The organism is Arsenicitalea aurantiaca (assembly GCF_003994485.1).
GTDB classification, from domain to species: Bacteria; Pseudomonadota; Alphaproteobacteria; order Rhizobiales; family Devosiaceae; genus Arsenicitalea; species Arsenicitalea aurantiaca.
The window spans coordinates 454214-509776 of sequence record NZ_RZNJ01000004.1 but is presented as its reverse complement, the minus strand read 5'-3'; the positions used below and the strand labels follow the sequence as shown (position 1 = coordinate 509776).

The 55563-nt window shown below is 68.0% G+C and carries 53 protein-coding genes and 1 tRNA gene (1 of these 54 running past the window's edge); 30 read left to right on the top strand and 24 right to left on the bottom strand.

Annotation, left to right across the window (positions count from 1 at the left end; genetic code table 11):
* The 6 genes from EMQ25_RS13640 to EMQ25_RS13615 all read left to right on the top strand — a co-directional run.
* Positions 1-393, top strand: partial view of a hypothetical protein gene (locus tag EMQ25_RS13640; protein ID WP_127189129.1) — the 3' portion only. Its footprint begins 264 nt before the window's first position; only the last 393 of its 657 coding nucleotides appear in the window; its start codon lies off the left edge, out of view; the stop codon is at positions 391-393.
* Positions 390-851 (top strand): LptA/OstA family protein, encoded by a 462-nt coding sequence (locus EMQ25_RS13635; RefSeq protein ID WP_127189128.1) that lies wholly within the window; start codon positions 390-392, stop codon positions 849-851. Before EMQ25_RS13640 ends, EMQ25_RS13635 begins: the two co-directional genes overlap by 4 nt.
* Positions 848-1606: an LPS export ABC transporter ATP-binding protein gene (gene lptB / locus EMQ25_RS13630; protein ID WP_127189127.1), complete on the top strand. Its 759-nt coding sequence runs from the start codon at positions 848-850 to the stop codon at positions 1604-1606. The genes EMQ25_RS13635 and lptB overlap by 4 nt, the downstream gene beginning before the upstream one ends.
* 106 nt (positions 1607-1712) lie before the next feature.
* Positions 1713-3248: an RNA polymerase factor sigma-54 gene (gene rpoN / locus EMQ25_RS13625; protein WP_127189126.1), complete on the top strand. Its 1536-nt coding sequence runs from the start codon at positions 1713-1715 to the stop codon at positions 3246-3248.
* A 162-nt stretch (positions 3249-3410) separates the two neighbouring features.
* Entirely contained in the window at positions 3411-3983 is a 573-nt protein-coding gene (locus EMQ25_RS13620; protein ID WP_127189125.1) for a ribosome hibernation promotion factor, read from the top strand.
* 47 nt (positions 3984-4030) lie between these two features.
* Positions 4031-4498, top strand: a complete 468-nt coding sequence (locus EMQ25_RS13615) for a PTS sugar transporter subunit IIA (RefSeq protein WP_127189124.1) — start codon at positions 4031-4033, stop codon at positions 4496-4498.
* A 90-nt stretch (positions 4499-4588) separates the two neighbouring features.
* Here the strand turns inward: EMQ25_RS13615 and EMQ25_RS13610 are convergent, their stop codons facing one another.
* Positions 4589-4861, bottom strand: coding sequence for a DUF1150 family protein (locus EMQ25_RS13610; RefSeq protein ID WP_127189123.1), 273 nt, complete (start codon positions 4859-4861; stop codon positions 4589-4591).
* 14 nt (positions 4862-4875) lie between these two features.
* Positions 4876-5295, bottom strand: coding sequence for an Hsp20 family protein (locus EMQ25_RS13605; protein WP_127189122.1), 420 nt, complete (start codon positions 5293-5295; stop codon positions 4876-4878).
* Between the two features lie 119 nt (positions 5296-5414).
* On the opposite strand from EMQ25_RS13605, the gene EMQ25_RS13600 reads away from it, so the two are divergent.
* Positions 5415-6263, top strand: coding sequence for a glycosyltransferase family 2 protein (locus EMQ25_RS13600; RefSeq protein ID WP_127189121.1), 849 nt, complete (start codon positions 5415-5417; stop codon positions 6261-6263).
* On the opposite strand, the gene EMQ25_RS13595 is transcribed toward EMQ25_RS13600, so the two are convergent.
* Both EMQ25_RS13595 and EMQ25_RS13590 read right to left on the bottom strand, forming a co-directional pair.
* Positions 6224-7138, bottom strand: coding sequence for a ribokinase (locus tag EMQ25_RS13595; protein ID WP_127189120.1), 915 nt, complete (start codon positions 7136-7138; stop codon positions 6224-6226). The two genes, EMQ25_RS13600 and EMQ25_RS13595, sit on opposite strands and share 40 nt — an antisense overlap.
* 40 nt (positions 7139-7178) lie before the next feature.
* A complete protein-coding gene (locus EMQ25_RS13590; RefSeq protein ID WP_127189119.1) occupies positions 7179-8033 on the bottom strand; it encodes an arylamine N-acetyltransferase family protein in 855 nt (284 codons plus the stop codon).
* 135 nt (positions 8034-8168) lie between these two features.
* Here EMQ25_RS13590 and EMQ25_RS13585 point away from each other — a divergent pair, with 135 nt between their 5' ends.
* On the top strand, positions 8169-9071 hold the full coding sequence (locus EMQ25_RS13585; protein ID WP_127189118.1) for a macrolide 2'-phosphotransferase: 903 nt from the start codon (positions 8169-8171) through the stop codon (positions 9069-9071).
* A gap of 9 nt (positions 9072-9080) precedes the next feature.
* Here EMQ25_RS13585 and EMQ25_RS13580 read toward each other — a convergent pair whose 3' ends face one another.
* Complete coding sequence (locus EMQ25_RS13580) at positions 9081-9845, bottom strand: copper homeostasis protein CutC (RefSeq protein ID WP_127189117.1); 765 nt, start codon at positions 9843-9845, stop codon at positions 9081-9083.
* Between the two features lie 178 nt (positions 9846-10023).
* Between EMQ25_RS13580 and EMQ25_RS13575 the strand changes: the two genes are divergently transcribed.
* From EMQ25_RS13575 to EMQ25_RS13550, 6 genes are all read left to right on the top strand, one after another.
* Positions 10024-10470: a TadE/TadG family type IV pilus assembly protein gene (locus tag EMQ25_RS13575; protein WP_127189116.1), complete on the top strand. Its 447-nt coding sequence runs from the start codon at positions 10024-10026 to the stop codon at positions 10468-10470.
* On the top strand, positions 10470-12131 hold the full coding sequence (locus tag EMQ25_RS13570) for a TadG family pilus assembly protein (protein ID WP_127189115.1): 1662 nt from the start codon (positions 10470-10472) through the stop codon (positions 12129-12131). Before EMQ25_RS13575 ends, EMQ25_RS13570 begins: the two co-directional genes overlap by 1 nt.
* Positions 12132-12209: 78 nt before the next feature.
* Entirely contained in the window at positions 12210-13616 is a 1407-nt protein-coding gene (gene uxaC / locus EMQ25_RS13565; RefSeq protein WP_127189114.1) for a glucuronate isomerase, read from the top strand.
* 131 nt (positions 13617-13747) lie between these two features.
* Complete coding sequence (locus EMQ25_RS13560; RefSeq protein WP_127189113.1) at positions 13748-15046, top strand: PQQ-dependent sugar dehydrogenase; 1299 nt, start codon at positions 13748-13750, stop codon at positions 15044-15046.
* A 92-nt stretch (positions 15047-15138) separates the two neighbouring features.
* Complete coding sequence (gene rirA, locus EMQ25_RS13555) at positions 15139-15609, top strand: iron-responsive transcriptional regulator RirA (RefSeq protein WP_127189112.1); 471 nt, start codon at positions 15139-15141, stop codon at positions 15607-15609.
* Positions 15610-15700: 91 nt separating this feature from the next.
* Positions 15701-17515, top strand: a complete 1815-nt coding sequence (locus tag EMQ25_RS13550) for an ABC-F family ATP-binding cassette domain-containing protein (protein WP_127189111.1) — start codon at positions 15701-15703, stop codon at positions 17513-17515.
* Positions 17516-17518: 3 nt separating this feature from the next.
* Here the strand turns inward: EMQ25_RS13550 and EMQ25_RS13545 are convergent, their stop codons facing one another.
* Positions 17519-18529 carry a LacI family transcriptional regulator gene (locus EMQ25_RS13545; RefSeq protein WP_425290241.1) on the bottom strand — a complete coding sequence of 337 codons (1011 nt, stop codon included), beginning with the start codon at positions 18527-18529 and terminating at the stop codon, positions 17519-17521.
* A 445-nt stretch (positions 18530-18974) separates the two neighbouring features.
* Between EMQ25_RS13545 and EMQ25_RS13540 the strand changes: the two genes are divergently transcribed.
* On the top strand, positions 18975-19193 hold the full coding sequence (locus EMQ25_RS13540) for a hypothetical protein (RefSeq protein WP_127189109.1): 219 nt from the start codon (positions 18975-18977) through the stop codon (positions 19191-19193).
* Positions 19194-19198: 5 nt separating this feature from the next.
* Here the strand turns inward: EMQ25_RS13540 and EMQ25_RS13535 are convergent, their stop codons facing one another.
* Positions 19199-20587 carry an FGGY-family carbohydrate kinase gene (locus tag EMQ25_RS13535; RefSeq protein ID WP_127189108.1) on the bottom strand — a complete coding sequence of 463 codons (1389 nt, stop codon included), beginning with the start codon at positions 20585-20587 and terminating at the stop codon, positions 19199-19201.
* Between the two features lie 21 nt (positions 20588-20608).
* Entirely contained in the window at positions 20609-21400 is a 792-nt protein-coding gene (locus EMQ25_RS13530) for a DeoR/GlpR family DNA-binding transcription regulator (protein WP_127189107.1), read from the bottom strand.
* Between the two features lie 161 nt (positions 21401-21561).
* On the opposite strand from EMQ25_RS13530, the gene EMQ25_RS13525 reads away from it, so the two are divergent.
* Positions 21562-23661 carry a bifunctional rhamnulose-1-phosphate aldolase/short-chain dehydrogenase gene (locus EMQ25_RS13525; RefSeq protein ID WP_127189106.1) on the top strand — a complete coding sequence of 700 codons (2100 nt, stop codon included), beginning with the start codon at positions 21562-21564 and terminating at the stop codon, positions 23659-23661.
* 59 nt (positions 23662-23720) lie between these two features.
* On the top strand, positions 23721-25013 hold the full coding sequence (rhaI, locus tag EMQ25_RS13520; RefSeq protein ID WP_127189105.1) for an L-rhamnose catabolism isomerase: 1293 nt from the start codon (positions 23721-23723) through the stop codon (positions 25011-25013).
* Positions 25014-25023: 10 nt separating this feature from the next.
* Here rhaI and EMQ25_RS13515 read toward each other — a convergent pair whose 3' ends face one another.
* From EMQ25_RS13515 to EMQ25_RS13510, 3 genes are all read right to left on the bottom strand, one after another.
* Entirely contained in the window at positions 25024-25224 is a 201-nt protein-coding gene (locus EMQ25_RS13515; protein ID WP_127189104.1) for a hypothetical protein, read from the bottom strand.
* Positions 25225-25249: 25 nt separating this feature from the next.
* Positions 25250-25396 carry a hypothetical protein gene (locus EMQ25_RS18200; protein WP_192895668.1) on the bottom strand — a complete coding sequence of 49 codons (147 nt, stop codon included), beginning with the start codon at positions 25394-25396 and terminating at the stop codon, positions 25250-25252.
* A 96-nt stretch (positions 25397-25492) separates the two neighbouring features.
* Positions 25493-26194, bottom strand: coding sequence for a DUF1045 domain-containing protein (locus EMQ25_RS13510; RefSeq protein WP_127189103.1), 702 nt, complete (start codon positions 26192-26194; stop codon positions 25493-25495).
* A gap of 151 nt (positions 26195-26345) precedes the next feature.
* Between EMQ25_RS13510 and EMQ25_RS13505 the strand changes: the two genes are divergently transcribed.
* From EMQ25_RS13505 to trxA, 8 genes are all read left to right on the top strand, one after another.
* Positions 26346-27605: a glycerate kinase type-2 family protein gene (locus EMQ25_RS13505; protein WP_127189102.1), complete on the top strand. Its 1260-nt coding sequence runs from the start codon at positions 26346-26348 to the stop codon at positions 27603-27605.
* Between the two features lie 3 nt (positions 27606-27608).
* A complete protein-coding gene (locus EMQ25_RS13500; RefSeq protein WP_127189101.1) occupies positions 27609-27965 on the top strand; it encodes a VOC family protein in 357 nt (118 codons plus the stop codon).
* A 305-nt stretch (positions 27966-28270) separates the two neighbouring features.
* Positions 28271-30670: a sensor histidine kinase gene (locus EMQ25_RS13495; RefSeq protein WP_158626079.1), complete on the top strand. Its 2400-nt coding sequence runs from the start codon at positions 28271-28273 to the stop codon at positions 30668-30670.
* A complete protein-coding gene (tsaE, locus tag EMQ25_RS13490) occupies positions 30671-31102 on the top strand; it encodes a tRNA (adenosine(37)-N6)-threonylcarbamoyltransferase complex ATPase subunit type 1 TsaE (RefSeq protein ID WP_127189099.1) in 432 nt (143 codons plus the stop codon).
* Between the two features lie 50 nt (positions 31103-31152).
* A complete protein-coding gene (locus EMQ25_RS13485; RefSeq protein ID WP_127189098.1) occupies positions 31153-31905 on the top strand; it encodes a nucleotidyltransferase family protein in 753 nt (250 codons plus the stop codon).
* Positions 31902-34928: a double-strand break repair protein AddB gene (gene addB / locus EMQ25_RS13480; protein ID WP_127189097.1), complete on the top strand. Its 3027-nt coding sequence runs from the start codon at positions 31902-31904 to the stop codon at positions 34926-34928. Before EMQ25_RS13485 ends, addB begins: the two co-directional genes overlap by 4 nt.
* Positions 34898-38347 carry a double-strand break repair helicase AddA gene (addA, locus tag EMQ25_RS13475; protein ID WP_127189096.1) on the top strand — a complete coding sequence of 1150 codons (3450 nt, stop codon included), beginning with the start codon at positions 34898-34900 and terminating at the stop codon, positions 38345-38347. The genes addB and addA overlap by 31 nt, the downstream gene beginning before the upstream one ends.
* A 78-nt stretch (positions 38348-38425) precedes the next feature.
* Positions 38426-38749, top strand: coding sequence for a thioredoxin (gene trxA / locus EMQ25_RS13470; RefSeq protein ID WP_127189095.1), 324 nt, complete (start codon positions 38426-38428; stop codon positions 38747-38749).
* 39 nt (positions 38750-38788) lie between these two features.
* On the opposite strand, the gene EMQ25_RS13465 is transcribed toward trxA, so the two are convergent.
* From EMQ25_RS13465 to aroA, 13 genes are all read right to left on the bottom strand, one after another.
* Positions 38789-40084 carry a bifunctional folylpolyglutamate synthase/dihydrofolate synthase gene (locus tag EMQ25_RS13465; protein WP_127189094.1) on the bottom strand — a complete coding sequence of 432 codons (1296 nt, stop codon included), beginning with the start codon at positions 40082-40084 and terminating at the stop codon, positions 38789-38791.
* Positions 40085-40150: 66 nt separating this feature from the next.
* Positions 40151-41125 (bottom strand): acetyl-CoA carboxylase, carboxyltransferase subunit beta, encoded by a 975-nt coding sequence (gene accD / locus EMQ25_RS13460; RefSeq protein WP_127189093.1) that lies wholly within the window; start codon positions 41123-41125, stop codon positions 40151-40153.
* A 125-nt stretch (positions 41126-41250) separates the two neighbouring features.
* Positions 41251-42078, bottom strand: a complete 828-nt coding sequence (gene trpA, locus EMQ25_RS13455; RefSeq protein WP_127189092.1) for a tryptophan synthase subunit alpha — start codon at positions 42076-42078, stop codon at positions 41251-41253.
* An 82-nt stretch (positions 42079-42160) separates the two neighbouring features.
* On the bottom strand, positions 42161-42340 hold the full coding sequence (locus EMQ25_RS13450; protein ID WP_127189091.1) for a hypothetical protein: 180 nt from the start codon (positions 42338-42340) through the stop codon (positions 42161-42163).
* A gap of 118 nt (positions 42341-42458) precedes the next feature.
* Positions 42459-43673, bottom strand: a complete 1215-nt coding sequence (trpB, locus tag EMQ25_RS13445) for a tryptophan synthase subunit beta (protein ID WP_127189214.1) — start codon at positions 43671-43673, stop codon at positions 42459-42461.
* An 84-nt stretch (positions 43674-43757) separates the two neighbouring features.
* On the bottom strand, positions 43758-44423 hold the full coding sequence (locus EMQ25_RS13440) for a phosphoribosylanthranilate isomerase (protein WP_127189090.1): 666 nt from the start codon (positions 44421-44423) through the stop codon (positions 43758-43760).
* Between the two features lie 29 nt (positions 44424-44452).
* Positions 44453-44818 carry a lipopolysaccharide assembly protein LapA domain-containing protein gene (locus EMQ25_RS13435; RefSeq protein ID WP_127189089.1) on the bottom strand — a complete coding sequence of 122 codons (366 nt, stop codon included), beginning with the start codon at positions 44816-44818 and terminating at the stop codon, positions 44453-44455.
* 33 nt (positions 44819-44851) lie between these two features.
* On the bottom strand, positions 44852-45130 hold the full coding sequence (locus EMQ25_RS13430; protein ID WP_127189088.1) for an integration host factor subunit beta: 279 nt from the start codon (positions 45128-45130) through the stop codon (positions 44852-44854).
* A 38-nt stretch (positions 45131-45168) separates the two neighbouring features.
* The gene (sppA, locus tag EMQ25_RS13425; protein ID WP_127189087.1) at positions 45169-46146 is read right to left on the bottom strand and encodes a signal peptide peptidase SppA; all 978 of its coding nucleotides are present in this window, start codon (positions 46144-46146) and stop codon (positions 45169-45171) included.
* 65 nt (positions 46147-46211) lie between these two features.
* The gene (locus EMQ25_RS13420; protein WP_127189086.1) at positions 46212-46715 is read right to left on the bottom strand and encodes a GNAT family N-acetyltransferase; all 504 of its coding nucleotides are present in this window, start codon (positions 46713-46715) and stop codon (positions 46212-46214) included.
* Positions 46716-46797: 82 nt separating this feature from the next.
* Positions 46798-48501 (bottom strand): 30S ribosomal protein S1, encoded by a 1704-nt coding sequence (gene rpsA, locus EMQ25_RS13415; RefSeq protein WP_127189085.1) that lies wholly within the window; start codon positions 48499-48501, stop codon positions 46798-46800.
* A gap of 174 nt (positions 48502-48675) precedes the next feature.
* A complete protein-coding gene (locus EMQ25_RS13410; protein ID WP_127189084.1) occupies positions 48676-49335 on the bottom strand; it encodes a (d)CMP kinase in 660 nt (219 codons plus the stop codon).
* Positions 49332-50699 carry a 3-phosphoshikimate 1-carboxyvinyltransferase gene (aroA, locus tag EMQ25_RS13405; protein ID WP_127189083.1) on the bottom strand — a complete coding sequence of 456 codons (1368 nt, stop codon included), beginning with the start codon at positions 50697-50699 and terminating at the stop codon, positions 49332-49334. The genes EMQ25_RS13410 and aroA overlap by 4 nt, the downstream gene beginning before the upstream one ends.
* A 220-nt stretch (positions 50700-50919) precedes the next feature.
* Between aroA and EMQ25_RS13400 the strand changes: the two genes are divergently transcribed.
* From EMQ25_RS13400 to EMQ25_RS13380, 5 genes are all read left to right on the top strand, one after another.
* Positions 50920-51870 (top strand): substrate-binding domain-containing protein, encoded by a 951-nt coding sequence (locus tag EMQ25_RS13400; protein ID WP_127189082.1) that lies wholly within the window; start codon positions 50920-50922, stop codon positions 51868-51870.
* Positions 51871-51957: 87 nt separating this feature from the next.
* Positions 51958-53556, top strand: a complete 1599-nt coding sequence (locus EMQ25_RS13395; protein ID WP_127189081.1) for a sugar ABC transporter ATP-binding protein — start codon at positions 51958-51960, stop codon at positions 53554-53556.
* On the top strand, positions 53553-54566 hold the full coding sequence (locus EMQ25_RS13390) for an ABC transporter permease (RefSeq protein WP_127189080.1): 1014 nt from the start codon (positions 53553-53555) through the stop codon (positions 54564-54566). Before EMQ25_RS13395 ends, EMQ25_RS13390 begins: the two co-directional genes overlap by 4 nt.
* Before the next feature lie 122 nt (positions 54567-54688).
* The gene (locus EMQ25_RS13385; protein ID WP_127189079.1) at positions 54689-55096 is read left to right on the top strand and encodes a TIGR02300 family protein; all 408 of its coding nucleotides are present in this window, start codon (positions 54689-54691) and stop codon (positions 55094-55096) included.
* A 115-nt stretch (positions 55097-55211) separates the two neighbouring features.
* Positions 55212-55287 (top strand) — tRNA-Ala (locus EMQ25_RS13380).
* Positions 55288-55563: the final 276 nt, after the last annotated feature.

Sequence of the window (55563 nt, the reverse complement as noted above, 5' to 3'; positions counted from 1 at the left end):
CTGAGCTACCGGGTCGAGGCGGGCGCGGCGCGGGCGAGCGTTTCTGATACCGATACGATCACGCTATCCGATGCGCTGATCTCGGCGACGCGCGCCGATGGCAGCATCATCGCGGCGCAGGCCGGAGAGGCCGTCATGGAGGTGAGCCGGCAGCTGATCACCGTGCCGGGCACGATCACGCTGACCGACACGCTGGGGAGCGCCGGCACGATCACCGGCATGGCGCTCGATTTTCCGGCGCGGCGCGTATCGAGCGCGGGCGGGGTTTCGATCACCTTTGCCGATGGCGCACGCCTCGAGGCGGATCGGATGGAGTATGATGCGCAAGCGGGCGTGACGCAGTTTTCGAACGTGCGGATGCGCCTTCTGGGCACGCCGGGAGTGGACCGATGAAACGGATGCTGGCAGCGATCGGAATGGGACTGGCGCTTTGCGGGGCGGCGCTCGGGCAGGCCAATGTCCCGGTCGAGATTTCGGCGGACAGCTTCGTCGTCGAGGAGGCGACGGGACGGGGCGTCTTTTCGGGCAATGTGAGGGTGGAGCGGGGCAATCTCAGCCTCGAGGCGGCAGAGGTGAGCGTCGTCTCCCCCGATGGCAGCGCAACGGCGATCTCGAGCTTCGAGGCGACCGGATCGGTGCGCATCCGGACCCCCGACCAGCGCGCGAGCGGCGAGCGGGCGCGCTATGATCCGACGACGCAGATCCTGCGGCTCTCGGGCAATGTCGAGGTGACCAACGCCACCGGTACGCTCAGGGGCCCCGAACTCGTCATCAACCTTGCAACCAACGTCTCGACCTTTTCGAGCGGCGGGAGCGGGGGTCGGGTGACCGGAGTGTTCACCCCCCAATGAGCGCGGCAGCGCAGAGCGGGCGGCTCGACCAGACCGGGTGGCTCGTCGCCCACGGCATTGCCAAGAGCTTCGGCAAGAAGGCGGTGGTGCACGATGTGAGCCTCGCCATCCGCCGCGGCGAGGCGGTGGGGCTGCTCGGGCCAAACGGCGCGGGCAAGACGACGGTCTTCACCATCATCATGGGGCTCGTGAAGCCCGATCGCGGCGACATCCTGCTCGACGGGCTCAAGATCACCCATCTGCCGCTCTTCCAGCGCGGGCGGATGGGGGTGGGGTATCTGCCCCAGGAGCCATCGATCTTTCGCGGGCTGAGCGTCGCCGACAACATCCTCGCGGTGCTCGAAGGGCATGTGCGCGGGCGCAAGGCGCGGCGCGATCGGCTCGAAACGCTTTTGACGGATTTTTCCATCGCCCATCTGCGCAACACCAATGCGCTGGCGCTTTCGGGCGGGGAGCGCCGACGCGTCGAGATCGCCCGGGCGCTTGCGGCCGACCCGCTCTTCATGCTGCTCGACGAGCCCTTTGCGGGGGTCGATCCGATCGCGGTCGCGGAGGTCAAGGGGCTGGTGAAAGCGCTGACGGCGCGCGGCATCGGGGTGCTGATCACCGACCATGCGGTGCGCGAGACGCTGAGTCTGGTCGATCGGGCCTATCTCATCCATGACGGGCGGGTGATGATCCAGGGCCGGCCCGAAACCATCGCCGCCGACCCCGAGGCGCGGCGGGTCTATCTGGGCGAGAGCTTCTCGGTCTAGAGCCGCACTCACTTTTGCCGCCCCTCTGGCACGGAACTTGCCTTCGCCGCGCAATTGCGCAATGGTCCGCCTCGCACTTGGTGATCTTGCGTTCGGGGGAACGGATATGGGCCTAACGCCCAGGCTGGAGGTGCGTCAGTCGCAATCGCTGACGCTGACGCCGCAATTGATGCAGTCGATCCGGCTGCTGCAGCTGAGCCATCTCGAACTCAACGCCTTCGTCGACGCCGAACTGCTGCGCAACCCCCTGCTCGAGCGCGAGGACGGCTCGGGGCCGGACCAGGCCGAGGGTGGCGAGGGCGGGGAGCCCGAAGGCCCGGCCGCCCCCGAGACCCCGAGCGAGCTCAGCGCCTATGAGGACACCGTCAGCCATGCGGACCGTATCCAGTCCGCCGACGCGATCGCGGACGGCTATGACACGGCCGTCGAGAACGTCTTTCCCGAGCAGACCGGCCCGGACCGGCTGGGCGGCGGATCGGGCCCCGGCGAAAGCGCCTCGGGAGATGGCGGGGAAGCGGCCGATCTCGACCAGTTCGTTGCGTCGCGGCCGAGCCTTTCGGAACATCTGTCAGACCAGGTCGGGCTGATCCTGCGCGATCCCGCCGAGCGGATCATCGCCCGGTTCCTCATCGACAGCCTCAACGAGGCGGGGTATCTGGTGACCGACCTCCAGACGGTCGCCGAGCAGCTGGGGACGAGCCCAGGCCATGTCGAAGCGGTGCTCCTCAAGATCCAGGGCTCTGAGCCCGTCGGCGTCTTTGCGCGCGACGTGCGCGAGTGCCTGATGATCCAGCTGCGCGAGAAGAACCGCTACGACCCGCTGATGGCGCGCCTGCTCGACAATCTCGAACTGGTCGCAGGCCATGACATGGCGGGGCTGATGCGCGCGGTAGGCTGCGATCGCGAAGACCTGATCGAGATGCTGGCCGAACTGCGCGACCTCGATCCGCGCCCCGGCAAAGCCTTCGAGGGCGGGCCGGTGGAAGCCGTCGTGCCGGACGTCTTCGTGCGGCAGGGGCCGGGCGGGGACTGGGCGCTGGAACTCAATGCCGACATCCTGCCGCGGGTGCTCATCAACCGCACCTATTATGCGAGCGTGACGCGAAGGACGCGGGACCCCGGGGAAAAGGCCTTCCTCGTCGACTGCCTTTCGACCGCGAACTGGCTCGCCAAGAGCCTCGACCAGCGCGCGCAGACGGTGCTGAAGGTCGCCGCCGAGATCGTGCGCCAGCAGGACGGATTTCTGCTGCACGGGATTTCGCATCTGCGCCCGATGACGCTGAAGCTCGTCGCCGAGGCGATCGGCATGCATGAATCGACCGTGAGCCGGGTGACGGCGAACAAATACATCTCGACCCCGCGGGGGCTCTTCGAGATGAAATATTTCTTCACCACCGCGCTCGGCTCCTCGAGCGGCGGGGAAGACCATTCGGCCGAGGCGGTGCGGCACCGGATCCGCCAGCTCATCGAGGCGGAGAGCCCCAAGGCGATCCTCTCGGACGACACCATTGCCGAAACCCTGCAGCGCGAGCAGGGGATCGAGGTGGCGCGACGCACCGTGGCCAAATATCGCGAGGCGATGAACATCCCGTCATCGGTCATAAGGCGGCGCCAGAAACGGGCGCTGGCCGAGGCGCGCTGAGGCCCTGAAACCCCCGGAATGCGGGCCTGTCAAGCCTGGGCGGGCCCGGTTGGCCCGCCAGTTGCCGATTGCCTCGCCGCCCGACCCGGGTCTAGACTCCTCATGGGCGGCCACCCACATCCGTTGGTGGACGTTCCAGCCACTAATAAGATGAGGTATGTCATGACCTTGCGCGTTTCCGGAAAGAATATGGACGTGGGAGAGGCTCTTCGCACCAAGGCCGAGAATCATTTCGACGCGGTGGTGAAGAAGTATTTCGATGGCGGGTATTCGGGCCATCTGACCCTCGAGCACGAAGGATCGGGCTTCCAGGCCCAGTGCCTCGTGCACCTGGATTCCGGAGCGGTGCTGCAGGCCAGCGCCTATGGCGGGGACGCGACCTCCGCCTACGAGATCATGTCGGGGCATATCGAGAAGCGGCTGCGCCGCTACAACCGCAAGCTCAAGAGCCATCGCCGCAAGGGCGAGACCGGCGAAGTGCTGCAGGCCCAGTCCTACGTTTTGCAGTCGACCGATGACGAGGAGGAACTGGCCGAGGACTTCTCCCCCGCCGTCATCGCCGAGACCACTTCGAACCTGCGCCAGATGAGCGTGGGCGAGGCCGTGATGGAGCTCGACCTGACCCAGTCCGACGTGGTGATGTTCCGCCACGCTGGACATGGCGGGCTGAATGTGGTCTACCGCCGGGCCGACGGCAATATCGGCTGGATCGACCCCGCGCTCAGCGCCAATTAGCAGATCCGGCATCACCGCCTACACTCGATCCACATTGGGCTTTCTTCATGGAACTTGCCGAGATTCTGCCTGAGAAGGCTGTCATTGCTTGCTCGGGCATCAAGTCAAAGCGTGAACTGCTTGAAGTGCTTGCGGCGCGGGCCGCCGAGCTGACCGGCCAGGACGGCGACGCCATCTTCGAAGCGCTGAACCAGCGCGAACAGCTGGGCTCGACCGGGCTCGGCAATGGCATCGCGGTGCCGCACGGCAAGTTCGCAGGGCTCGGGGATGTGGTGGCGGTGTTCGCCCGGCTCGATCATGCGGTGGATTTCGACGCGCTGGACGACGAGCCCGTCGACATCGCCGTGATGCTGCTCGCGCCCATGGGCGCGGGCGCAGACCATCTGAAGGCGCTGGCCAAGGTGGCGCGGGTCCTGCGCACCGAGAGCCTCGTCGAGGATCTGCGCCGGACAAGCGATCCGGCCGAGCTCCACGCCATTCTGAGCCGGCCCCTCGCCTCGACCCAGGCAGCCTGACGCCTTCGGGGCGAATTCGCCTTCCAAAAAAACGAAAGCGCCTCCGGCTGGCCGGGGGCGCTTTTGCGTGGGCGGAGGGTGTTGCCGTGCTCAGTGGAGCGCGGCGATCCCCACATTCTTGTCGGCGAGCCATTCCTCGACCGCCTCGGTGCTGTCAGCGACCAGAAGCGGCGAGCCATCGGCGGAGACGACGAGCTGGAGCTCCTCGTCCTCGGCGAAATCGGGCTCGTTCATCATAAGCGCGAGCGCGTCGCCGCGGATCGGCCGGATGTAGACCACCGCATTGCCGCCAAGCGCCATGAACTGCGCCGGCGTGAGGTCCCGCAGCGGATTTGCGGGCTCGGTGTGGCTTCTCTGTTGCATGTCGGTTCCCCTTTCTAGGCAGAACGGATGTCGATGCGACGGGCTTTCTTTTCGGTGCGCGGGCGTTTCAACTCTATGCCCAGCATGCCGTTTCGCAATGTGGCGTCCTGGACCACAACGCCGTCAGCGAGCAGAAAGCTGCGCTGGAACTGGCGGGCGGCGATGCCGCGGTGAAGGAATTGCCGGGAGGGGTCGTCCTTCTGGCGGCCGCGCACGACGAGCTGGTTGTCCTCGGCCAGGATCTCGAGTTCGGTTTCGTCGAACCCGGCGACCGCAATGGAGATGAGGAACATCTCGCTGCCATCCTCCTCGACACGCCGCTCTATGTTGTAGGGCGGGTAGCCGTCGGCCGCCCTTGCGAGGCGGTCGACCCGCTCCTCGAGGGCATCGAAGCCCAGAAGGAAGGGGGCGGAAAAGAGCGAGACACGGGGCATCTGGCTTTGCGTCCTTTTTCAAGCAACGTCACTGTCGCGGCCCAAGTTTCTGCGGCACCGCGAGCATGGCCGATATATTGTGGACGAACCGACAGGCTTCAAGGTGAGACGGGGTGGGAATGGACCGGACGGTATCGATCGTCATGCCGGCCTTTAGGGCGCAGGACGGCATAGTGGGGGCGGCACGAAGCGTGCTCGGGCAGACCCATGCCGATTTCGAGCTCGTCATCGTCAGCGATGACGGGGTGGACTACGAGGCGGTGCTCGGGGCGCGGGGGATTGCCGACGAGCGCATCCGGCACGTCTCTTCGGGCAATGTGGGGAGCGGGGCGTCGCGGGCGCGTAATTTCGGCCTTGCCGCGATGACCGGGCGCTATGGCGCGGTGCTCGACGCGGATGACCGGATGAAGCCCGAAAAGCTCGCCATGGGCGTCGCGGCGCTCGAGGCCCACGCAATCGTGACCACGGCGCTGGATGTGGTGGATGCGGAGGGGCGGCATTTGCGGTTCGTCGGGGCGGGACCGGATCGTGCGCTGCGGCCCGGGACGCACAAGTTCACCTCTCTTTCGATGGATTCCATGGTGCTCTGGGACCGGGAGGCGACCGATGCGCGCTATGACCCGGAGATGCCCAACCTCAACGATCTCGATTTCCTGCTGCGGCTCTACCGGGCGGCGCCGGCCTCATACCATCTGGGCACGCCGCTCCACGAGTATGTGAAGCTGCCGGTGTCGCTCAGCAACGGGCCGGGCGTGGAGGCGCGGATGATCGCGGCCAAGACGACGCTGAGGCGCCGGCTCGCAGAGGGCTATTACGGGCTGCCGGCAGAGGATGTCGAAGGGCTCGACCGGTTTCTCGCCATCTCGCTCGAGGCCGAGAAGCGTTTTGCCGCGGCGCTGGCGGAAAGGCCGGGGCTCCTCTTTGAGGATCACCTCGAGCCGATGCTGGCGGCAAGCTCGCCTGCGTAGGGGATGGCGGGCTGGGCGCCGGGCTTGAGGCAGGCAAGGCTCGCGGCGATCGTCGCGCGGGCCATGGCGTCTTTGAGGGTGAGCCCCGCATCGAGCCCGGCGGCGAGATAGCCGCAGAAGGTGTCGCCGGCCCCGACCGTATCGAGCGGGGTGATAGGGAGAGCCGCGGCCACGAGCCTGCCATCGGGGCCGAAGCTGCGCGCCCCCTCGCCTCCGAGCGTCACGATGATGGTGCGCCCGGTGCGGTTCGCCCAGGCCTCCATCTGAGAATCGAGATCGCCGGCGTCGCCCTGGCCCCCGGCCTTGCCCATGAGAAGGGCGAATTCGGTCTCGTTGGCGATGACGATGTCGGCCTCTTCGGCAAGGGCGGCGGTATCGGGCAGGAAGGGCGCGGTGTTGAGGATCGAGACGACGCCGCTCTGGCGCGCAAGGGCGAGGGCACGGGCGGTGGCCGGCTGCGGTATCTCCTGCTGGAGGAGGAGGATGTCGCCTCGGGCCATGGCACCGAGGGCGCGCATGGCGGCCGCCTCGTCGACCGCGGCATTGGCGCCCGGGAGGATCGCGATGACGTTCTCGCCCTTTTCATCGACAAAGATCATGGCGATGCCGGTGGCCCCGGGCACGCGCGCGACATCGGAAAGATCGACGCCATCGGAGGTGAGGAGCCTGAGCGCGACCTCGGCGAAGGCATCCTCGCCCACCGCGCCCACCATGCGCACGGCGGCGCCGGCGCGACGGGCGGCGAGCGCCTGATTGGCGCCCTTGCCGCCCTGGGCGACCGAGAAGGTGCCCCCCGCGACGGTTTCGCCGGGGGCGGGTAGGCGCGTGACGGTGCCGATCTGATCGAGATTGACCGAGCCGAGGACCGTGATCATCTGCGGAAATGCCTCCGGGGCGTCTGGGAAACCGGGCCGATCAGCGCGGAATTGCGGGCTGGGCGAAGGCGGCGGCCTCGGCATCGAGAAGCTCGCCCATCACCGCGTCGAACGCGGCATCCTCGCCGAGGACGATGCCGAACTGGCTCGAGAGCACCTCGCGGATCTCGATGACCGATTCGAGCTCGCGCCGCTCGGTCTCGCCGCCGATGGTGTGGATGGTGAGGTGGTTGTTGTCGAGCGCGAGCCGCCGGCCGCGGCCGGGGCGCGCGACGACGAGGCGCTGCTTGAACCGGGAACTCGGATGGGTGGACTGGAACCAGTTGGGCGCTTCGTAGTCGATCTCGAACTGTTCGGTCGTCTCGAACTGGTAGAGCGGGCGCCACTCCTCGCCGACCAGCGCCTCGAGCCGATAGACGGGCTCCTCCCCGGTGATGCGGAAGGTCTCGTGGGGGGTTTCCTGCTCGATGCCGGTCTTGAGCTTGAGGGGTGCAGTGAGCGTCAGCCCGCCGAACCCGACATCGGCCAGATAGGTGGTGCCCCCGAGTTCGACCGCCATGGCCATGTGGCTGCGCTGGCCGACGGCCCCTTCGGGCCGGTTCCAGAGGATGCGGGCAGCAAGCCCGGTGACGGTGTAGCCGAGGCTCTTGAGGACGCGCATGAAGAGCAGGTTCTGTTCATAGCAATAGCCGCCCCGCTTGCCCGCAACGAGCTTCTGCTCGATGCTGGCGCGGTCGAGCAGGACCGGGCGGCCGACCAGGGGCTCGATGTTTTCGAACGCGATCGCCGTGGGATGGGCCAGATGCAGCGCCTGCAGCGTCGAGAGGTTCGGCGCGATCGAGCCGGCAAAGCCGACGCGGTCGAGATAGGCGTTGAGTTTGGCGTCTTCACTCATAAACACTGATTCCCGGTGGTTCAGCCGCGCAATATGGCGGTGGCGCCGACACTTGTCACGCGCGAGGAGGGATGCAGGCTGGCCCCCTCGACCCGACCGTGGCAAAACGGGGCTCGCCAGCGCGAGGACAGAAGAATGGCCCTGAACGAAACCCCGCAGACGATCGCCGCGCTCGCCAGCCGCCACGGGCTCGATATCGTGCCCGAGACGGTAAGGTTCAACAGCGCCGGGCTCGACTTTCTCGTCGCCTTCGCGGCTGACCGGGCGGGAGCGGACTGGGTGCTGCGCCTGCCGCGCCGTCCCGACGTCGTGAGGAAGGGCGAGGGCGAGGCGCGGATCCTGGGGCTCGTCGGTCCGCGCCTGCCGCTCAGCGTGCCCGACTGGCGGGTGAGGAGCGAAACGCTGATTGCCTATCCCCTGCTCGCGGGACAGCCCGGCATCACCGTCGACACCGAGACGATGACGCCGACCTGGCATTTCGACCAGGGGTCGGAGGCCTTTGCCGAGAGTTTCGGGCGCGCGCTCGCGGCGCTGCACGCGATACCGCACGAGGCGGCGCGCGAGGCGGGCCTCACCGTGCTCTCGCCCGAAGACGTGCGCTCGGCAATGCTGCTCGATCTGGGCCGGGTGCGCGAAGGGATCGGCATCGGGGCCCCGCTCGAGGCGCGGATCAGGGCCTGGATCGACAATGATGCGCTCTGGCCGGAATTCTCGGTCTTCGTCCATGGCGATCTCTACCCCGCCCATGTGCTGATCGATGCCCAAGACCGGGCGTGCGGCATCATCGACTGGACCGAGGCCAAGGTCTCCGACCCCGCAATCGACCTTGCCATGCACCTGCTCGGCTTCGGGCCTGAAGGGCTCGAACAGTTGCTCGTTCACTACCGGGAAGCGGGCGGGCGGACCTGGCCGGGGCTTGCGGACCATTGCGCGGAGCGGGTTGCTGCCGGTCCGCTCAATTACGGGCTCTTTGCGCTCGAAAGCGGGGACGCGAGCCATCTGGCCGCGGCGCGCGAACAGCTCGGGGTTGGGGACTGACCGGGCGGCTCAGGCGCCGCGCAGCGCCGCAATGGTGCGCGCGACAGCCTCGGGATCGGTGACGGTCAGCTCGTATTCGCGCGACAGCGCCGTGCCGCCCATGCCGACATGGGGGTTGCGATAGACCATGGCGCTCGGCCCGGTGGAGGGAGCGGAGAAGTGGAATTCGGCCGCGCCGGTTTCGGAGGCGATGCGGGCGATATTGGTCTCGTCGAGCCCGCCACAGACCATGACGACGAGCCGGTCGCCTGCCGCGGCGATGGTGCGCCGCAGGATCGGCAAGCCCTCGGCGGCGCTGTCGCGCTGCCCGCTGGTGAGGACCCGCGCCACTCCGACGCGGATCAGCGCCTCGACGGCCTCCTCAGGATCGCGCGTCATGTCGAAGGCGCGATGACAGGTGACGCTCATCGGACCGGCGGCCTCGACGAGCCGCGCCATCCGATCCTCATCGATCACCCCCTCGGGCAGGAGGCACCCGATCACCGCCCCCGGTACGCCCATGCGGGCAAGGGCGCGAAGCTCCTCGCCCATGGCGGCGAACTCTTCTTCGGAATAGTGGAAATCCCCGCCGCGCGGACGCACGATCACATGAACGGGGATGCTGAGCCGGTCGAGCGTGCGCGCGACGACCCCGATGCCCGGCGTGATGCCGCCCTCGAGCAGGCTCGCGCAGAGCTCGACCCGGTCGGCGCCACCCGCTTCGGCCGCGATGGCGCCGTCGACCCCCTCGACGCAGAGTTCGACGAGCGGGCGGGCGACGGAAAGATGGGACATCGAAAGCTCCTTTGGGACAGGGGCGATGTTGCAGGGCTTTACCCGGGTGGCAAGCCCTAGGGGCCCGACCGAACCGGAAAGCTACGGTGGTGATCGGTAGGAGACCGGTGCCGCGGCTTACCGAAACCGAAACCCTCCCGCCCCGAGGCTAGCCCCACCATAGGGAGCCGACGGGACCATGGCGCGGGCAGGACGGAGGATAAGGGGCAGATCGGGGTTCGGCGCGGCCGAGGCGGGCACGGCAGCGATCGAGTTTGCCATTCTGGTGCCGGTCTTCCTCCTCTTCATCTGCGGCATCCTCGCCTATGGAATCTATTTCGGGGCGTCCCATTCGATCCAGCAGATCGCGGCGGATGCGGCGCGCACCTCGATCGCGGGGCTGAGCCGCGCCGAGCGCGACCAGCTGGTGGCCGATTTCATTTCGAGCAATGCGGGCGCCTATGTGCTGATCAGCCCGGCCGCCCTCAGCTACGAGATCGGCGACAAGCCGGACGATCCCAGCCAGTACCTCGTCACCATCCGCTACGACGCTTCGCGCCTGCCGATCTGGAACCTCTATCTGCCCCTGCCCCTGCCCGATCGCATGATCAGCTACTCCTCGACCATCCGCCGGGGCGGCCTCTGATGGGGCTTTTGGCGCGGCTCCTGGCATTGGGGCGCCACGAGGGCGGCAATGTCGCGCTTCTTTTCGGCCTGCTCCTTCCGGTCTTCGTGCTCGCGGCCGCGTTCGCGGTGGATGAAGCGGCGCTCTACCACGAACGCCGGCTGACCCAGTCGAGCGTCGACCTCGCCGCGATCGCCGCGGTCGCCAATCCCGGGGGCGCAGAGGCAGTGGCGCGGACGGTGCTCGCCGATACGGGTCGGGGCGAGGGCGCGCTCGTCGTCGAGACGGGGCATTATGCCGCCGACCCCGCGCGCGCCGCCCAGGACCGGTTCGTGCCCGATGCACTCCCCACCAATGCGGTGCGCATAAGCTATGAGCATGAAGGCCAGCTCCATTTCGCGCGGCCCTTCATGGCGCCGCCCAGGATCGGGGCGATGGCGGTGGCAAGCACGAGCCCCGAGATCGCCTTTTCGATCGGCTCGCGGCTTGCCCGGCTCGAGGGCGGGATCGCCAACCAGATCCTTTCGCGCCTTCTGGGCGCGAGCGTCGCGCTCGATGCGGTGAGCTATCGCGGGCTCGCCAATGCCAGGGTGGGGATATTGCCACTTCTCGATGCGCTCGCGATCGAGCTCGGCATCGATGCGGGCACGTTCAACGACGTGCTCGCGGCCTCGGCCGATCACGGGCAGATTGCCCGGGCGCTCTCGGGCCTGCTCACAGGGACCGAGGCGAGCGCGGCGCAGGTGCTGGCGCTGCGCACGGGCGGCAATGGCAGCGTGCCGCTGGGGCGGCTCTTTGCGCTTGGGGATCTGGGCGGGCTGGCGCTCGGGATGGGAGAGCGCCCGGCGCTTTCGGCAGAGGTGGGGGCGCTCGAGGTGCTGGGGGCCGCCGCGATGCTGGGGACGGGCAACAGGCAGGTCGAGATCACGGCGCCCGTCGAGGTGCCGGGGCTGCTCTCGCTCTCGACGCGGCTCGCCATCGGCGACCCGCCGCAGGGGAGCGCCTGGTACCGGATCGGGCCGGCGGGCGGGGTGGTGCGGACCGCGCAGGTGCGGATGCGGTTCGTCGCGCGGCTCCTCGGTTCGCCCGTGCTGCTGGGGGCGCAGGTGAGCGTGCCGCTCTTTCTCGAAATCGCCTCGGGCGAGGCGCGGGCCATCGACGCGACCTGCCCGACGGGGCCGGGCCACCGGGGCGGGGCGGTGATCGCGGCCGAGCCGGGGCTGGCGCGGCTCGTCCTCGGGACGGTGCCCGACGAGGCGTTCGGCAATTTCGCCAGTCCGGCGAACCCGCCTGCGGCAACGCTTCTCCATGTGCCGATCGTTCTTTCGATAACGGCGGAGGCCGAGGCAAGGGTGGGCAATGGCACCCCGGCGCCCCTCGTGTTCAGTTCGGCCGACATCGCGGCCGGGACGGTGCGGAGCGCGCGCACGGCCGATTTCACCCAGTCGCTGACGGCAACGCTGCTGGGTTCGCTCAACCCAACCATCCGTCCGCTCGGGCTCGGCATCGGGCTCTCGCCGGTCTCACTGATCCGCAGCACGCTCATCGGGCTCCTGACCCCGCTCGGGCGCGAGGTGGACCGGGTGCTTCTCGAAGTGCTCGACGTGCTCGGGCTTTCGCTCGGCGAGGTCGACGTCATCGTCCATGACGTGCGGTGCACGACGCCGGTGCTGGTGCACTGAGCGCCGGCGGTTGACAAAGCATGCCGCAGGGGCCGAAATCGCTTCCATACAACATGCGTGGGGAGCGCAGGACAATCCATGGCTTTGCTACACGAGGACCGGCTGTTCGATGCCGAGCCGCAGGCGCGCGCGGTGGCGCGGGCGCTTTATCAGACGATCAGGGACCTGCCGCTGGTCTCCCCGCACGGGCATACCGACCCGCGCTGGTATGCGCAGAACGAGAACTTCGCCGATCCCGCGCAATTGCTGATCGTGCCCGACCACTACATCTTCCGGATGCTGTTCAGCCAGGGCGTGCGGCTCGAGGATCTGGGCGTGCCGAGCGCCGACGGACGCGCGGTGGAGACCGACGGACGCACCATCTGGCGGCGGTTCGCAAGCCATTACCACCTCTTTCGCGGGACGCCGAGCCGGCTCTGGCTCGACCACACGCTCGAGACCCTGTTCGGGATCGACGCGCCGCTCACCGAGGCAAATGCGGATGACCAGTTCGACCGCATCGCGGACTGCCTCGCCCGGCCCGAATTCAAGCCGCGCGCGCTGTTCGAGCGGTTCAACATCGAGGTGATCGCAACGACCGACGGGGCGCTCGATGACCTCCGCTGGCACAGGATGATCGCCGAGAGCGGCTGGAGCGGGCGCGTCGTCACCGCCTATCGGCCCGATGCGGTGGTCGACCCCGATTTCGAGGGCTTTGCGGGCAATCTCGACCGTCTGGCGGAGATCACAGGCGAAGATACGGGGCGCTGGCAGGGCTATCTGGATGCCCACCGGGCGCGCCGGGCCTATTTCAAGACGTTCGGGGCGACTTCGTCCGACCATGGTCATCCGACGGCCGAAACGGCAAATCTTGGGCCCGCGGAGGCTGAGGCGCTCTTTGAGCGCGTGCGCACCGGGCGCGCCGAGCCGGGCGAGCGGGCGCTCTTTCGCGCGCAGATGCTGACCGAAATGGCGAAGATGAGCCTTGATGACGGGCTGGTCCTCCAGATCCACCCGGGCGCCTGGCGCAATCATTCGGACCCGATGACCAAGGCCTTCGGGCGGGACAAGGGCTTCGATATCCCCACGCGCACCGACTATGTCGCGGCGCTGAAGCCGCTGCTCGACGCGGTCGGGTGCGAGCCCGGGCTCACGGTCATCGCCTTCACGCTCGACGAAACGAGCTATGCGCGCGAACTCGCGCCGCTCGCCGGGGTCTATCCGGCATTGCGGCTCGGCCCGCCCTGGTGGTTCCATGACAGCCCCGAGGGGATGCGGCGCTTCCGCGAGATGGCGACCGAGACGGCGGGCTTTTACAATACGGTGGGGTTCAACGACGACACGCGCGCCTTCCCCTCGATCCCGGCCCGGCATGACGTAGCGCGCCGGATCGATTGCGCGTTCCTCGCCCGGCTCGTCGTCGAGCACAGGCTGCGCGAGGACGAGGCGTTCGCGCTTGCCCCCGAGCTCGCCTATGGGCTCGCCAAGCGCGCCTACCGGCTCTGAGGGGCGACGGGGTGTCGCGATAAAGGTTTTTTGATCCGCCTTTTCGCAACGCCCCCGAGGACCGGGGCTTAATGCTCCATGAACCGCCCGACGCCGGGACCAACCGGCGCGGGCCCATCATGGAGACCAACATGCTTCGCACTTCGACACTCCTCGTCAGCACCATGCTGACAGCGAGCCTGCTTGCCGCACCCGTGCTGGCGCAGGACCAGATGAACGAAACGACCCCCGCCCAGGAAGTGGAGGGGGTTCCGCCCGCCGAGGGCGGCGAGGCCGCCGGCGGCGCGCCGGTCGAAACCAATCCGCCCAACGCCCCCGAGCAGGAGCCGGCGTTCGAGGAGCAGACGCGCGCACCCCAGCCCGCGGACATGCCCGAAACGGCAACCGAAGTCTTCGCCGAAGGCCTGCCGCATGCCTGGGCCATGGAATTCCTGCCCGATGGGCGGGTGCTGGTGAACGCCAAGGCCGGCGTCATGCATGTGGTCGACACCGAGGGCAATGTGGGCCCTGAGATCACCGGACTGCCCGATGTGCACGCCCAGGGCCAGGGCGGGCTTCTCGACCTGGCGCTCGCGCCCGATTTCGAAAGCTCGAACCGGATCTTCTTCTCGTTCGCCGAGCCGCGTGAAGACGGCAATGGCACGAGCGTCGGCCGCGCGACGCTGGTGCTCGATGAGGATGGCGGCGGCACGCTCGAGGATGTCGAGGTCATCTTCCGACAGACCCCGAGCTATGACGGGAACCTCCATTTCGGCTCGCGGCTCGTCTTCAACGATGAGGGTGAACTCTTCGTCACCGTCGGCGAACGGTCCGACCCCGAGCCGCGCGTGCAGGCCCAGGAACTCGAAAGCGGGCTCGGCAAGGTGTTCCGCATCGACGAGACGGGTGCCGCCATCTCCGACAATCCATTCGTCGAGGTCGAGGGCGCGCTGCCCGAGATCTGGAGCCTCGGGCACCGCAACGTGCAGGCCGCGACCCTCGATGGCGAGAACCGCCTCTGGATCGTCGAGCACGGCCCGCGCGGCGGGGACGAGCTCAACCAGCCCCAGCCGGGCATCAATTACGGCTGGCCGGAGGTGACCTATGGCATCGAATATAGCGGCGACCCGGTCGGTGAAGGCATCACCCGCTCGGCCGAGACCGAGCAGCCGGTCTATTACTGGGATCCGGTGATCGCGCCTTCGGGCATGGCCTATTACGAGGGCGATGAATTCCCCGAATGGGAGGGCGCGTTCCTCGTGGGCGGGCTGGTTTCGACCGGCATCGTCGTCATCCATGTCGAGGACGACCGCGTCGTCTCCGAAGAGCGCGTGCCGCTCGAGGCCCGCGTCCGCGACGTGCGCGTGGGTCCCGACGGGGCGGTCTATGCCCTGACCGAGAACCCCAATGAGGGGAGCTCCACCATCGTGCGCGTCTCGCGCGCACAATAGAGCGAGCAGAGCCGGGAAAGGCCGTGTACCCCTTGAGACCAGCGGAACGAACCGCTACTTAGGGCACATACCTTTCCCGGAGACGCCAACCGATGCGTTTGACCAAGCAGTCGAGCTACGCCATCCGCACGCTGATGTATTGTGCGGTCAACGCACCGGGCCTGAGCCGTGTCGCCGACATCGCCCGGGCCCATGGCATTTCCGAACTGTTCTTGTTCAAGCTCATCAAGCCGCTGGTCGAGAACGGGCTGCTCGAGACCGTGCGCGGGCGCAATGGCGGCATCCGGCTCGGGCGCCCCGCATCCGAGATCACGCTTCTGGACACGATCAAGCTGACCGAGGAAAATTTCGCGCTCGCCGAATGCTTCGAGGACGGGGACGTGACCTGTCCGCTGGTAATGGGCTGTGATTTGAACGCCGCCCTGCGCGAGGCGCTGGGCGCGTTTTTCAGCGTGCTCGACAGCTACACGATCGCCGATCTTTCCGACAAGCGGCGCGAAATGCGCGCCCGGCTCGGCCTCGCACTCGAGGGGCTGGAGCTCGAGGGAATCCGCCCCAACTGAGCATCAAGCGCCCGGCGCATTGATCCACGGGCCCGGGCGTGCTCTATGCGGCCCGAACCCCGACCCCCGTGCATTCTTGATCCGGACCTTCATGGCAGCGCCAGTCCTCGCCCTGCAGGGCACAGAACTCACCCTTGGCAATACCCCGCTTCTGGAAGGCGCCGAGCTTTCGGTCAGCCTCGGCGACAAGATCGCGCTCGTGGGACGCAACGGGTCGGGCAAATCGACGCTGCTGAAGATCGCGGCAGGCACGCTCGAGGCCGATGGCGGGGTGCGGTTCGTGCAGCCCGGCGCCACCATCCGCTATCTTGCGCAGGAGCCTGATCTGTCCGGGCATGCGACGACGCTCGACTATGTCGAGGCGGGCATGCAGGCGGGCAATGACGCCTATCGCGCGCAATATCTCCTCAGCGAACTTGGGCTCACGGGCACCGAGGACCCGATGAAACTCTCGGGCGGCGAAGCCCGCCGTGCGGCGCTGGCGCGGGTGCTTGCGCCCGAGCCCGACATTCTGCTGCTCGACGAACCCACCAACCATCTCGACCTGCCCGTCATCGAATGGCTCGAGGCCGAGCTTCGCGCGCTGCGGTCCGCCCTCGTCATCATCAGCCACGACCGGCGCTTCCTCTCGCAGCTGACGCGGGCCACCGTCTGGCTCGACCGCGGCGTCACGCGCCGGCTCAACCAGGGGTTTTCCGGGTTCGAGGCCTGGCGCGACGCGGTGCTCGAGGAGGAAGAGCGTGACCGGCACAAGCTCGACCGCCAGATCGTGCGCGAGGAGCACTGGATCCGCTATGGCGTGACCGCGCGCCGCAAGCGCAATGTGGGCCGGCTCGAGCGCCTCGCGGGCCTGCGCCAGGAGCGCCGCGAACAGCGACGGGCGGTGGGCAGCGTCAAGATGACGGTCTCGGAGGGCGGCACTTCGGGCGCGCTCGTCGTCGAGGCCGAGGAGATTTCCAAGAGCTTCGGGGCGCGCCCCATCGTTTCAGGGTTTTCGACCCGGATCATGCGCGGCGACCGGGTGGGCATCGTCGGCCCCAATGGTGCGGGCAAGACGACGCTGATCTCGATGCTGACGGGCGCACTGACCCCCGATGCGGGGCGCATCCGGCTCGGCTCCAATCTCGAGCTTGCGACGCTGGACCAGCGGCGCGCAAGCCTTGCCCCCAATACGACGCTCAAGGAAGCGCTTACCGGGGGCGGGTCCGACACGCTCATCATCAATGGCCAGCCCAAGCATTTCGTGGGCTACATGAAGGATTTCCTGTTCACCCCCGAACAGGCGGGCACGGCGGTTTCCAAGCTTTCGGGCGGGGAGCGCGGACGGCTGACGCTGGCGCGGGCGCTGGCGCTGCCCTCGAACTTCCTCGTGCTCGACGAGCCCACCAACGATCTCGACCTCGAAACGCTCGACCTGCTCGAGGAGATGCTGGCCGACTATCCGGGCACGGTGATCGTCGTCAGCCATGACCGCGACTTCCTCGACCGGGTCGCGACCTCGGTGATCGTGGCCGAAGGCGATGGCGCCTGGACCGAATATGCCGGTGGCTATTCGGACATGGTCTCCCAGCGCGGGTTCGGCGTGCGCGCCCTGACCCCGGCCGGCGAAGCCGCCCCGACCGAGAAACCCGCAGCAGCCGCGCCGGCCCCGGCGCCCGTGCAGAAGCGCAAGCTCGGCTTCAAGCAGAAGCATGCGCTCGAAACGCTGCCCGGGCGAATGGAAGCCTTGCGCGCACGCATCGCCGCCGACCACGGAAAGCTTGCCGACCCGGCCTTCTACACGAGCGATCCCGATGGGTTTGCCAAGACCGGCAAGGCGGTGGAGAAGGCCGAGGCCGAGCTTGCCGCGCTCGAGGACGAATGGCTCGAGCTCGAAATGCTGCGTGAAGAGATCGAGGGCGGCTGAGCTTCAGCCGAACGGGCGCGGGCGCTGGGGATAGGGGCCGTCGACATCGAACTGGGTGATGTCGGGGCGGTGGAGGATCTGCAGCTTTTCGGGCGGCGTCCCGCCGATCGCCTTGAGGAGCGCCTCGCCGAGCTGGAGCCCGGCAAGCCCGATATCCTCGGCGATCGCATCGACCTGCGGGCGCAATTGGGCAAGGACGGGCGAGGTCTGCTTGGCGACGATATCGATATCGACCCCGACACGCAGACCTGCATCGGCGATGCCGGCCATGACCGCGAGCGCCGCCGCATCGCCGCTGCACACGAACCCGTCCGGCGCATCGGGCGCCTGCAGCATGGCGGTGACCGCGCGGGCGATGGCTTCGGTGCTGTCGTCGAGCGAGGGGGTATCGAGAATGCGGCCCGAAACACGCGCGGCCGTGGTTTCAGCGGAGAAGCCGCTGCGCAGGTGAAGCCCGAAACTGAGGGGTTCGGGCGGCACGAGGATGGCGAGCCGCCGGCGACCGCGCCGCACGAGCCGAGCGACCGCGAGCCGCGCGAACGCCTCGTTGTCATAGTCGACGAAGGCATGCTCCACCCCGAGCGCCGTGCGCCCGTGGGTGACGAAGGGCAGGCCGGTTTCGAGCAGCAGCTTCACGCGCGCATCATCGGGCACGATGCGCGAGAAGATCACCCCGTCCGCCATGCGGTTGCGGATGATGTAGCGCACCGGCTCGATGGGATCGACATTGCGGAAATTGGGCGTGATGACGAGGTGGTAGGGCGTATCGCGCAGCGCCGCGATCAGCCCCGAGACCATGGACTGGCCGAAGCCCAGGAGCTCGTCATGGGGATCGAGGATGAAGCTGATGACGTGCGTGCGGCCCGTCTTCAGGCGAAGCGCGGTGCGATCGGGGAGGTAGCCGATCTCGTCGGCGACGCGCCGCACGCGCTCGCGCGTCTCGGCGGCGAGCTCGGGGGCATTGTTGAGCGCCCGGGAGACCGTGGTCACCGCAAGCCCGGTGATCTCGGCGATGGTCTTGAGCGTCGGCCGCGGGCCGGTGCCGGCCGCCGAGACCGAGGGCGCGCGCCCCCGCCGACGGACCGTGCTGGTCGGTTCTGCCAATTGATCCTCCTCCGGGAACAAGCTCACCAGATCGGCGCCGATGGCGCAAGGGCGCGTCCTAAAGCGGGACGCGGGGCAGGGTTTTGCGGGCGGGCCATGATTTTTGGTCGAAATGCCCTCGCCACCTGCAACGAATGGGCATATGGTCGAGTTTGAGTTTTCCACGCCAGCAGAAATGGGAGTTGAGGATGCACAAATCTGACCTGACTGCCATTTCGGTAAAACGCCTTCCGGCGCATCTGGCCCAGCGCGGCTGTTACCGACGCAAACGAATGTGACCCTCCGTCACGTCCCCGTCTCAAAACTCAGGTAACAGCCCGGTCGTCGGCAACCGACGCACCGAGGGAATACTCTCATGCACCATCCATCCCTGCCCGCCAGCGGCACCAGACCCGTCATGATCGAAGTGTTCGGCGAGCCCGTGGGCGTCGTCGTGCCCGCGGAGAGCGGCTACCGGTTCATGGCCGTGCGGCTCGAAGCCTTCGGCGTCGACGGCGAACATTATGCGAGCCTCGAGGCTGCGCGCGCGGGCGTTTCGGCAGCCGTGGCCGAAGCCAACACCGCCGCCGCCTGACCCGATCAGGAGAGGGCTGCCCGCCAGGCCTCTCCATAGCGCGCCATCAGCGGCGCGAACTCCGCGCGCGTGACATGCGCCCGCGGCGTCTCGCGCCCACCGGCCCCGTTCGTGCCCAGCTCGGCCAGCATCGCCGCGCCGATCGAGGTGCCGGTGGCGCTTGCCGTCATCGGTTCGACGGGGCGGCCGGTGACGGCGCTCAGCATGTCGAGATAGAGCCCGTTCGTCGCAAAGGGGCCTTCGACGACGCTCGGCCCCGTCGCGCCGCTGAGCGCGAGGCATTCGGCGGTCATCAGCGCCAGATATAACGAGACGATGACGAAGCGCGCCTCGGGATCGTGCTCGGCCTCGGGGATCGTCCAGTGCGGGGTGCGGTGCGGAAAGGGGCCCGAGCCCTGCTGCACCGATGGCAGCAGCATGGCGCCCGTTTCGAGCACGCGCCCGACGGCCTCGGTGGAGGGAACGGCCGCCTGCCTTTCGATCAGGAGCGAGAATTCGCGCCCGCCCATGAAGCGGGCCGAGGGCACGGCGCGCCCGAAAGCATCGCAATTGGCAAGACAATCGCGGGCCGGATCGAGCCCGTCGAGCGGGCCGCCGGGGGTGCAGACGATCACCCAGGTGCCCGTCGAGACCACCGAAAAGGGCGGCGTGCGCCCGATGAGGTGCGGCAGCAGCGAGGCGTTGGAATCGTGGATGCCGGCTAGCACGGGGACATCGCGCCTGAGGCCGAGCTTGCGCACGAGATCGGGCCGCACCGGCCCGAGCCGGTCGGATGCCTTGCGCAGGGGGGCGAGCCGGTCCTGCCAGCCTTCGGCACGCACGAGCGAAGACCAGCCGCCTCCGGGGAAATCCCAGAGGTCGGTGTGGCAGCCGAGCGAAGTGATCTCGTTGGCCGCGACCCCGCAGAGGCGATGGGCCCAGTATTGGGGATAGGTGAGGATGGTCCTGACCCGGGCGAAGGCTTCGGGGAAGGCGCGCGCCTGCCAGAAGAACTGCGCGCCCAGATTGAGCCCGCCGGGGAGGCGCGGGGTAAAGCTTTCAGAAAAATCGGGGCGGGCGGCATCATATTGGGCGGCGAGCGCATCGGGGCCCTCATGCTCATAGTCGAGCACGGGCAGCGCCAGCGCGCCGGTTTCGTCGAGGAGGGCACCGCCGGCGCCATGGGTCGTGACGCTCAGGACGTCGATGGGCTCCTCGGCGTTGAGCTCGGCGATGGCATCGATCAGGAAAGCCCAGATGCCCTCGATGTCATAATGGGGATAGGGGCCGGTGCCCACGACGGCGTTGGGGCGCTTGCGCACGGCGATCTCGCGCCGGCGCGCCAGATCGACGAGGGCGAATTTGGCGTTCGACTTGCCGATGTCGATGACCCCGACAATGGGTTCGTTCTGCACCCGGTCTCCCTCCCTTTGCCTTCAGGCCGCGCTGGCCTCGGCTTCTCCCACGACGATCAGCCCCACCCCCGCATCGGCGAGCATCTGCCGATTTTCCGCGGTGATGCCGGGATCCGTGATCACCGTCGTCACCCGCTCGAGCGGACAGAGGATGAAGCTCGAGCGGCCCGAGAATTTCGAGCTGTCGGCGAGCACGATCAGCTCGTCCGCCTGATCGATCAGTTTCAACTCGGCCTGGATCAGGAGCGGATCGGCCTCCATCAGGCCCTGCGGCCCGATCCCCTGGCTGCTCATGAACATCTTGCGCGCGTAGAAATGGCGCGACACGTCGTTCTCGAAGGGCGAGAGGATGATCGACTGCTCCCGGTAGATGGTGCCGCCCTGGATCATCACCCCGTTGCGCGAATGGTGCAGCAGGTGCTCGGCAATGGGGAAGGAATTGGTGAAGACCTGCAGCCGCCGGTCTCCCAGAGCATGCACCATCTGGAAGGTGGTGGTGCCGCCATTGATGATGATCGGCTCGCCATCGGCGCAGAGGGCGGACGCCGCCCGGGCGATGGCGCGTTTTTTTTCGATGTGGAGCGTCTCGTTGGCGCGGAAGGAGCGGCCCAGGAGCGTGCCGGGACCGCTCGGCTCGAGCGCCTCGGCGCCCCCGCGCACCCGCCGCAGCCGGCCTGCAGAATCGAGCGCGGCGATATCGCGCCGCACCGTCGCCTCCGAGCTCGCCGTCAAGGCCACGAGTTCGCCCACGGTCGCCACCGCGCGCGACTGCACGGCATTGAGAATCAGGCGGTGGCGCTCGCGTTCGTGCATCGGGGTCTCCCTCCCACCCATCACGACCGGGCAAACGATCATTGTCAATCAATTTCAATCATGCTGATCGGTTGTGATCCGGTTTTGATCGGTCCTGATTGACACTGGGGCGGCGTGGTGCGCATATCGGCGCCAAACGCAGATCCTCGGGAGGGACCCTCATGTCCAGTTCAGCCTCAAGCCGCCTCGCCAATCTCTGGGACGACGCGAAGGCCGCCGCGATGAGCGAGCCGGAGCGGCTCGTCTATCGCTCGAACCTCCTGGGCTCGGACAAGCGCGTCACCAATTATGGCGGCGGCAACACATCCTCAAAGATCTTCGAGACCGATCCGCTGACGGGGCAGAGCGTCGAAGTGCTATGGGTCAAGGGGTCGGGCGGGGATGTCGGCACCATCAAGCTCGACGGGTTCTCGACGCTCTACATGGACAAGCTGCGGGCGCTGAAAGGGCTCTATCGCGGGCTCGAACACGAGGACGAAATGGTGGGCTACCTCCCCCACGCGACCTTCAACCTCAACCCGCGCGCCGCCTCGATCGACACGCCGCTCCACGCCTATGTGCCGAAGCCCTTCGTTGATCACATGCATCCCGACGCGATCATCGCCATTGCCGCGAGCGCCGATTCCAAGGCGCTGACGCAGGAGATCTTCGGGAGCGAGATCGGCTGGCTCCCCTGGAAGCGCCCAGGGTTCGAACTGGGGCTCTGGCTCGAGACATTCTGCCTCGAGAACCCCGATGCGCGTGGCGTGATCCTCGAAAGCCACGGGCTCTTCACCTGGGGCGATACGCCCAAGGAGTGCTACGAAACCACCATCGAGATCATCAACCGCGCCATCGAATGGCTCGAGGAGCGGACCGCGGGCACCCCGGCCTTTGGCGGCCCGGCGGTCACCCCGCTCAGCGCCGAGGAGCGCCGCGCGGTGGCGGCGCGGCTGATGCCCGCCATCCGCGGCATGATTTCGGCCGACAGCAAGAAGCTCGGCCATTTCGACGACAGCGATGCGGTTCTCGAATTCGTCTCTTCGCGGGACATGCGGGCGCTGGCCGCGCTCGGCACATCGTGCCCGGACCATTTCCTCAGGACCAAGATCCGCCCGCTGGTGGTCGATTTCGATCCGGCCAATCCCGATCTCGATGCGACGCTCGGAGGCCTCGGGGCAGCGCTCGAAGCCTATCGGGCCGACTATGCGGCCTATTACGAGCGCTCCCGGCGGCCCGACAGCCCGGCCATGCGGGACGCCAATGCGGTCGTCTATCTCGTTCCCGGGGTCGGCATGCTGACCTTTGCCAAGGACAAGGCGACGGCGCGGATTTCGGGCGAATTCTACGTCAACGCCATCAACGTCATGCGCGGGGCCTCCGCCGTTTCCACCTATCGCGGGCTCGACGAGCAGGAGGCGTTCGACATCGAATACTGGCTACTCGAGGAGGCCAAGCTCCAGCGCATGCCGAAGCCCAAATCGCTTGCGGGGCATGTCGCCTTCATTACCGGGGGCGCGGGCGGAATCGGCAAGGCGACCGCCGGCCGGCTGATGGCCGAAGGCGCCTGCGTCGTCATTGCCGATATCGACGAGGCGGCGCTCGGCAGCGCGACCGAGGAACTGGGCGCCCGTTTCGGGAAGGATTTCGTCCATCCCGTCCGGCTCGACGTGACCGACGAGGCCGGCGTCGCCATGGCCTTCAAGGCCATGGCGCTTGCCTTTGGCGGCGGGGACATTCTCGTTTCGAATGCCGGCATTTCCTCGTCGGCCCCGATCGAGGATACGGAGCTTTCCATGTGGAACCGCAACATGGACATTCTGGCCAAGGGCTATTTCCTCGTCTCGCGCGAAGCGTTCCGGCTCTTCAAGACCCAGAAGATCGGCGGCAACATCGTCTTCATCGCGTCCAAGAACGGGCTCGCCGCTTCGCCCAATGCGGCCGCCTACTGCACGGCCAAGGCCGCCGAGATCCATCTGGCGCGCTGCCTTGCGCTCGAGGGGGCAGGCGAAGCCATCCGCGTCAACACCGTCAATCCCGATGCGGTGCTGCGCGGCTCCAAGATCTGGACCGGGGAATGGCGCGAACAGCGCGCCGCCGCCTACAAGATGGCGCCGGACGAACTCGAGGAGCACTATCGCCAGCGCTCGATGCTGAAGCGCTCGGTCTACCCCGAGGACATCGCCGAAGCCGTCTATTTCCTCGCTTCCGACATGTCGGCAAAATCGACCGGCAACATCATCAATGTCGATGCGGGCAACGCGCAGAGCTTTACGCGCTGATCGGGCGCGTGGGGCGGCCCGACCGTCCCGCGCTTCTGCAAGAATGGGAGGACTGAGCCATGACCGAAGAGATGATCGGCGCCGATGTCGTTGCGCGCCACAATGAGAGCCGGCTCGCCGCGCTCCGCACCGATTACGAGAGCCTTGGGGAACGGCTCGACCGGCGCGGGATCGCGATCGACGATATCCGCGACAGAGTTGCCGGCTTTTCGGTCGCCGTCCCTTCATGGGGCGTCGGCACGGGCGGCACGCGCTTTGCGCGCTTCCCCGGCACGGGCGAGCCGCGCCACATCTTCGACAAGCTCGAAGATTGCGCGGTGATCAACGAATTGACCCGCGCCACGCCCAACGTCTCGCTTCACATTCCCTGGGACAAGACCGAACCGGCAAAGCTCATCGAGGCCGGCGAGCGGCTGGGGCTTGGGTTTGACGCGATGAACTCCAATACGTTTTCCGATGCGCCGGGGCAGGCCCATTCCTACAAGTTCGGCTCGCTGAGCCATACCGACCGGGCGACCCGCGAACAGGCGGTCGCCCACAACATCGAGTGCATCGAGATCGGGAAGGCGATCGGCTCGAAGGCCCTCACCGTCTGGATCGGGGATGGCAGCAATTTTCCGGGCCAGGCGAGCTTCGCCAAAAGCTTCGAGCGCTATCTTTCGGCGATGAAGGATGTGGTGAAGGCGCTGCCGGAGGACTGGCGGGTCTTCACCGAGCACAAGATGTTCGAGCCGGCCTTCTATTCGACGGTGGTGCAGGACTGGGGCACCAATTATCTGATCGCCCAGGAGCTCGGCCCCAAGGCCTTCTGCCTCGTCGATCTCGGGCATCACGCGCCCAACGTCAATATCGAGATGATCGTCTCGCGGCTCATTCAGTTCAGGAAGCTCGGGGGCTTTCACTTCAACGACAGCAAATATGGCGATGACGACCTCGATGCGGGCGCCATCGATCCCTATCGGCTGTTCCTCGTCTTCAACGAGCTGGTGGACGCCGAGCTTGCAGGCGCCGAGGGGTTCCACCCCGCGCACATGCTCGACCAGAGCCACAACGTCACCGACCCCATCGAGAGCCTGATGGTCTCGGCCAATGAAGTGCGGCGCGCCTATGCCCTGGCGCTGCTCGTCGACCGGAACGCGCTTTCAGCCCATCAGGACGCAAACGATGCGCTGATGGCGAGCGAGACGCTGAAGCAGGCCTTCCGCACCGATGTCGAGCCGATCCTCGCCATGGCGCGGCTCGAGGCCGGTGGCGCAATCGACCCGGTCGCGGCGTTCCGCGAAGCGGGCTATCGCGCACGCGTCGCCGCTATCCGCCCGGCGGTTGCCGGGGGATCGGGCGGCATCGTCTGAGCGCGAACGCTCAGATGTCGTTGCTGGAATTGAGCTCGGCGGGGGTCTTGCCCTCGTCGGCCTCTCCGGGCGCAAGCGATGCGCCCCCCAGAGCCGTATCGACGGCATCCGCCATGGCGGAGACATCGAGACGGGTGGCGCTGGTGCGCGCCTGACGCTGCAGTTCCTGGTCGATTACACTGGCGATCCGCTCGCGGCGATCCTCGTGCATAGTCTGGCTCCTTGGTTGATTTAAGCTAGCCATTGCCCTCGACGGAGAGCCCCTGCTCGTCGACCCTGATCTCCAGCCCCGGCCGCGTCTGCTGCTGGTAGGTGTAGATCGCAAAAACGATGACCGCGGCCACCAATACGCCGATGACGAGATAGAGCGTGTTCCTGCTCATGAATGGCTTTCCCCTGGACACAACGATAAAGACACTAAGATTGACCAAGGGCCTCAACGCGCGAGCGGCCGACTGGTTCACGCCCAGTGTACGGTTTCAGACATCCACGGGGATGGAGAACGGAAAGTCGACGAGCCGGCGCAGGGGCTGGCCGGGCGCGGGTTCGTGAAAGAGGCTGAGCCGGTCGAGGGTGAGCGGCGCTTCGAGCACCGGCGCAAAGAAGGCCTGCGCGGCCGCCTGCACCGGCCCCGCCTCCTCGGGGGCAAGGCGGCCGGTGAGGGTCATGTGGAAGCGGAAGGCCTCCATGACATAGGGGTAGCCGAAGCGCTCGAGCAGCATGAGCTGGCGTTCGGACAGCCCGCTCGCGGCCCGGCGGGCACGGTCTTCGGCCCGCAAGGGGGCGCGGAAGGGCTCGAAGGCGACGACGCATTGCGCCGCGAGCTGGCGCAGCCGCTCGCTCTGAAGCTCGGGCATGAGAACGAGCGTGCGGTCGAAGATGGCGAGCCGCAAACGGCCGATCGCGGCACCGCGCCGCGTCATGACGAAATCGGCGAGCGCGCCTTCGAGCGCCTCGCGGGTCGTGCCGGGGGCAAGCCGCATTGGGGCCTTGAGGGTGGCGTGGAAACCGTAGCGCGCCGGCTGGGCGACCAACATGTTGAGCCGCCCGCGCATCAGCCCCGGCACCGGGGGCTGCAGCATTGCGCCGGTCGCCGCGTCGCGGCCCAGCCACTGGCTCGCCCGCTGCCAGAGCGCCGTGGTCTGGCCCGGCGCATAATAGATCGCAAAGCGTTCCGTCATCTGCCACATCCCGGCCGGTGCAGACAAAGTGTGAACCGGCCGCCCCCGATTTGACAAGCGCTCGCGGCAGGGGCATCGGGGACGCCGGGCGCGCTTGCCACGCCCTGCCCCAGCGGCCATGATCGGCCCGATTTTCCGGACACAAGACCCGATGCAAAAAGACGTCCTCGCCGCCCTCTTTACCGCCGCCGTCGACAGCGCCCGGCCCGGCGCCGCCATCGGCCGGCATCTGCCCGAACCGCCGGCGGGCCGCACGATCGTCGTCGGGGCGGGCAAGGCCTCCGCGCAGATGGCCGAGGCGTTCGAAGCGGCCTGGCCCCATCCGCTGACCGGGCTCGTCGTCACCCGCTATGGCTATGGCGCGCCCTGCAAGCGCATCGAAATTCTCGAGGCCGCCCACCCCGTGCCCGATGCGGCGGGAGAGGAGGCGGCGCGGCGGATCCTCGAGCTCGTCTCGGGGCTCGGGCCGGAGGATCTGGTCGTTGCGCTGATTTCGGGAGGGGGGTCGGCACTGTTGCCAGCGCCCGCCGCTGGGCTCGACCTCAGCGCCGAGCAGGCGGTCAATGCGGCGCTCCTTGCGTCGGGGGCGCCGATCTCCGCGATGAACGTGATCCGCAACCAGCTTTCGGTGATCAAGGGGGGCCGGCTTGCCGCGCGCGCCGCGCCGGCACGGGTCGCGACGCTCGTCGTCTCGGACATTCCCGGGGACGATCCCGCGCTCGTCGCATCGGGTCCGACCCTGCCGATGCGGGCAGGCCGGGAGGCGGCGCGAAAGCTCGTCGCGCTCCACCGGATCGTGCTGCCACCGGCCGCAGCCCGGCTGATCGCCAGCGAGGACAATCTGCCCCCCGACCCGGACGATCCCCTCTTTGCGCGCAACAGCGTCGCGGTGATCGCTTCGGCGGCGCTATCGCTCGAAGCGGCTGCGGCGGCGGCATCGCGGCTGGGGCTCGAGGCGCACATTCTTTCGGACGCCATCGAGGGCGAGGCGCGAGAGGTGGGGCGCGTCCATGCCGCGCTCGCGCGCGAGATCGAGACCCGCGGCCGGCCCTTTGCGCGGCCGGCGATCCTGCTGTCGGGCGGGGAGACTACCGTCACGCTCCGCGCCAAGGGCAAAGGCGGGCGCAACAGCGAGTTCCTTCTCGCCTTCGCGCTCGCCATCGAGGGGCTCGAGGGGATTTCGGCGCTTGCCGCCGACACCGATGGCATAGACGGCTCGGAAGACAATGCCGGCGCCTTTGCCGACGGCACGAGCGCGGCGCGGATGCGCCTTGCCGGCATCGATCCGGCAGCAGCCCTTGCCGGGAACGATGCCTATTCGGCGTTCGCCGCGATCGGCGATCTCTTCGTCACCGGCCCCACGGGCACCAATGTCAACGATTTCCGCGCCATCATCATAAAGGAGAGCTGAGCCATGGCCCGCGTCACCGGCATAGGCGGTCTCTTTTTCCGGGCAACTGACGCCAGGACCCTTGCGCGCTGGTATGAGGAACATCTGGGGTTGCCCGAGCTCTGGACGCAGGAGGCGGGGTTGACCGTCTTTGCGCCCTTTGCCCGCGACAGCGACTATTTCGCAGCCGACCGCGCCTTCATGATCAATCTGCGGGTCGAGGATCTCGACGGGCTCCTGGCGCGGCTCGGGGCTGCCGGCATCGCCATCGAAACGCGGCCCGACGAATGGGACACGGAGGAAACCGGGCGCTTCGCACGCATCCACGATCCGGAGGGCAACCCGATCGAACTCTGGGAGCCCCCTGCTCCCAAAGGCTGAGCCCGGCTGTGCACGGTTCGTTCCGGGTCAAGACGCACAATGGGCCTTTTGCCCGCTTTGCACAGCCAAATAGAGGCTTACCTCCGATTCCCGCGCTTTGTATGTTGCGATGATTCGTAGGGCCGACCCGCCCACCCCTTGCAGGTGGCATCCTGGGTCCGGCCGCGTGCGCGCCAGTGTATCGGTGCTTGAGTTGCGTTCCTCTCCCCCTTGCGGCGGGCGGGCGATTTGCGGCGAGTTCAACAATCAAGGGGCAGCGCATGAGGCCGGAGTCGATCCGGAGGAGGTTGGGATTCGCGGGTCTGGTGGCAGGCCCGATCACCCTCGTCTCGGCAGCGCCGGCTCTCGGCCAGTCCTTCAACGCAGCGTCGATCACCGGGGCCGTGCCGATCGCGCTCGCCATCGGCGCAGGCGCCTTCGCGCTCGCATCGATGGCGGTGCTGCGCACGCTCTTGCGCGATGGGCGGCAGGCCCGCCGCATGGCCCAGGAGCAGGTTTCGGGGCTGCGGGCGCTGGTCGACGAATATGAGGCGCTGCTTTCGGGGACGCGCGAGCTTACCATTGTCTGGGCCGAGGCCGGCACGCCGCCCAGGCTCTTCGGCCAGGCCAACAGCCTTCTGGCGCCGGGGCGCACCGCCGACAGCCTGCTCGATTTTTCGAGCTGGCTGGCCGAGCCCGAAATTTCCCGCCTCAACGGCGCGCTCGAGGCGCTGCGCCGCGAGGGTCGCGGGTTCGAGCAGCATCTGCGCACGCGCGACGGCCGGCTGATCCATGTCGCGGGCTGGGTGCTCGGCGGCGGGGTGGCGCTGAGGCTGCGGCCCGCCTTCCCGCAGCCCGAACCGGCCGCAACCCCCGCCGAGCCCGCAAGCTCTGCCCCCGCACGTGCCGACGGGGCGCGTGCCATCCTCGCGCAATTGCCCGAGCCGGCCTTTCTCCGGGACGCCGCGGGCCGGCTCATCTACGCCAATTCGGCCTATCATGCCCTCGCCACGACGCTGGGGCGGAAGGGAAGCCCCTCGGCGCCCCCCGAGATCCTGCCCGCCCAGCTCGTCAACCGCCCGGCCCCGGACGCCGAACCCGTGCCGGTGACGCTCGGGGAAGGGGCACGCTACCAGCTCGTCGAGCTGCCCTTTGCGGGCGGCCGCACCGGCTATCTGCGCGCGCTGCCCGCGCCGAGCCCGGCCGACAACGCGCTCGCCCATCTCGGCGGTATCATCGATGCGCTCGCCACCCCGATCGCCATCTTCAATGCGGGCCGCGAGCTCGTGCAGTTCAACCGCGCCTACGCCGCGCTCTGGGACCTCGACCCGGCCTGGCTCGCGACCCAGCCCGATGAGCGCAGCATTCTCGACCGGCTGCGCACCATGAGCATGCTCCCGAGCGAGCCCGACTACCACGCCTGGCGCGAGCGCCATCTCACCGCCTATCAGCTGACCATGCCGCGCGAGAGCGAGCCCTGGCACCTGCCCGACGGACGCACCATCCAGGTGATCGCCGCCCCGGCCGGACCCAAGGGCGGGGTGATCTACGTCTTCGAGGACATGACGGCCAATCTGCGCCTCAAGAGCCTCAACCGCGCCCTGCTCGACGTGCAGCGCTCGACGCTGAACGCCCTGTCCGAAGGGGTGGCGGTGTTCGGCACCAATGGCCGGCTGACGCTCAGCAACCCCCAGCTTTCCGCCCTCTGGAAGCTGCCCATGGCGGCCCTGGGGGAAAGCCCCCATATCGACCAGATTGCCGAGGCCGCCCACAAGGCGATGCCCGAGGACGGGGCCGCGATCTGGCGCGAGCTCAAGCACGCCATCATCGACCTCAACCCGAACCGCTCGGACAAATCTGGGCGCATCGCACGCGCCGACGGACGGCTGCTCGAATATGCAGTTGTACGCCTGCCGGACGGGCAGACCATGATGACGTTCCTCGACGTCACCGAAAGCGCCAACTACCAGCGCGTGCTCAAGGAGCGCAACGACGCGCTCATCACCGCGGACAGGCTCAAGGACGCGTTCGTGCAGAACGTTTCCTACGAGTTGCGCTCCCCGCTCACCAACATCATCGGGTTTGCCGACCTGCTCTCCTCGGAGGCGGTTGGGACGCTGAACGCGCGCCAGCGCGCCTATACCGACTATATCCGCGCCTCCTCGGTGACCCTCGGGGTGCTCATCGACAACATTCTCGACCTCGCCACGGTCGATGCGGGCATCGCCGAACTTCGGCCCGAGCCGCAGGACGTGCATGCGCTTGTCGACAAGGCGCGGGCCGGGCTCGCAGCCACCTTCCCCGAAGTCGATGGCGAGCGCTCGCTCAATCTGGTCGTATCGGTCGAGCCGGGCCTGCCGCCGCTCGTTGCCGACGGCACGCGGATCGTCCAGATCCTCTACAATCTGCTCTCGAGCGCGGCGCGCTTTTCGGAGCCGGGGGGCGAGGTGCGCCTCACCGTCGGGGTGCGCGGGGAGCGCGTGCTCTTCATCGTCGAGGACGAGGGCGCCGCAACCAGCGACGAAATGCGCGCCGCCCTGCTCGACCGGGTCGACAGCCCCGCGATCGCCGGGCGCCAGCGCGGGGCGGGGCTCGGGCTCTCGATCGTCAAGGCGTTCGTCAACCTGCATGGCGGTACGCTCACGCTCGAGCGGCGCGATCCGCGCGGCAGCCGCGTCATCGTCAGCCTGCCGCGCGATGCGAGCCTTGCGGGCGCGGCCGAGTAGATGGCCCGCGAGAGCCTTTTTCTCGATACGCCCGAAGCGACCGACGCCCTTGGTCGGAGCCTCGCGCAGCGCCTTCGGCCCGGCGCGCTCGTCCTGCTCTCGGGCGAACTCGGGGCCGGCAAGAGCGCGCTCGCGCGCGCGCTCATCCGCGCGCTGATGGACGATCCCGGGCTCGAAGTGCCCAGCCCGAGCTTTTCGCTCGTGCAGCCTTACAGGGGCGAAAACCGCGCCATCCTCCATGCCGATCTCTACCGGCTCGGGCACGAGGCGGAGATGGACGAACTCGGGCTTTTCGATGATCCGGACGCCATCCGGCTTGTCGAATGGCCCGAGCGCGCGCCTTCGCTCCTTGATCTGGCCGACCTTGCGATCAGGCTCGACATCCCCCCGGGCGGCGCGGGGCGGACCGCGACACTCGATTGGGCGGACTGAGCGACGGTTTTTCTGGACAGAATCTGCCCCGCCCGCTCAAATCGCGTCCGATGAGTCTTTCCCACACGATCGAGGGCGCGATGCAGGCCAGGCCCGACGTCATGCTCCTGGCTGCAGGGCTCGGCCGGCGCATGCTGCCGCTGACCGCGCACACCCCCAAGCCGCTGCTGCGCGTGGGCGGCATGGCGCTGATCGACCATGTGATCGAGGCGGCGCGCGCCGAGGGCTGCACCCGCTTCGTGGTCAACGCCCATCACCATGCCGGGCAGGTGCTCGAGCATGTCGCGGGGGTGGCGGCGGAGTTCCCCGCGCTTTCATTCCAGGTCAGCCACGAGTTCGAGACGCTGCTCGAAACGGGCGGGGGGCTCAAAAAGGCGCTGCCGCTCCTCGAGGGGGACCCGATCCTTGCGATGAATGCGGACGCGTTCTGGCCGGTCGGGGCCGATGCGCCCATCGCCCGGATGCTCGAACGCTTTGCCGAGGGCCGGGCCGATATCGTGCTGCTCTGCGTGCACCCCCATCGCGCGATCGGTTTTCGCCGGAGCCATGATTTCTGCCTCGACCCGCGCGGCCGGGTGACCCGCGATGCCGGTGCGCCGGTCGTTTATGCGGGGGTGGCGCTCATCGCCCGATCGGCGCTTGCCGATACGCCCGATGGCCCCTTCTCGCTCAATCTCGTCTTCGACCGTGCGCTCGAGGCCGGCCGGCTCGCCGGCGTACCGCTGATGGCGCCGTGGCTGCATGTGGGCGACCCCGAGGCAATGCTCGAGGCCGGCCGCGCCCTCGCCGACCTCAACCCATGAGCCGGCAGAGCCTCTTCACCATCGCGCCCGATGCGCCCTTCCTGCCGCTGCTTGCCCAACGCATCCTCGATGGCACGCTGCTCTCGGGCTGGGCGCAGGACGATCCGTTCTGGCTTGCCGACGTCACCATCATCCTGCCCACCCGCCGCGCCCGGCTCGCGCTTGCGGACGCCCTGGCGCGGGCGGGCCATGGGCTGCTGCCCGACATCCGCACCTTTGGCGGGGAGGCCGAGGACGAGGAGCCCTTCCTGCCGCCCTTCGACGCGCCGGCCCTGCCCCGGCAAATGCCTGCGCTGACGCGCCGGCTGGAGCTGGCCCGGCTCGTCGCCGCCTGGGCTCATTCGCCGGCGGGGCTTTCGGGCTTTGCGAGCCCGCCCAATGCGGCCGAAATCCTCTGGCTCGCCGATTCCCTTTCCGGGCTCATCGACGATTTCACGACCGAGGCGGTCGACCTGGCGCGGCTCGGCGACATAGCCCCCGAGAGCCTCGCAGCCAACTGGCAGCAGACCCTGCGCTTTCTGGGCATCGTGCTCGAGGCCTGGCCCATGCATCTTGCTGCCCATGGCGCGGCGGATGCGCCGGCGCTGCGCAATCTGCGGCTTGCCCGGCAGGCCGCCGCCGCACCCCATCTCTTCGGGGACCGCCCGGTGATCGCGGCGGGCTCGACCGGCTCGATCCCCGCAACGGCGGACCTGCTCGCCGCGATCGCCCGGCTGCCGCGCGGGGTGGTCGTGCTGCCCGGGCTCGACACGGGGCTCTCGCCCGAGGCCCATGCGCGCCTCCTCGATCCGGCACGGACCAATCACGGCCATCCCCAATACGGGCTCGCCCGGCTCCTTAGGCGGTTCGCGACGACGCCGGAGGCGGTGACCGAGCTCGCGCCGCCGGGCAGCGGAAGGCGCGCGCTCATCCGGGCCGCCCTCGCGCCGGCCGAGGAGACCGCGCTCTGGGCGAGCACCCGGCCCGGCCCCGAGGCGCTCGAAGCGATGAGCGCGGGGCTCGCCATACTCGCCGCGCGGACCGCAGACGAGGAGGCCCGCGCGGTTGCGATCGCCGCGCGCGAAGGGCTCGAGGCGGGCCGGACGGTCGGCATCGTGACGCCCGACCGCAATCTTGCCCGGCGCATCGCGGCCGAGCTCGCGCGCTTCAACGTCAGGGTGGACGATACGGCGGGCACGCCGCTCTTCCAGTCTCCTGCCGGCCGGCTGATGCGCAGCCTGCTGGCGCTCGCGGCCAATGGCTGCACGGCGGTCGATCTGATGGCGCTCCTCAACAATCGCGCCGCGCGGCTCGGCCTGCCGCGCGCCGAACTTGCGCGCCGCGCCGACCTTCTCGAACGCGGCCTGCTGCGCGGGCAGCGGCTGCTGCCGGGGCTTTCCGGATTGCGCGCGGCGCTCGCGGCCTCCGCCGAAGGGCGGCTCGAGCGCCCGGCGCTCAAACTGGAGCCGGCCGACCGGGAGGCCATCGGGGACCTTCTCGATCGGCTCGACGCGCTCATCGCCCCGGTCATCGCCCGGATCGAGGCACAAGGGCTCACCGCGCCCGCGCTTTCGGGCGTGCTGCACGCCGCCTTTGCCGCGGCGGTCGAGGGGCTCGATCCGCCCCTCGTCGGGACACATGAAATCGGCCTCTGGGCCGATGGGCTCGCCGGCGCCGGAACGCCCGGGCCGGTGATCGCGCCCGTCGCGCTCGATGCGGTGCTTTCGGCGCTGATGGCTGGGGTCACCGTCCGCCCGCAGCGGCCCGGCCGGGAAGACATCGCCATCTGGGGCACGCTCGAGGCGCGCCTGCAGAACCCCGACCGGCTGATCCTTGCCGGGCTCAACGAGGATGTGTGGCCCGAGCCGGCCGATCCCGGGCCCTGGCTCAGCCGCGGCATGCGTCTGGCTGCCGGGCTCGAGCCGCCCGAGCGCCGGCAGGGTCTTGCCGCCCATGATTTCGAGATGGCGCTGGGCAATGGCGAGACGATCCTCGCCTTTGCCGAGCGGCTCGGCTCGGGGCCCGCAATGCCCTCGCGGCTTGTGCAGCGGCTCGAAGCCTATCTGGGCGAGGCGCGCGCAGACGCGGTGCGCGCAAGGGGCGCGCACTGGCTCGATCTGGCGCGCCGGCTCGATCATGTCGCGGTGCCCATCCCCGCCATGCGCCCCCTGCCGCGGCCACGCGCCGATCTGCGCCCGCGCCGGCTCTCGATTACCGAAGTCGAGACGCTCTTTCGCTCGCCCTACGATCTTTATGCCCGGCATGTGCTCGCGCTGCGGCCGCTCGAGCCGCTGGGGACCGATCCGGGGGGACGCGAGCGCGGTTCGCTCGTCCATGCCGTCTTTGCCCGCTTCGTCGAGGAGGGGCATGATCCGGCCGATCCGGCCGCGCTCGAAACGCTCGAGACCATGGCGCGGGAGATCTTTGCCGGGCTCGAGGCCATTGCCGCGCGCCGCGACATCTGGCTGCGGCGGTTTTCGGTGGCGGCGGAGGCCTTTCTCGATTTCGAGCGGGCGCGCGCGCCTTTCGTGCGCTCGCGCCATGCCGAGATCGCCGGGCGGATGGCCTTTCCCGATCTCGATGGGTTCACGCTGACCGGTCGGGCGGACCGGGTGGACCGGCTCATGGACGGCAGGCTCGAAATCATCGACTTCAAGACCGGCACCCTGCCCGATCCGGGCGCCATGGTGCGGCTCGAAGCCCCCCAATTGCCGCTCGAAGCGGCGATGGCGCGGGCCGGTGCGCTGGGCGCGCCCGATGAACCGGGGCCGGGCGAGACTGCCGCCCTCACCTATATCAAGATAGGGCTCGGTCCGGACGCCTTCACGGTCACCCCCTTCCGCACCGGGGAGGACCAGGGGGTGATGGACGCCGCCGACGAGGCGCTGCGGCGGCTCCAGGGCCATGTCTCGGCGCTGCTGCTTGCCGATCACCTGCCGATGGCCGCACGCATCCGTCCCGATCCGCGCCAGAGGTTTCGGGGCGATTACGACCATCTGGCGCGGACCGCCGAATGGACCGCGATCGAGGGGGAAGCCGACTGATGCGCCGCATCGCCATTCCCGAGGATACGCTGCTCCGACAGCGCCGCGCCGCCGATCCGGCCGGATCGGTCTGGGTGGAGGCCAATGCCGGCTCGGGCAAGACGCACGTCTTGACCCAGCGTGTGCTGCGGCTGCTGCTCTCGGGGGTGGAGCCGCAATCGATCCTCTGCCTCACCTACACCAAGGCCGCCGCCGCCGAAATGCGCCGGCGCGTCTCGGCCGAACTCGGGCGCTGGGCGCTCGCCGACGAAGCAGGGCTCGCCGAGACGCTGTCGCGCCTTCTCGGGCGCCAGCCCCTTACCCCCGAGCGCGCCCGCGCCCGCACGCTCTTTGCCCATGCGCTCGAAACGCCGGGCGGGCTCAAGATCGTCACCATCCACGCCTTTTGTGAAAGCGTGCTCCACCGCTTTCCCATGGAAGCAGGCATTCCCTTCGATTTTACCGTGATCGAGGACGAGGAGCGGGCCGCGATGATCCTCGAAGCGCGCGAGGCGGTGCTATCGGGCGCCGTCGAGGCGCCGGGGCTCGCCGATGCGGTCAGCACGCTCTTTGCCGAGCTCAGCGACAGCCAGATCGGCAAGGCCATCGCCGAAGCGCTCGCCGATGCCCGTCGCCTGCGCCCGGTGCTGGCGGACCTGCCGGGCGCGATTGCGCGCCTGCGCGCCTATGTCTCGGCGCCTGCCGAGACGCCGGACGCCCTCAGGGCCCGCATTCTGGCCGAACGGCGGATAGGGCCGGCCGAGATCGCCCGCGTTCTCGAGATCTGCCCGCCCAAGGGCGGCACGGCCTTCGAGGACAAGCTTCTGGCGCTCGGGGCCGCGCCCATCGATCCCGACCGCTGGTGCGCAGCTTTCCTCACCCGCGAGGGGAAGGTGCCCAAGGCCTTCCCCAAAAAGGTGATCGGAACCAATGATCCGGACCTCGCCGAGGCGCTCCTCGCGGAAGCCGAACGGCTCGAAGCGCTTGGTGCAGGGCTTGCCTGCGCGCGGCTCGTCGCCCGGTCGGAGGCGCTGCTGGTCGTCCTTTCTGCCATCGTATCGCGGTTCGAGGCCCGCAAGCGCGCCCGCTCGCTCCTTGATTTCGACGATCTGGTCAACCGGCTCGCGGCGCTCTTTGCCAATGAAGCGCTCGGGCCCTGGGTGCAGTACAAGCTCGATGCGGGCATCACCCACATCCTCGTCGATGAAAGCCAGGATACCAATCCCGAGCAATGGCGCGTGGTGTCGGCCATTGCGCGCGAATTCTTCACCGGCGACAGCGCGGTCGAGCGCCCGAGGACGCTCTTTGCGGTGGGGGACGAAAAGCAGTCGATCTATTCGTTCCAGGGCGCCGATCCCGCGCTTTTTTCGGTATCGGGCGAGGCCTTCGCCGAACGCGCCAATGCCGCCGAGCGCCCGTTTTCGCGCCTCAAGCTCACGACGAGCTTCCGAACCCTGCCCGGCATTCTCTCGGCGGTCGATCTTGTCTTTTCCGACCCCGTGCTCGCGGCTGCCGTGCGCTCCAAGGAGAGGGTGGACCACCAGAGCGCCCGCGCCGAGCCGGGGGGCATCGTGACGCTCTGGCCGCCGGTGCAGCAGCAGGGGCTGGAGGAGCTCGCGACGGACTGGCCCCTCAGCGTGCCCGAGACGGTGACGCGGAGCGCGCCCCGGCAGGTCGCCGAGCGGATCGCCGCCGAGATCGCCGGCTGGATAAAGTCAGGCCGCACGCTCGGACCGCGCAACCGGCCCGTGCGGGCCGACGACGTGCTGGTGCTCGTACAGTCGCGGGGGGCGGTCTTCGAGGAGATCATCCGGGCGCTCCTGCGGGCGGGCCTGCCCACGCCCGGAGCCGACCGGCTTGCGGTGACGAGCCATATCGGCGTGCTCGACCTCATCGCGCTTGCCGACGTGCTGCTCAACATTCATGACGACCTGCAGCTCGCCGCGCTCCTGCGCTCGCCGCTCTTTGGCATCGACGAGGACACGCTTTTTTCCCTTTGCGCGCCGCGCGGCGGCCGCTCGGTCTGGTCGGCGCTGATGGCCTCCACGGACCCTTCATGCATGGAGGCGGCGAGCCGCCTCTCGGCCTGGCGCGACGCGCTCGATTTCGAGCGGCCCTTCGAGTTCTTTTCCTCGATCCTCTATGCAGGAGGCGGGCTCCGGCGCTTCCATACGCGGTTCGGGCCGGAGATCGACGACGTCTTTTCCGAATTCCTCGGCCTTGCGCTCGATCATGAGCAATCCGCCCAGCCCTCGCTGCAGGGGTTCGTCGCCGCGATCCGCGCCCGCGAGATCCTCATCAAGCGCGAACTCGCCGAATCGGGCGCCGGGGTGCGGGTGATGACGGTGCATGGCGCCAAGGGGCTCGAGGCGCCGATCGTGATCCTCGCAGATGCCGCGACCAAGCCTGACGCAACGCAGCTGGCGAGCCCGATCCGCATTCTCGCCGAGGCGCCGGGGCCGCTTTTCGTGCATGCGGGCCGGCGCGCGGACGACACCGAGGAAACCGCAGCCATTCGCATGGCGCGCGAGCAGGCCCAGCGTGACGAATACTGGCGCAAGCTCTACGTGGCGATGACCCGCGCCGAGGACGAACTCTACATTACCGGCCCCCTGACGCCGGGGCGGGAAGCCGCCGGCCAGATCGAGGGCAGCTGGTATGGCGCGATCGCGGCGGGGCTCGCCGGGGCGCGGGCCGAGACCGATGCCGAAGGCACTCTCACCGCGCGCGTCTTTCCGCCCGATGCGCCGCTGCCCGCCCCGGCGTCGGGGGAGCCACCGGCGCTTCGGGTCCGTGACCTCGACGTGCCCGACCTGCCGCCTCTGCCCGAACCGGAGCGGCGGGAGATCATCCGGCCGTCCCGGCTCGAGGAGAACGCGGCCGAAGGGCGGTTCGACACCCTGGCCGAGGCAGCGCGCGATCCGGCCATCGCGCGCGCCGAGGGCATTGCGCTTCATGCGCTGCTGCAACATCTGGGGCGCGTCGGGGCAACCGACCGTGCCGGGGTCGCCCACAAAGCGGCGGCCGAGCTCCTTGCGGGCGCGGCGGGAGATGCCGAGGCGCTCGCGGACAAGGCGCTCGCCATTCTCGGGCGGCCCGAATTCGCGGCGCTCTTCGGGCCGACGAGCCGGGCGGAGATCCCCTTCCTCCTCGATGGCAGGCGCAAGGACCGGAAGATCCGGCTTGCGGGCCGGTTCGACCGGCTCGTCATCGGGCCGGGCGAGGTGCAGGTCATCGACTTCAAATCCGACGCGATCGTGCCCGATTCTCCGGAGCGATCGGCATATCTGGGGCAATTGGGGCTTTATGCGCTGGCTGCACGCCAGCTTTTCCCCGGCCGCCGCATCACGGCATCGATTCTCTGGACAGGCCCGGAAAGCCTGATGAATTTCTCATCCGAGCTCTTGATGAGCGCGGTCGGCGACTTCACCATGGGGTGAGTTTGCTTGAACGCGAACTGGACTCTGCCTAGCTTTTGCGATCAAACAGCCACGCTTTCAACCCACAAGGGAAATGCAATGACCACTCAAGTTTCCGACGCCAATTTCGGCGAGGAAGTCCTGAACGCCAAGGAGCCCGTGCTCGTGGATTTCTGGGCGGAATGGTGCGGGCCCTGCCGCGCGATTGCGCCGGTGCTCGACGAGCTTTCCGCTGAGCTCCAGGGTCGGGTGAAGATCGTCAAGCTCAACGTGGACGAGAACCCTTCGACGACCGCCAAATATGGCGTCCGCTCCATTCCCACCATGATCCTGTTCAAGGGCGGGGAAGCCGCCGACATGAAGATCGGCGCCGGCACCCCCAAGGCCGGGCTCAGCAAATGGCTCGAGGGCCACGCCGCCTGAGGCCATTTCAGAATCTGGTTTTCGATCAAGCGCCGCCGGTCACTCCGGCGGCGTTTCGTTTTTCTCGAGCACTTCGCCCGCAAGGTGAAGCGACCCGCAGATGACGATCCGCGCGTCCGGAATGGCGCGCGCCTGCTCGAGAGCGTCTTCGAGCGTCTCAGCGGGTTGGGCGGCAAGGCCCACGCCCCGGGCGAGCTCGGCCAGAGCATCGGGCGCCCAGGCGGCGCGCTCGCCGATGATCGGCACGGTAAAGATCCGGTGCGGCATCTCGCCGAAGGGCGCGAGGAACCCCGCCGCATCCTTGTTGGCAAACGTGCCCCAGATGAGGACGAGGGGCCTGGGGCGCGCGCGGTGCAGCCCGGCGAGTGCCGTGACGAGCACCGCCCCACCCGCCGCATTGTGCCCGCCATCGAGCCAGAGCTCCTGATCGGTCCCGAGGCCCTGAACGAGCGCACCCTTTCTGAGCGGCATCAGGCGGGCCGGCCAGTCGACGCGCGAGAGCCCCTGGGCGAGGTCGCCCTCGCCCACCGGGAGGGCGAAATGGCGGATCGCGGCGATGGCGAGCCCCGCATTGTCGATCTGGTGGGGCCCGGCGAGCCGCGGCAAGGGTAGGTCGAGAAGGCCGGCCTCATCCTGATAGACGAGCCGCCCGTTCTGCCCATAGGCATCGAAATCCTGCCGGGCAAGGAGAGGCACGACCCCGAGCCGCTCCGCTTCGGCGAGGATGGCCTCGCGCGCAACCTCTGTCTGGACGCCGATGACGGCGGGCGCACCGCGCTTCAATATGCCCGCCTTTTCCCTTGCGATGCCGGCAAGGTCGGGCCCGAGATATTCGACATGGTCGATCGAGACCGGCGTGATGACGGTGCCGAGGGGGTTGTCGATGACGTTGGTGGCGTCGAACCGGCCTCCGAGCCCGACTTCGAGCAGGAGGTAGTCGGCCGGCGTTTCGGCGAAGAGGTGGAACGCGGTGGCCGTCGTGATCTCGAACAGGGTGATGGGCGCGCCGTCATTGACCCTTTCGCAATGGGCGAGGGCCTCGGCAAGCCGTTCATCCGAGACGAGCGTGCCGGCGAGGCGGATCCGCTCGTTGAAGCGCACGAGATGGGGCGAGGTATAGACGTGGACGCTTTTGCCGGCCGCCTCGAGCGCGGCGCGGAGGAAAGCGATGGTCGAGCCCTTGCCATTGGTGCCCGCCACGTGGATCACGGGAGGCAGTCGCCGCTCGGGATGGCCGAGCGCGGCCAGGAGGCGCTCGATGCGCGAAAGCCCCAGATCGATGAGCTTGGGGTGAAGCGCGAGCAGGCGCTCGAGGATGGCGTCGGGAGTGGACAACGAAACGCTCCGGCTGGTGGACCGGAGCGCTATAGCATTGCGAGCCCGTGGCGCGGAAGCGCCGGGCTATTCGGCGTGGGCGGCCTCGGGCGGCGCGGTGACGAGATCATCATCGCCTTCGGCCGCAACGGCGGCCGCGCGCATCGAGATCCGCGCCACGGGGGGCTGGCTCGCCAGTTCGGGCGCGGGCTCGGCCTTGGTGAGGATGCCGGTCAGCGAGCCGATGGTGGCGCGCAGATTGTGCCGGTGCACCACCATGTCGACCATGCCGTGCTCATAGAGATATTCGGAGCGCTGGAAGCCCTTGGGGAGCTTTTCGCGAATGGTCTGCTCGATGACGCGTGGGCCCGCAAAGCAGATGAGCGCGCCGGGCTCGGCCAGGTGCACATCGCCCAGCATGGCGTAGGACGCGGTCACGCCGCCGGTGGTGGGGTTGGTGAAGACGACGATGAAGGGCAGGCCCGCCTCACGCAGGCGCAGCACCGCAACGGTCGTGCGCGGCATCTGCATGAGCGAGAGGATGCCCTCCTGCATGCGCGCGCCACCCGAGGCGACGAAGAGCACGAAAGGCGTCTTGTCGCGCTCGGCCGTTTCGAGCCCGGTGATGACGGCTGAGCCCGCCGCCATGCCCAGCGAGCCGCCCATGAAATCGAAATCCTGCACGCCGACCGTTACCGGGCGGCCATAGAGCCTGCCCTTTGTCACCATCACCGCATCGTCCATGCCGGTTTTGGTGCGGCTGTCGCGCAGCCGGTCGACATAACGCTTCTGGTCGCGGAACTTGAGCGGATCAACGGGCACTTCGGGGAGCGCCACGGTCTCGTAGCTGCCGTCGTCAAAGAAGCTGGCGAGCCGGTCGGCCGACTTGATCTTCATGTGGTAGCCCGAATTGGGCACCACCCACTGATTGGCCTCGAGATCGCGATAGAAGACCATCTCGCCGGATTCGGGGCATTTTACCCAGAGGTTCTCGGCGGAGTCGTCCCGCTGCTTGAGGAAGGAGCGGATCTTGGGGCGTACGACGTTGTTGATCCAGTTCATCTCTAGCGTCTGTCCCTATGCCGATGCGGTCGCGAGCCCCTGTGGGGCGTCGGCCATGGTCCCTAAATGCAGATTGTGGCGAATGTTATCAGTCCCGCCCCGCCTTGGCAAAGCGGGCCGACCCGCTATCCCCTGGCCCGGCGCACGCCGGCGGCAAGCTCGGCGACGAGCCCGTGGGCGGCGCCCACGGTGCCCTCGGTCGGCCTGCCGTCATCGAGGGTATCGGCGATCGCCGAAATGATCGCGCTGCCCACCACGACGCCATCGGCATCGCGGCCGATGAAGGCGGCATCCTCGGCGTTCTTGATGCCGAAGCCTACGGCCACCGGGAGCGCGGTATGGGCCTTGATCCGGCGCACGGCCTCGCCGACGCGCTCGCGATTGGCGATCGCGGCGCCGGTAACACCCGTCATCGAGACGTAGTAGACGAAACCCGACGTGTTCTTGAGCACGGCCGGGAGGCGCCGGTCATCGGTCGTGGGGGTGGTGAGGCGAATGAAGCTGATCCCCGCCTCCAGCGCCGGAATGCAGAGCTCGCCGTCTTCCTCGGGGGGCAGGTCGACGACGATCAGCCCGTCGACCCCCGCCTCGCGGGCGGCCGCGAGAAAGGCATCGACGCCGAAAATATAGATGGGGTTGTAATAGCCCATCAGGACGATGGGGGTTTGACTGTCCTTGCGGCGGAAATCCTCGACCATGGCGAGGGTCTGGCGCAGGGTCTGGCCGCTTTCGAGCGCACGCTGGCCGGCGAGCTGGATGGCGACGCCATCGGCCATCGGATCGGAAAAGGGCATGCCGAGCTCGATGATGTCGGCGCCGGCACGCGGCAGGCCATCGAGAATGGCCTGGCTCGTGGCGAGGTCGGGATCGCCGGCCATGACGAAGGTCACGAGCGCGGGGCGCCCTTCAGCCTTAACCGCGGCGAACCGCGCGCCAATCCGATCCGAACCCATCTTCTGCCGCCTCACGCCCGGGAAAGTCGCGCTGGGTGTAGGTGCAGGACGCCGCCACTGTCAACAGGGGCGGCGGCGCGGCTTATTCGCCGAAAGCCTGCTTGTAGGCAACGCTGGCCAGTTCGTCGCGGCGCATGCCACGGGCAGCGAGCGCGCCGTCGCTCATCGCGTTCAGACGCTCGAAGGTGTAGGCGGCGCGACGGGCGCGGCCGATATCGCCGAAGAAGGTCGAGACGTTGTTGATGAAACCGGTGCGGGCCATGGGACTATCTCCTGTGTTGGCTAAGAGATAGCGGCTCACGCGCCGATGAGAAGGCCCACAGGGGCATGGCGGTGATGCACTGGCGGAATGGATGTTCCGCCGGCGCGCCGGCTGGGCGCTAGAGCTGCCCTTCGAGGAGCCGTCCCACCGATTCCACATCCTTGTCGCCCCGGCCCGAGAGGCAGAGGACGATGGTCTGGTCCGGGCGCATCGTGGGGGCGATCGCCTTGACCAGCGCCAGCCCGTGCGCCGTTTCGAGCGCGGGAATGATCCCCTCGAGGCGTGTGCAGAGCTGGAAGGCCTCGAGCGCCTGCGCATCGGTGATGGGCATGTATTTGACCCGCCCGCTGTCGCGCAGGAACGAGTGCTCGGGACCAACGCCGGGATAGTCGAGGCCGGCCGAGATGGAATGGCCCTCGAGGATCTGCCCGTCGGCGTCCTGGAGCAGATAGGTGCGGTTGCCATGGAGCACGCCGGGGCGCCCGCCGGTCATGGAGGCGGCATGGCCGTTCTCCACGTCGATGCCGTGCCCGCCCGCTTCGGCGCCATAGATCGCGACGCCCTCGTCATCGAGGAAGGGGTGGAAGAAGCCGATGGCGTTCGAACCCCCGCCGATGCAGGCGACGAGCGCGTCGGGCAGGCGCCCCTCGGTCTCGAGCATCTGCGCGCGCAGTTCGGTGCCGATCACCGACTGGAAGTCGCGCACCATCTCGGGATAGGGGTGCGGACCCGCTGCCGTGCCGATCAGGTAATAGGTGCTTTCGACATTGGTGACCCAGTCGCGGAGCGCCTCGTTCATGGCGTCCTTCAAGGTGCCCGCGCCGGCGGTGACCGGGCGCACTTCGGCCCCCAGCATCTTCATGCGCAGGACGTTGGGGCGCTGGCGCTCGACGTCGGTGGCGCCCATGAAGATGGTGCAGGGCAGCCCGAACTTGGCGCAGACCGTCGCGGTCGCAACGCCATGCTGGCCGGCGCCCGTCTCGGCGATGATCCGCGTCTTGCCCATGCGCTTGGCGAGCAGGATCTGCCCCAGGCAATTGTTGATCTTGTGGCTGCCGGTGTGGTTGAGCTCTTCGCGCTTGAAATAGATCCTGGCGCCGCCATAGGCCTCGGTCAGCCGGTCGGCGAAATAGAGCGGCGAGGGACGGCCGGTATAGTGCTTGGCAAGATGCACGATTTCGGCGTTGAACGCGTCGTCCGCACGGGCGGTGCGATAGGCGGCCTCGAGGTCGAGGATCAGCGGCATCAGGGTCTCGGCAACGAAGCGGCCGCCGAACTGGCCGAACCGACCCTGGTCGTCCGGGCCCTGCCGCAGTGAATTGGCGCCGCTCATATCCAATGGACCATTCCTTTTTCTGCGCGTGCATCAGAGCACGCCACTACCCATACGCCCGCGATCCCCGGACAGATTGCGGCGCTATGCCGCCCCCCGACCGGGCTCGGCACCGCGGACGGCCGAGACGAAGGCGCGGATCAGGCCCTCATCCTTGACGCCGGGGGCGGTTTCGACGCCCGAGGAGACATCGACGCCCATCGGCCCGACGCGACGAATGGCGTCTTGGACCGTTTCGGGCGTCAGCCCTCCCGAGAGCATGAAGGCGAGCCCGGGGTCAAGCGCTTCGAGCAGGCTCCAGTCGAAGGGGGTGCCGAGACCCCCGGGACGATCGGCGCCCTTGGGCGGCTTTGCATCGAGCAGCAGCCGGTCCGCGCTTTCGGCGAAGGCTGCGACGCCCGCGACATCCTCGGCCGAGCCGATCGGGATCGCCTTCATGACGGCGATGCCCGCGGCCTCGCGGATGGAATCGACCCGGTGAGGCGTTTCGGGCCCGTGGAGCTGGATCCAGTCGGGAGAAAGCGCGGCCACCTCCATGACGCAGGAGTTGTCCGGATTGACCAGCAGCACGCAGGTCTCGATGCGCCCGCGGGCCTCCGAGATCAGCATCTGCAGGGTCTCGATATCCACATGGCGTGGGGAGCGGGCGAAGTGGACGAAGCCGACCATGTCGGCGCCGGCCGCAATGGTGGCATCGAGGAGCGGCAGGGTCTTGATGCCGCAGATCTTGACGAGGACGGGGTCGGCCATTTCCGGGTTCGCTGGGTTTCGGGGGCGTCTCAGCGCGGGTCCATCAGCTCGTCGACCTCGACCAGCCTGCGGTCCGTGTCACGTCCGGCGCGGTTGCGCTGCAGCGCATCGAGCTCGCGCCTCAGATGTTCGGCTTCGCGCCGCCAGTGGCGCTCGCGCTGCCGGTGCGGGGCCTGGGCGAACCATGCGGCGACCCCACCGAGGAGCACGCCGACGAGCAGCACCGCGAAAATGACGAGAAAGAGCGGCACGCCGAATTGCGGGGCCGCCGGATCCACGTCCTGACCGAAAGGGTTGAAGCGCACCGCCACCAATTGCCGGTTGGCGAGCGCAAAGAAGATGAGCGCCGCCGAAAGCGGAACAAGCACGATCCAACCCGCTATACGTCTGACCATGCAGCCTTGCCTTTTACGCGTACGCCCGACCGCTCAGCGGTTGAGCCGCTCGCGGATTTCCTTGCCGGCCTTGAACTGGGGCACGTACTTTTCGCCCACGTCCACCTGTTCGCCGGTGCGCGGATTGCGCCCCACCCGGGCCGGCCGGTTCTTGACCGAAAACGCCCCGAAGCCGCGCAGCTCCACCCGGTCGCCCCGGGCCATGGCATCCCCGATCTCGTCGAGGATGGCGTTGACGATGTTCTCGATATCGCGCTGGAAGAGATGCGGATTTTCCTCGGCGAGCTTCTGGACGAGTTCAGATTTGATCATGCCGCCCCCGGGGACTTCGTCGCTTCGGGCCCAAGGCCCTACAATGAGGGCTCAACCTGCCAAAGCGATACGAGCCCGTCAAGCATGATGGGTCCGCGGGCCGGCAGGCCGAGGATGGACCGGGCCTCTCCGCGCAGCAGCCGCATGAGCCCGCCAAAGCCTTCATCGGGCTCGGGATAGGCGGTGCGCACGGGCAGTTCGGGGTCGATGTCGTGGGTTTCGGCGAGCCAGGCGATGGCCTCGGCCTCCCCGCCGATCTGATCGATCAGCCCGCTTTCAAGTGCCATGCGCCCCGACACGATGCGTCCATCCGACAGCCCCAGCGCCTCGAGCCGGGTCATGCCGCGCTCCTCGGCAACGGCATCGACGAACCACTGGAAGCTGTCATTGACGAGCGCGGCGATCGAGGCGCGCGCCTCGGGCGACATCGGGCCGGAAAAGTCGGGCTCGGCCTTGAGTGGCCCGGAGGCCACCTTGTCGAGATCGATGCCGATGGTGTCGAGGAGCCCCGCCGCATTCACGTGCTGGTAGAGGACGCCGATCGAGCCCACGATGGAGAGCCGCCTGGCGAAAATCTGCTCGGTGGCGATCGCCGTCATGTAGGCGGCCGAGGCGCCCATTTCCTTGACGACCGACACCACGGGCTTGTCCGCGCCGAGCCGGCGCAGCGCCTCGTAGAGTTCCTCCCCGCCCGCGGTCGAGCCACCGGGGGAGTTGATGGCGACGATGACGGCCGCGACGTTCGGATCCTCGGCGAGCCGCTCCATGGCGCGCAGCCGGTCGGGGTCGGTGACGATGGTGCCATCCACCTCGATGCGCGCGATGCGCTCGGTGCCGCCGCCCGCACTACCCTCGAGGGCGAACCGGCCGGCGAGGGCCACGACGGCAACGAGCAGCGCGACGAAAAAGAGCGTCCGCCACAGCCGGCGCGAGCGCCGGAGCCGGCTCGCGACCGGAATGGCATGGGGGTCCGCGGGCCGCGCGATCTCGGGGCTCGTCTCGGTCTCGGTGGTCATCGGCGCCGCCTTGCTTGGGTTTCGGCCGGCCTTATCGCCCGCTCGCGGCAAATGCAAGGCGAAGGCTAGAGCTGGCGCATCATGAGGCGCGCCGCATCCTCATAGCTTGCGAGCTTTCGGGCGAGCGCGGGGGCATCGACTTTGGCGAAGCCCTGCCGCCCCCAGAACCCCGCCGAGCCATTAACGGCCACGAGGCTCATCGTGGCAAAGCCGCGCCGGCGCGCATGGCTGGCGAGGGTCTCGACCGCGCCTGCGGCCGCCCCGGTGCCGCGGGCCACCGGCAGCAGCGCCAGATCGTGGATATAGAAGGTGTCGGCATCCGGCGGGATGGCGCCGAGGCGCGTGTTGAGCGCGGGCAGCTGAAGGCTCCGCCAAGGGTGGCTCAGGACGTAGCCGGCCGGTTCGCCCGCCATTTCAAGGAGCATGGTGCCGTCCGGATAGAGCGCCTGGCGCTCTGCAAGGACATCGAGCGCCTCGAAGAAACCCGGATGCACTTCGGCTGCCATGCGCTCGAGCGCGGGCAGATCGAGTGTGCTGAGCGCGCGCCAGTGATAGCCGGGTCTTGCCATGGCCGGACCATAAACGAAAAAGCCCGCGCGGAAAGCGCGGGCTTCGGGCTTGCGGCAATCTGCCGGGGCGGAGGGACCGCCCTTAGTTCTTTTCGCGATCCTTGAGGGCCGCGCCCAGGATGTCGCCAAGCGACGCACCCGAATCGGACGAACCGTACTGGGCAACCGCTTCCTTCTCTTCGGCGATTTCGAGCGCCTTGATCGAGAGCGAGATGCGGTTGGTCTTGCGGTCGAACTGGGTGACGCGCGCGTCGACCTTCTCGCCCTTGCTGAAACGCTCGGGACGCTGGTCGTTGCGATCGCGGCTGAGGTCCGAACGGCGGATGAACGCGGTCAGATCGGTATCGGAGATCTGCACCTCGATGCCGCCATCATTGACCTCGGTCACCGTGCCGGTCACCACTGCGCCCTTGCGGACGGTGTCGCCGGCCTCGGCATAGGGATCCCCGCCGAGCTGCTTGATGCCCAGGCTGATGCGCTCCTTGTCGACGTCGACGTCGAGCACGCGGGCCCGCACGATGTCGCCACGGTTGTAGGCATCCAGCGCTTCCTCGCCCGACCGGTTCCAGTCGAGGTCCGAAAGGTGCACCATGCCGTCCACGTCGCCGTCGAGCCCGATGAACAGACCGAATTCGGTCTTGTTCTTGACCTCGCCCTCGATGTCCGAACCGACCGGGTACTTCTCTGCAAAGCTCTCCCAGGGATTGGACAGGGTCTGCTTGAGACCGAGCGAGATGCGGCGCTTGTCCGGATCGACCTCGAGCACGACGACTTCGACTTCCTGGGAGGTCGAGACGATCTTGCCCGGATGGACGTTCTTCTTGGTCCAGCTCATCTCCGAGACGTGGATCAGGCCTTCGATGCCCGGCTCGAGCTCCACGAACGCACCGTAGTCGGTGATGTTGGTGACGCGGCCGGTGAACTTGGCCTGGACCGGATACTTGGCCTCGATGCCTTCCCACGGATCAGCCTGGAGCTGCTTCATGCCGAGGCTGATGCGGTGGCTCTCATGGTTGATGCGGATGATCTGGACCTTGATGGTCTCGCCGATCTGCAGCACTTCGGTCGGGTGATTGACCCGGCGCCATGCGATGTCGGTGACGTGCAGCAGGCCGTCAATGCCGCCGAGGTCGACGAACGCACCGTAATCGGTGATGTTCTTGACCACGCCATCGACCACCTGGCCCTCTTCGAGCTGCTGGACGATTTCGGAACGCTGCTCGGCGCGCGACTCTTCGAGAATGGCGCGGCGCGAGACGACGATGTTGCCGCGGCGCTTGTCCATCTTGAGGATCTGGAAGGGCTGCGGCACGTTCATCAGCGGGCCGATGTCGCGGATCGGGCGGATGTCCACCTGGCTGCGCGGCAGGAACGCCACGGCGCCCTCGAGGTCGACCGTGAAGCCGCCCTTGACCTGGTTGAAGATGATGCCTTCGACACGCTCGTTCTTGGCGTGCAGCGCCTCGAGCTTGACCCAGCTCTCTTCACGGCGGGCCTTTTCGCGGCTCAGCACCGCCTCGCCCATCGCGTTCTCGACGCGATCGACATAGACCTCGACTTCCGAGCCGACCTGGATGGTGCCGTCACGGCCGGCCTGGCCGAATTCCTTGAGCGCGACGCGGCCCTCGGTCTTGAGGCCGACATCGATGATGGCGAGATCCTTCTCGATCGCCACCACGGTGCCCTTGACGACGGTCCCTTCGAGGGGCTCGTTGTCGATGAACGAATCCATCAGGAGGGATTCGAAGTCTTCCTTCATTGCAGTCTCTGCCAAGTGGTTCTCCATGGCGTCCGGTGGGTTTGCGTTTGTCGAACGGACATTCGCCTGTGAGGGCGCCCATCATTTCCCGCAATGGGAAACGACCCGGTACTCGGGCGCTTTTCGGGCAGGCGATGTCCTAAGGGTCTTTTGCCGCGGGCGAAATCTGTCGCTGCCGGTGCCCGGACACAAGGGTTGGATTTAAGGCCGGTCTGCCTTTGGCAGTGGCCTTCCCTTGCGCGCCATGGCCCCATCGACAATTGCGACGGCCGCGCGGAGTGCGGCTTCTATATCCAAAAGCGTGGTGTCGAGCAAGTGGGCGTCCTTGGCCGGATAGAAGCCGCCATTGGGATTGGCCCGGTCGCGCGCGTCGCGCTCCTCGATCTGGTGGTAGAGCGCGTAGCGATCGACCTTCACGCCGCGCGCCTCGAGCTGGCGGGCGCGGCGCTCCATGCGCGCCTTGCTGTCGGCATCGATGAAGAGTTTCACGTCCGCCTCCGGGCAGATCACCGTGCCGATGTCGCGCCCGTCGAGCACCGCCCCGCCCGGCTGCAGGGCGAAATCGCGCTGGAAGGCAAAGAGCGCGCGCCGCACCGGCCCGATCACCGCAACCTTGGAGGCGAGCGAACCGGCGCGCGCCGTCGTCAGCTCGGGATTGTCGAGATGGCCGGTATCGAGCCCCTGCGCCGCAGCGATGGCGCGGGCTTCGAAATCGGGCGCGTCCTCATGAGCCTCCACCGCATGGCCCACCGCCCGGTAGAGGAGGCCCGTATCGAGGCAGGGCAGGCCATAATGGCGCGCGAGGCCCGCCGCGAGCGTGCCCTTGCCCGACGCTGCGGGTCCATCGACCGCGATGATCACGCGTCGGCCTCCGTGAAGCGGGCGCCGAGCGCCCCCAGCCCCGGCACGAATTGCGGGAAGCTCGTCGCAATCATGGTGCGGTCATCGACGCTCACCGGACGGTCCGAAGCGAGCCCCATGACGAGGAAGCTCATCGCGATGCGATGATCGAGATGGGTCGCCACCTGCCCGCCGCCGGGCACCGCGCCCCGGCCGCGCACGATGAGGCGCTCCTCCTCCTCGGTGCAATCGACGCCATTGGCCTCGAGCCCGCGTGCGACGGCTGCCAGCCGGTCGCTCTCCTTGACGCGCAGTTCGCCGAGATTTTCCATCACCGTCTCGCCTTCGGCAAAGGCTGCCGCGACCGCGAGCACCGGATATTCGTCGATCATGGAGGGCGCACGCTCGGCGGGCACGGTGACCCCGCTCAGTGCCGAATGGCGCACATGCACGTCCGCGATCTCCTCGCCGCCCGAAAGCCGGCGGTTGATGATCTCGATCTGCCCACCCATTTCGGACAGCGTCGTCAAAAGCCCGGTGCGCGTGGGGTTCATCAGCACGTTCTCGACGATGAGGTCGGAGCCCGGGACGATGAGCCCCGCAACGATCGGGAAGGCGGCCGAGGAGGGATCGCCGGGGACCGTCACCGCCTGCGCCTTGAGCTCGGGCAGGCCGGACACCTCGATGATCCGGGTTCCATCGGCCTCGGTCGTGATCTGGATGTCCGCGCCGAACCCGGCCAGCATCTTTTCGGTGTGGTCGCGCGTCATGATGGGCTCGATGACGGTGGTCGTGCCCGGGATGACGAGGCCTGCAAGGAGCACGCAGCTCTTGACCTGCGCGGAGGCCATGGGGACGCGATATTCGATGGGCAGGGGCGTGCGCGGGCCCCGAAGCGCGATCGGGAGGCGGTTGTCATTATGCTCGACCACCTCGACCCCGATGGCGCGCAGCGGATCGAGCACGCGCTTCATCGGCCGGGCCGAGAGCGATGCGTCCCCCACGAACCGGGTGACGAAATCATAGGTGCCGCAAAGGCCCATGGCGAGCCTGACGCCGGTGCCGGCATTGCCGAAATCGAGCGGGCCCTGCGGCTCGAGGAAGCCGCCGACGCCAAGCCCGTTGATGTGCCAGCTCTCGCCGCGCTTTTCGATGGTCGCGCCCAGCGCCTGCATGGCGCGGCCGGTCGCCAGAACGTCCTCGCCCTCGAGAAGGCCCTCGACCACCGTCTCCCCGACCGCCATCGCGCCGAACATGAAGGCGCGATGGGAGATCGACTTGTCGCCCGGCACGCGCATGCGGCCCCTCAGCCCGTCGCTGCGGGACGCGGTCATCGGGCGGGGGGAAGTGGCGTGCGGGGCGGAGGCGGTAGGGGCGCTGGACATCCTGCTCACGGTCTCTGTCGATCTTTCATCCGGGCTCGGGTGGCCTTATCATGACGAGATCACCGTCTCCAGCCCGAGTTTCCCGCCAGTCCCTGCAAGCTAGCATGTTAGTGCTTGCGCGGCCCATAAGCTGCCGCTAGGCTCTTCATCCAACGGCCCTGGGAGTCCGCCCCAAGAGGGGTGGGTGGCCGTCTGACATTGCTGTCCTGAGGAGGAATTCATGCTTCGTCGCAGCCTGCTGCTGTCGTCCGCCGTCCTGGCGATGACCGCCTTCGCCACCCCTGCCGCAATCGCGCAGGACGATCTGACCATCGCATCGTCCATGCCGAGCCTCGGCTTTCCGTTCTTCGTGCACATGGCCAACCAGCTGCGCGCCGAAGCCGAAAGCATTGGCGGCATCACGCTGATCGAGAGCGACGGCCAGAACTCGGCCCCCAAGCAGACCGGGGACATCGAAGCCGCCATCGTGCAGGGCGCCGACGCCATCGTCATGTCGCCGCTCGACGTCAACGCCCTCGCTCCTGCCGTCGAGCAGGCCGTGGCCGCAGGCGTGGCCGTGGTGACGGTCGACCGCCGCGTCGACGGCGTCGAGGGCATCCTCGCCCATGTCGGTGCGGACAACGTGCTGGGCGGCGAAGCCCAGGCCCGCGCGGTCATGGAAGCCTTCCCCGATGGCGCGACCATCTTCCACCTGCAGGGCCAGCCCGGCGCCGGCCCGGCCATCGACCGCAACCAGGGCGTGCACAACGTGCTCGACGAAGCGGGCGAGCAGTACAACATCGTCTTCGAGCAGACCGCGAACTTCTCGCGCTCCGAAGCGCTGAGCGTCGTGGAAGCGGGGCTTGCCGCCAATGGCGCGCCCGACGTGATCATCGCGGCCAATGACGACATGGCGCTCGGCGCCATGGAAGCGGTCGCCGCGGCCGGCCTCACCGATGTCGCCATCTACGGCTTCGACGCTCTGCCCGAGGCCCTCGCAGCGGTCCGCGACGGCGGCCTTGCCGGCACGGTCGAGCAGTTCCCTGGCGAGCAGGCCCGTACGGCCCTGCGCATCGCGGTCGACTTCAAGCGCGACGGCACCGAGCCCGAGAGCGAGGTGGTGCTGCTGACCCCGATCGTGATCGGCACCGACAATATCGACCAGGCCGAGCGCCTGGGCGAAATCCAGTAGCGGTTCCTCCCGCTCGCACATTGCGGGGACGGACGGGTCCGTCCCGGCCGTCCCCGCAATGGCATCGTCCGACGGAGCCCAAGACCCATGACTTCCGGCACCGCCACCGCCGCCCAGATCCCAGCGCACACCGCTGCTCAACCCGGCCCGGCCACTCCTCTCCTTGCGATCGAGGGGCTCACCAAGCGCTTCGGCGCCGTCACCGCCCTCGAGAATGTCTCGCTCAGCCTTCGCAAGGGCGAAGTGCTCGGGCTGATGGGGGAGAACGGGGCGGGCAAGTCTACGCTTCTCAAGATCCTGTCGGGCGTGCAGCCGCCGACCGAAGGCCGCATCCTCATCGACGGTGCGCCGGTTACCATCACGAGCCCGCAGCACGCCCAGAGCCTCGGCATCATCACCATCTACCAGGAGCTGAGCCTCATTCCGACGCTCAGCGTCGCCGAGAACATCTTCATCGGCCGCGCGCCCATCGGCCGGCTCGGCCTCGTCGACTGGGGCCGCATGCGCCGCGAGGCGCGCGAGATCATTGCCCGGGTGGGGCTGCGCATCGATCCGCAGACGGTCGTTTCGGCCCTTTCGGTCGCCGAGCAGCAGATGGTCGAGATCGCCCGGGCGCTGTCGCTCTCCTCGCGCATCATCATCATGGATGAGCCGACCTCCGCGCTCTCTGAAACCGAAGTCGCGCGGCTCCTCTCGATCATGGCGCGGCTGCGCGAAGAGGGCGTCGCGATCATGTTCGTCACCCACCGCCTCGAGGAGGCGTCCGGCATCTGCGACCGCATGACGGTGCTGCGCGACGGGCGCCTCGCGGGGCATCTCGAGCGCGGCGACGGGCCGATCCCGATCCCCGCCATCATCGAAAACATGGTGGGCCGGGCCGCCTCAGAGCTTTATGCCCGCCCCGCCGAGCGCGCCACGCCCGGCCCGGTGCGGCTAGAGGTGCGCGGGCTGAGGACCACGCCCAACCCCGAGGCGCCGCACGCGATCGTCCTCGACGGGGTGGATCTGGACCTGCGGGGCGGCGAGATCCTCGGGGTGGCGGGGCTCGTCGGCTCGGGCCGCACCGAACTCGCCCGCGCCATCTTCGGGGCCGACCCGGTCGCTGCCGGCACGCTGACCCTCGATGGCACCGAGATCCGCCCGGCCTCGCCGGCCGACGCCATTGCGCTCGGGATCGGGCTCGTGCCCGAGGACCGCAAGCACCAGGCGATCTTCGCGGCGCTCGGCATTCTCTCGAACTTCTCGATTGCCGCGCTCGACGCCTATGCCCGCTTCGGCGGGCTGATGGACGAGAAGCGCGAGCGCGCCGACCTCGCCGAATACAAGCGCATGCTCAACATCCGCATGGCCGATGCCGACCAGACGATCGACGGGCTTTCGGGGGGCAACCAGCAGAAGGTGATCCTCGCCCGCTGGCTGGCGCGCGACCCCAAGGTGCTGATCGTGGACGAGCCGACGCGCGGCGTCGACGTCGGGGCCAAGGCCGAAGTGCACCAGATTCTCGTGCAGCTCGCCGCGCGCGGCATCGCCATCATGGTGATCTCGTCCGAATTGCCCGAGATCCTCGCGGTCAGCGACCGCATCGTCACCATGCGCGAAGGGCGCATCACCGGAGAGCTGCCCGCCCGCGAGGCGAGCGAAGCAAAACTGATGGCCTTGATGGCCTTGGGGGAGAAGGGCCAATGACCACCGAAGCCGCCAGCGCCGAGCGCAAGGGCCCCAACATGTTCAAGCTGATCATGCGGTTCGGGCCGCTGATCTTCCTACTCCTGCTCATGATCGTATTCGCGCTCATGAACCCCAATTTCCTCAACCCGGTCAATCTCTTCAACGTGATGCGGCAGATCTCGATCACCGGGCTCATCGCGCTCGGGATGACGTTCGTCATCCTCACCGCCGGGATCGATCTCTCGGTCGGCTCGCTGCTAGCCTTCTGCGGCATGGTGGCCGCCGTCGTCGCCAAGGGCGGGGTGACGTCCTCGCTCGCCGCCGCAGGCGGTCAGGCGGGCTTTGGCTGGTTTGCCGCGCTCCTTGCCGCGCTGATCGTCGGGGCGGCCTGCGGAGCGATCCAGGGGCTGGCCGTCACCCGGCTCAAGGTGCCGCCCTTCGTCGTCACGCTCGGGGGGCTCACCATCTGGCGCGGGCTCACCCTTACCATTTCAGGCGGCGGGCCGGTCTCGGGGTTCGATGCCACCATGCGCTGGTTCGGCACCGGGCTCATCGGGCCGGTTCCCGTGCCCGTCATCATCTTCGCCATCGCCGCCATCATCTGCCACATGGTGCTGCGCTACACCCGCTTCGGGCGGGCGGTCTATGCGGTGGGCGGCAATGCGGAGGCCGCGCGGCTCTCTGGCGTGCGGGTCGACCGGGTGCTGGTCTCGGTCTATGTCATCGTCGGGTTCTTCTGCGGGCTGGCCGCGTTCGTCCTCTCGGCGCGGCTCAACTCCGCCGAGGCAGTGGCGGGCATCGGCTACGAGCTCACCGTCATCTCCGCCGTGGTGATCGGGGGCACGAGCCTTTTCGGCGGCATCGGCAGCATTGCGGGCACGGTGATCGGGGCGGCGCTGATCGGGGTGCTCGTCAACGGGCTCGTGCTCAACAATGTGAGCTCCTACACCCAGCAGGTGGTCATCGGGCTCATCCTGATCCTCGCCGTCGCCTTTGACCGCTGGCTCAAAACGCGGGCCCGGGGCTGAGCGTCACCCATGGGCAACGCCGCGGGGAACCCCGGCCGCCCGGGCCCATTTTTGGGTTTGACAGATGGGGCCTTTCTCCGTAACCGAGCCGGAAAGCGCCCAAGACCCAAGAGGGAACGAGATTGGCCAGTTCTGAACGCGGCACCAAGCGAACCTGCCCCGAAACGGGCAAGAAATTCTATGATCTGAACCTGGACCCGGTGGTCTCGCCCTATACCGGCAAGTCCTATCCGCGCTCCTATTTCGAGACGGTTGCAGCGGTGGCCCGCCCCGCCGAGAGGCGCGCCGCTCCGGCCGAGGTCGAAGAGACCGAGGACGAGGAGACCGAGGACGCAGCAGCGCCCGAGATCATCTCGCTCGACGAAGCCGATGCCGAGGAAGGCGCGGATTCGGACGAGGACATTCCCGATGTCGAAGACGTCGAGGATGTCGAGGATCTGGGCGATGACGACGCGGACGTCTTCCTCGAGGAAGACGAGGACGAGGACGACAATCTCGACTTCGACGTCGAGACCGACAGCGAGCGCTGAGCATCGCGACGGTTTTGTTGCAAAAGCCCGATTTTGGCTCTTGCATCGGGCAAAACCCTTCACTAGGTTGCGCCTCGCTTCGGGAGGGTTTCCACTCGAAGCGAGACGGGAAGTCGGGGCCATAGCTCAGTTGGGAGAGCGCTTGAATGGCATTCAAGAGGTCGTCGGTTCGATTCCGATTGGCTCCACCATCCCCGATCCGGTAGACCGGAGACGAACATGGGCCCGCGCAAGCGGGCCTTTTGTTTTTAGCCCTCCTCCCCCGGGCCGGCCGGGCGCCCATTGACTTCCCTCCGCACGGCATTACCTTTTGAACATGCGCATTCGAGCGGACCAGCATCGCGATTGTCCGGCGCGCCTCCATCCGGTGATGGGAGCGCGGCCCTAAGGCGGTGCGCGTCATCCGCCTTGGGGCAGAGCGCGCGGGCATGCCCGCGCCAAGACGCCAAGTCTCTCGGCGCATAGTT

Excerpts from the sequence above, each read along its gene's own strand:
- EMQ25_RS13635 (WP_127189128.1), top strand. The coding sequence starts at position 390 with ATGAAACGGATGCTGGCAGCGATCGGAATGGGACTGGCGCTTTGCGGG.
- lptB (WP_127189127.1), top strand. The coding sequence starts at position 848 with ATGAGCGCGGCAGCGCAGAGCGGGCGGCTCGACCAGACCGGGTGGCTC.
- rpoN (WP_127189126.1), top strand. The coding sequence starts at position 1,713 with ATGGGCCTAACGCCCAGGCTGGAGGTGCGTCAGTCGCAATCGCTGACG.
- EMQ25_RS13620 (WP_127189125.1), top strand. The coding sequence starts at position 3,411 with ATGACCTTGCGCGTTTCCGGAAAGAATATGGACGTGGGAGAGGCTCTT.
- EMQ25_RS13615 (WP_127189124.1), top strand. The coding sequence starts at position 4,031 with ATGGAACTTGCCGAGATTCTGCCTGAGAAGGCTGTCATTGCTTGCTCG.
- EMQ25_RS13610 (WP_127189123.1), bottom strand. The coding sequence starts at position 4,861 with ATGCAACAGAGAAGCCACACCGAGCCCGCAAATCCGCTGCGGGACCTC.
- EMQ25_RS13605 (WP_127189122.1), bottom strand. The coding sequence starts at position 5,295 with ATGCCCCGTGTCTCGCTCTTTTCCGCCCCCTTCCTTCTGGGCTTCGAT.
- EMQ25_RS13600 (WP_127189121.1), top strand. The coding sequence starts at position 5,415 with ATGGACCGGACGGTATCGATCGTCATGCCGGCCTTTAGGGCGCAGGAC.
- EMQ25_RS13595 (WP_127189120.1), bottom strand. The coding sequence starts at position 7,138 with ATGATCACGGTCCTCGGCTCGGTCAATCTCGATCAGATCGGCACCGTC.
- EMQ25_RS13590 (WP_127189119.1), bottom strand. The coding sequence starts at position 8,033 with ATGAGTGAAGACGCCAAACTCAACGCCTATCTCGACCGCGTCGGCTTT.
- EMQ25_RS13585 (WP_127189118.1), top strand. The coding sequence starts at position 8,169 with ATGGCCCTGAACGAAACCCCGCAGACGATCGCCGCGCTCGCCAGCCGC.
- EMQ25_RS13580 (WP_127189117.1), bottom strand. The coding sequence starts at position 9,845 with ATGTCCCATCTTTCCGTCGCCCGCCCGCTCGTCGAACTCTGCGTCGAG.
- EMQ25_RS13575 (WP_127189116.1), top strand. The coding sequence starts at position 10,024 with ATGGCGCGGGCAGGACGGAGGATAAGGGGCAGATCGGGGTTCGGCGCG.
- EMQ25_RS13570 (WP_127189115.1), top strand. The coding sequence starts at position 10,470 with ATGGGGCTTTTGGCGCGGCTCCTGGCATTGGGGCGCCACGAGGGCGGC.
- uxaC (WP_127189114.1), top strand. The coding sequence starts at position 12,210 with ATGGCTTTGCTACACGAGGACCGGCTGTTCGATGCCGAGCCGCAGGCG.
- EMQ25_RS13560 (WP_127189113.1), top strand. The coding sequence starts at position 13,748 with ATGCTTCGCACTTCGACACTCCTCGTCAGCACCATGCTGACAGCGAGC.
- rirA (WP_127189112.1), top strand. The coding sequence starts at position 15,139 with ATGCGTTTGACCAAGCAGTCGAGCTACGCCATCCGCACGCTGATGTAT.
- EMQ25_RS13550 (WP_127189111.1), top strand. The coding sequence starts at position 15,701 with ATGGCAGCGCCAGTCCTCGCCCTGCAGGGCACAGAACTCACCCTTGGC.
- EMQ25_RS13540 (WP_127189109.1), top strand. The coding sequence starts at position 18,975 with ATGCACCATCCATCCCTGCCCGCCAGCGGCACCAGACCCGTCATGATC.
- EMQ25_RS13530 (WP_127189107.1), bottom strand. The coding sequence starts at position 21,400 with ATGCACGAACGCGAGCGCCACCGCCTGATTCTCAATGCCGTGCAGTCG.
- EMQ25_RS13525 (WP_127189106.1), top strand. The coding sequence starts at position 21,562 with ATGTCCAGTTCAGCCTCAAGCCGCCTCGCCAATCTCTGGGACGACGCG.
- rhaI (WP_127189105.1), top strand. The coding sequence starts at position 23,721 with ATGACCGAAGAGATGATCGGCGCCGATGTCGTTGCGCGCCACAATGAG.
- EMQ25_RS13515 (WP_127189104.1), bottom strand. The coding sequence starts at position 25,224 with ATGCACGAGGATCGCCGCGAGCGGATCGCCAGTGTAATCGACCAGGAA.
- EMQ25_RS18200 (WP_192895668.1), bottom strand. The coding sequence starts at position 25,396 with ATGAGCAGGAACACGCTCTATCTCGTCATCGGCGTATTGGTGGCCGCG.
- EMQ25_RS13510 (WP_127189103.1), bottom strand. The coding sequence starts at position 26,194 with ATGACGGAACGCTTTGCGATCTATTATGCGCCGGGCCAGACCACGGCG.
- EMQ25_RS13505 (WP_127189102.1), top strand. The coding sequence starts at position 26,346 with ATGCAAAAAGACGTCCTCGCCGCCCTCTTTACCGCCGCCGTCGACAGC.
- EMQ25_RS13500 (WP_127189101.1), top strand. The coding sequence starts at position 27,609 with ATGGCCCGCGTCACCGGCATAGGCGGTCTCTTTTTCCGGGCAACTGAC.
- tsaE (WP_127189099.1), top strand. The coding sequence starts at position 30,671 with ATGGCCCGCGAGAGCCTTTTTCTCGATACGCCCGAAGCGACCGACGCC.
- EMQ25_RS13485 (WP_127189098.1), top strand. The coding sequence starts at position 31,153 with ATGAGTCTTTCCCACACGATCGAGGGCGCGATGCAGGCCAGGCCCGAC.
- addB (WP_127189097.1), top strand. The coding sequence starts at position 31,902 with ATGAGCCGGCAGAGCCTCTTCACCATCGCGCCCGATGCGCCCTTCCTG.
- addA (WP_127189096.1), top strand. The coding sequence starts at position 34,898 with ATGGACCGCGATCGAGGGGGAAGCCGACTGATGCGCCGCATCGCCATT.
- trxA (WP_127189095.1), top strand. The coding sequence starts at position 38,426 with ATGACCACTCAAGTTTCCGACGCCAATTTCGGCGAGGAAGTCCTGAAC.
- accD (WP_127189093.1), bottom strand. The coding sequence starts at position 41,125 with ATGAACTGGATCAACAACGTCGTACGCCCCAAGATCCGCTCCTTCCTC.
- trpA (WP_127189092.1), bottom strand. The coding sequence starts at position 42,078 with ATGGGTTCGGATCGGATTGGCGCGCGGTTCGCCGCGGTTAAGGCTGAA.
- EMQ25_RS13450 (WP_127189091.1), bottom strand. The coding sequence starts at position 42,340 with ATGGCCCGCACCGGTTTCATCAACAACGTCTCGACCTTCTTCGGCGAT.
- trpB (WP_127189214.1), bottom strand. The coding sequence starts at position 43,673 with ATGAGCGGCGCCAATTCACTGCGGCAGGGCCCGGACGACCAGGGTCGG.
- EMQ25_RS13440 (WP_127189090.1), bottom strand. The coding sequence starts at position 44,423 with ATGGCCGACCCCGTCCTCGTCAAGATCTGCGGCATCAAGACCCTGCCG.
- EMQ25_RS13435 (WP_127189089.1), bottom strand. The coding sequence starts at position 44,818 with ATGGTCAGACGTATAGCGGGTTGGATCGTGCTTGTTCCGCTTTCGGCG.
- EMQ25_RS13430 (WP_127189088.1), bottom strand. The coding sequence starts at position 45,130 with ATGATCAAATCTGAACTCGTCCAGAAGCTCGCCGAGGAAAATCCGCAT.
- sppA (WP_127189087.1), bottom strand. The coding sequence starts at position 46,146 with ATGACCACCGAGACCGAGACGAGCCCCGAGATCGCGCGGCCCGCGGAC.
- EMQ25_RS13420 (WP_127189086.1), bottom strand. The coding sequence starts at position 46,715 with ATGGCAAGACCCGGCTATCACTGGCGCGCGCTCAGCACACTCGATCTG.
- rpsA (WP_127189085.1), bottom strand. The coding sequence starts at position 48,501 with ATGGAGAACCACTTGGCAGAGACTGCAATGAAGGAAGACTTCGAATCC.
- aroA (WP_127189083.1), bottom strand. The coding sequence starts at position 50,699 with ATGTCCAGCGCCCCTACCGCCTCCGCCCCGCACGCCACTTCCCCCCGC.
- EMQ25_RS13400 (WP_127189082.1), top strand. The coding sequence starts at position 50,920 with ATGCTTCGTCGCAGCCTGCTGCTGTCGTCCGCCGTCCTGGCGATGACC.
- EMQ25_RS13395 (WP_127189081.1), top strand. The coding sequence starts at position 51,958 with ATGACTTCCGGCACCGCCACCGCCGCCCAGATCCCAGCGCACACCGCT.
- EMQ25_RS13390 (WP_127189080.1), top strand. The coding sequence starts at position 53,553 with ATGACCACCGAAGCCGCCAGCGCCGAGCGCAAGGGCCCCAACATGTTC.